Raw genomic sequence first — 57,671 nt, forward strand, 5'->3', positions numbered from 1 at the left:
CCCGGCCAACCCTGCGAACCTCCGCCACCGACGGGACCCACATGCACCAAACCTGCTCCCGCCCAAACGGTGAACGGCCAAACGATGGACCCGAACGTATCCGCGGTCATTAAGGCCGACAGCAGAGGGAGCGAAAAGTTCGACGTTTTGCAGGGGATTCCAACCTCCGAAAGTTTGTACGGGAACGTGAAAGCGAAGGAATACCTATACCAAAATGCCTTCACCCAGATGAAAGGCGTCTGCACCTTCGAGGTGAAGGTGAAAAAGACGTACATCCTGGAATGGGACCCGGGCAAAAAAGTGCCGAACCCCGACGGCAAAGGCACCCATGAAGAGCCCGACCCGCAGCGCGAACCCGTAGAAAGGGAGTACGCCTACACGATCCAGCGTCCGTACTCTTTTTGGAAAATCGACAATCTCGAAGTCTATGACATCGACCGGGCGACGCTGACCAACTATGCCTGGGATACGGTGACGATTCAGCCGACCGGCTATCATCCACCGGTATACGCGGCCACCCAGGACGGCAACTACTTCCCGCCGGATCCGCCCGGGACTCTGACCGCTCCCTCCGAAACGAAGTCAGGGGGCAAAACGAAACCAAGCGTACCGAACGAGCAGGGCGCTTTTCAGGGAATGGCGGAGCAAGCCGTGAAAAAGGTGGAGGTCCGGAACGATTCCTTGGTTTTTAAAGGTCAGGCGATCATGAACGGCACGCGCACCCAAGAAAACGGCCCGACGCCTAGCCGGATTCCGGAGCCAACCATGATCAACGACAACGTTTTGTACAGTCCGGGACATGTGATCAGCAAAACGAAAACGAACAAAAGCAGCCAGCCCAGCACCGGCGAAATCTTTTACAACCTGATGGACGGCAGCATCAACGGGGGCTCGAACCGCTCCTTCCCGATCCCGGGCATCAACCCGGTGACGGTGCATACGCCGGTCGTCATTTACGCCTCCACGACGGACGACAAAGCGCATAACCAAAAAACGAATCCGGCCGGCGGCCGCAACGCGACCATTTTGGACCGGCCTTTCACGATTTACATGCCAACAAACGGGCAGCATCTGAACATTCCGGGTTATGGCAACCGGGACTACGCCAAATACGTCCGGGACAAGCAGGTCAAGTTTCCTTTTGACGTGTACACGTCCGACAAATCCCGGTTTATCCCGAAAAATACGTGGGTTTCGATTCCGGTGATGCAAACGGCGGCGACGTTCTTTTTGCCGGTATGGGTGGACGAAGGTTTTTACGACATCCAGTTCCGCGCCATCGCGGAAAACGCCCCTACCGATTTTACGGCCGAACCGCAGGCCAATCTCAACTTGGCTCACCATGCCGCAACGGATACCGTACCGGTGGACGTGATCGGCAGGCTGTATGATTTCCATGTGACCGATATCGCCGATTATAACTGGGAAAAAGTTTTCCGTACCCAAGCCGGCAGTGCGAATCCAACCGGGGTATCCTACTGGGTCGGCCAAAACGAAATCGACGGCGATCCGCGCGGAAACAAGGCGATCTATACCCTGCCCATCCGCCCGGGAAGCCACCCGCTGCAAGGGTACAAAAACGTATCCGTCAAAACGGGGTACCATTTCAAGTTCGATTTCAAAACAAAAGGCAACATGTTCGGACCGCTCGACGGCATCCGGATTACGCCCGCCTTTTATTTTGTCGGAAAAGACGGCAAAGCCGTAAACGCCAAGGGCGATACACGCATCCCGGTGGACCTGTATTACAACGCCGGCAAAAACAATTTCGTTAAAATCGGCTCCGCGCAGGATCAGGTTAAACGGTACGTCATTTTGAACGACCGTCTCAGGAACGTGCCGACCTTGGAGCTGAGCGACACCGCCGCTTACAAATACGGGCATGACGGACAAGCCGGAAATATGGGCAAAAACGAGTACATCCAAAACTACATGCAATCCTTTACGAAACAAAAAACGCCTGTGGGCAGCTACAGCCTGATGATTTTACCGGAACAGCTCCGGACGTTCTTAAGGCTGAAAGAGAACATCCCGGCTTCCGTCGATCCGGAACGCGCCAACGTTTCCGTGCAAAAATGGTACGGGGAATACTCGCTGCCGGCCGAGCCCTTTGTGGTCGAAGCGGGAACAAACGTGGCCGAATATGGACGCACGCACGGCGGGCTGGACAGCAAGTCCCCCATTTTTCTCAAAAACGGTTATATCATCGTGAACTTCAACATCGAGTCGATTCGGCAAGGGGATCTAAACCACCCTTATTTGCAGTATATTCATGCCCCGCTGATGAACCAGTGGCAGCTTGAAGGCTTTAACCGCAGCATTCAGGATGCTTACGGCCATCGCTTTACGTTAAAAGACGGCGATATTCTTTTTTACCATGCGGACAAATCGAGCCGGGACGATTTCAGTTCCCAGGTTCCGCACTAAGCTCGCCGGGAAACCGCGGGCAGATTCGCAGTCCTTTGAACCGGGCTGCGGGTTTGCCCCGGCTTTTGTGATATCGCCATCATTTTTTGTGACCGTGTCTAACCTCGCCATTGTTTTTGTCGTTTAACCCATAGGGAGGATGTATGGATCCAAAGGAGGCGGACCGTTTGAACCATGAAATCGTTGTTGAAGCCATGCTTGATTTGAAGGATGTCGAGGAGTTGAATCTCTTTTTTACAAGATCGTCAAGGCTGATGCTCGCCGTCGTATTTTTCCTGATCGTCATCGGCATCGTCTTATTGATCGACGGGAGCCGGACCGGCATGGAGTTTATGATCGCGGTTCTGTCGGATCTTTTGCTCAGCGTCATTTTATGGTTCGTGTACGGGTGGAGCATCCGCCGGAAATCCGTGAAAGCATTTTTCAGCGATCAGTTGTTAAGGCAGCGCCATACGTTCGTGTTTTCGGAAATGGGGTTTCAATATGCTTCCGATTCGGAATCCGGCAAAGTCCGTTGGAGCGAAATTTATGAGGTGCGCGAATCCCGGAATTTATATTTGATTCTGCTGTCGACGAGCCGTACGTTGATCGTGCCGAAGGATGATTTTGCGACGGAGCGGGACCGGACCCGATTCAGGGGCATCGTGGAGTCCAACGTTAAAGCCAGCCGCTTTCATTGGCGCAGGGAACGCTAAGCGGTAAAAGTTAAAGCGGTTTAACGAGCGGTCGCATGCATTTCTGACAGCACTCCGTAAAGCTTTTTCACAAGAATGCAGCCCCGGACCAAAGATTCGAGAGCATAATCCGTAAAAAACACCGGAACATACGAACGAATACTTGATCAAAGTCGTACATACAATAGGGTGGTGTGAAAATCGCGTAAATAAAAGAAAATTCAGGATTTTAACCCGTTTTAGAATGGCAACCGACAACAAAACCAACATAAACGATGCAACTTGTACGTACCCTTTTTGCCGGAACGCTGGTATAATATCCATAAAAAATTAAAGGAACCGTTCCGACCTCACCGCATCACATGCCTGGTTAAGAGAAAGGTGGTTGTCCATTGGGAAAAAAACGGAATCATCTGCTGTTCCAGTTTCTGGCCTCCTATGTTCTAGTTCTCTTATTCCCTGTCCTAATCATCCTCGTTTATTATTATCCGCATTCGACCGCCGTCGTGAAGCAGCAGGATATGGATTGGAACACGCATATTACGGAACAATTCACGACGTCGATGGATACCTTCATGAGATATGTTTATCATCTGCCATCCGAGCTGGTGCAGAACCGCGAAATCAAAATGTACGACAACAGCGACTACGGGCGGGTCGTGATCGCAAACGAAATGCGCAAATACAACGCCACGGACGGGTTCATCGATAATACGCTGCTTTACATCGAAAGCACGGGATATTTGTTCGCAAAAACGGGAAGCGCTTACAAGGTAGAGGACTTCAGCAAGCCGGGCATCGGCTACTACTACGAAAATTGGCCGCACCGGGAAATGTTCGAAACATTGAGCCGCTTGAAGGCTCCCATCGTCCGACCGGTCGAAAACGTCGTCATCCCGGGCAGCAACCGCGTCCGCATGTTAACCTTCGCCCTGCCGTTGCCGATCGGAGGATACGATCCGCCGGGCGCGCTGCTGATCATGGTACGCGAAGACACGATAATACGCATGATGAATTCCCTTTCCGAAAAGTATACGGGCCAATTTTTTATCTTCGACGGGCAGGGCCGTCAGCTGCTTGCATCACAGGAAACCGATTACGGCGCATCGGACGAGTTCCGCCGCATCGTATCGGGTTTGAAGGAAGGAACGGAAGGAGCGGGCATCCACCGGTTAAACGGCAAGTCGTATATCGTGTCGCATACGATGTCGGGCACGAACGGCTGGCAATATGTCAGCATGCTGCCGGTGACGGATACGCTGCAGGGCATTCAAACGATTCAGCGCAACACGGTGCTTCTGATCGGGCTGATGCTGCTGCTTGAACTGCTGGTCATTTACGTTTCCATCCGCAAAAACTATCACCCGATCAAACGGCTTGTCGATTTGGCCGTCAACATCTTCGAACCGGCCGAAGCGAAGCCGCTGAACGAAATCGAAACCATCCGGTACGCGCTCGGCGAGCTCGCCAACGTCAACCATACGCTGGATGCCAAGGTAAAGCAGACGATTCCGATTATGAGGGAAAATTTGCTGTTTGAGCTGGTCAGCGGCAAGGCCCTTGCTTGGGAGACATTCCGCCTCGAAGCGGAATCGTACGGCATTGCGTTCCCGTACCCGTCCTTGGCCGTCGCGGTTTTGTCCATAGAAGCAAACGCGGTGGCGGAAGGAACGGAGACCGGCGGGCAGACGTTCTCCCATGCTGTCGACGTGCTCCGAAGTATCGAAGAACGGCCGACGGAAGGGCTTCAATGTTATTTTTTCAAAAGCATTTACAATCAAGAAATGATCTGGATCGGCTCTTTTGCGCCCGGGTTCGCTATCAAGGATTATCTTGAAGGCGTCAAGCGGGAGCTGGAGGCGGAAACCGGGGGACGCGTGTTTATCGGGGCGGGACTATCAGGCGAACCCGAATCGCCGGAAGCCGTTCATTTATCGTATTTGCAGGCGGTTCGCGCATCCGAGCATTTGCGCCTCCGCCGCGAGTGCTGGGTGTTGTTTTTCGGCGACATGGAGGCTCCGAAGGCGGCGATGGCGTCATTTTACGCCGAGCTGCTGCAGTCGCTGGAGCTGTCGATCTTAAAAAACGAAGCCGCTTCCGTCAAATCGGTAGTGGATCGGATCATCGCCAATATGAGTACGGAAGGGACGCCGCCGCATATCGTCCGAAGCGTCTATTTGAACGCGGTCAGCGTCATCCTGAACGGTTTGCACCGGTTCAGCCATGACGACGCCAGCCTGCTCCGGCTGACGGATGCGGCATTCCGGCACCGTTACACGATCGAGCAGATGGCCGGCATCGTCAGGGACAGCTCCAGCAAGCTGTGCGATATCATCCAAAGCACGCTGCCGCCTTCCCGAAACGTCTCCCGGGACGAAATCGTCGGTTTCATTGAACGGAGAGGGATGGAGCCGGATTTTTCGCTGCAGCGGATCGCCGATTATTTTCGGATGTCGCCGTCGAACTTCAGCCATTATTTCAAGAAAACCTTCGGCCAGAACTTCAAGGAATACATCGATTTGCAGCGGATCCAAAAATCCGCGCAGCTGCTTCGCGAGACGAGTCAGACGCTGGACGAAATATCCCGCCAGGCGGGATTCACCAATACGTCCAGTTTTATCCGCTCTTTCAAAAAAATCGTCGGCACGACGCCAGGACAATACCGGGAGACGCATAAAGCGGTGTAACCAAGCGCATCAAGCGCAGCGGCCGACGAATTAAAGGGTCGATTCAGGGCTCAAACCTGCCTCTGAATTCGGCCTTTTTGCTTTTGGTAGGCCTCACCGCCCCAAGTCCTTCTTCATACGGCGGGTAATCCCGCGTCCTTTATTTCCATGGCGTTTTTTGAACATATTCAATAATTGAAATGAGGGAAAATGCCGAGCCGTCGCCCGTTTCCGGCAGCGGAAATCAAGCGCTTTCAAAAAATGCATATAGCTTGAAAACTGGTCGTTTACGGCCCGTCGCCTTTGCCGTTAAAGTTTGGAGCAGCGGACGAAAGCACCGCAGACATCCCGTCCGGATGACGGAAAATACGAGTTGAGGGGGTACAACCATGCGATTTGGAATGCGGAAAAAAGTAATCGTTTTCACCTCGGTTCTCATGATTGCGGCTGCCGTGACGACGGCTTGCGGAAGTTCGGGAGGAGACGGGGGCGGCGAGGGAGGCGCATCAACCGATCCCGCCGGAAGCGGCAAGAAGGTGAAGCTGACGGCCATCATGACGAAACATGCTTTAACGAAACCGCTGGCGGAGATGGAGTGGCTGCAGAAGGTCGAGGAAAAAGCCGGCGTCGATATCGAATGGCAGGAAATAACGGCGGATTGGGGGCAAAAGAAAGGAACGATGCTCGCAAGCGGGGACGTGCCCGATTTGTTTATCGGACCAAACGTCATTACGGACGCCGATTTCGCCCAGTTCCAGGGATTGTTCCAGGACTTGTCCGGCATGCTGGATCAGGCGCCCAACGTGCAAAAAATGTTCGAGGAAAAGCCGGATACGAAACGCATCGCGACGCAGCCGGACGGCAAAATTTACGGTCTGCCGAAGTACCAGCGGTTTTGGCCAAGCTCCGCGTCCCGCCTCTATATTAATCAAAAATGGCTCGACAATCTCGGTCTGAAGGTTCCGACCACTTGGGATGAGCTGTACGACGTGCTTGTCGCGTTCAAGGAGAAGGACGCCAACGGCAACGGCGACCCGAACGACGAAATTCCGATGGATTGGCCGGGAGGCATCGGCGGATATTTCAACGCGGCATATTTGCTCGGCGGCACCGGCATGACGCTGACCGACGGCAGCCCGCAAGGTTACTTCGTCGAAGACGGCAAGGTCAAAAACTTCCTGACCGACGATCGTTACAAAGAGCTTGTCATGTTTCTGAACAAGCTTTATAAAGCCGGCCTCATCAATCCGGAAGTGTTCACGCATGATTACACGAAATATCAATCGGTCGCCCGCGGAGACGGGGATACCGCGAAGGTCGGCTTTACGCTCGGGTGGGTGGCGTCGGACCGGTTCGGCGAAAAGCTTGCGCCGCAGTATACGTCGATAACGCCGCCGAAAGCGGCGCCGGGCAGCGAGATTTCGTGGAGTTATGACTACAATTCGTTGAACTACGGCGTCAATCATATCGTCATGTCGGCCAAATCGAAAAACAAGGAAGCGGCCATGCGGTTCATCAACGAATTGTATGCGCCGGAGGTCGGCATGCAGGTGTTGTTCGGTTCGCTTGGTCCGAACATCAAGGATAACGGGGACGGCTCCTACGCCGTATTGCCGCCGGCCGATCCGAACATGGACCCGGGCACGTGGAAGTGGACGTCCAGCATGGCCGACAACGGCGCCTTCTACATTCCGGATTCGCTGAAGCTGACGCTCGGCAAGGATATGCAGGAGGTCATCGAGCAGTCCAAGCCGATCGAAGCGATCCATATCGACGTGGACAACGACGTGCTGCCAAGTACGTTCATGAAATATTCGACGGCGGACAACAACACGATGGCGTTAAACAACACGAACGTCATGAATCTCGCCAACACCAGCTTTGCGAAATGGGTCACGAAAGGCGGCGTCGAAGCCGAGTGGGACACCTACGTGAAGGAGAGCGAAAAAGCCGGACTGAAGCAAAACCTTGAAATTATGCAAAAGTATTATGACGAATACAAGAAAAACCAATAAACGTCTGAGCGGGGAGAACCTTCGTGCATCCGACTACTTATTCGCGGCGGCACGGAGGTTCCCGGAAGAAGAAAGGGGGATGCTCCGATGCGCAACCGGGGAGGGCTTCAGCTGCTCAAGCGCGACTACCAATTGTGGATCATGATTTTGCCGGCCATTGCCGTGGTTCTGGTCTTTAACTATATTCCGATGTACGGCATTCAGCTGGCGTTCCGCGACTACGATTTTTCAAAAGGGCTTACCGGCGGCGAATGGCGGGGATTGTACTACTTCAAGCAATTTATTGACAGCTACCTGTTCGTCGATTTGATGAAAAACACGTTTTTCATCAGCCTCGCGACGATCGTGATCGGGTTTCCCGCGCCGATTATTCTAGCGCTGATCTTGAACCAAATCCGCCGCAAGCGGCTGAAAAACGTCATGCAAACCGTCGTGTACCTGCCTCATTTTATTTCGATCATCGTTCTGGTCGGCATGATGAACGTGCTGCTGTCGCCGGAAACCGGCGTCGTCGGCCATATGATGAAGGCGATGGGGCTGGGGCATATCAATCTGATCGCTTCGACCAATACGTTTATTCCGATGTACGTGCTGTCGGATATTTGGCAGCATTGCGGCTGGAACAGCATCATCTATTTGGCGGCCTTGTCCACCGTCGATCCGCAGCTGTACGACTCCGCCAAAATGGACGGCGCCAGCCGCTGGCAGATGATCCGTTACGTGGATCTTCCGGCGCTAGTCCCGACGATCGTCATTTTGTTCATTCTCAGCATGGGCAACATTTTGGGCACCGGTTTCGAGAAGACGTTTTTGATGCAAAATTCGCTTAACCTGCCCGTCTCGGAAGTGATCTCCACCTACGTGTACAAGATCGGGATCATGTCCAATCAGTTCAGCTACGCTTCGGCCATCGGGCTGTTTAATACGGTCATTAACTTTGTATTCCTGTTCGGCGTGAACGCCGTCTCGAAAAAAGTGTCCAATACGAGCTTGTATTAATCAAGGATTCGACCGGAAGGAAGGAGGTTCCAGGATGGCGCTTAAAAACATGGACGGCAAGGAGCTTGCTTTCAGGATTGCCCTTTTCGCGGTGTGCGCGCTGATTTTTCTGGCCATCGTTTATCCGCTTTATTTTATCGTCATCGCATCGTTCAGCGATTCCACGCTGGTGGCGAACGGCAAGGTGCTGCTGTTCCCGAAAGGCGTGAGCTTGTTCGGATACAAGGAAATTTTTCAGGACAGCCGCATTTGGATCGGGTACCGCAATACGGTGTTTTACACGCTGTTCGGCACGCTCGTCAACATGCTTTTCACGATGCCGGCCGCCTACGTGTTGTCGCGGAAGGAATTCAAGGCGAGACGGGTGATCATGTTTTTGTTCGTCGTGACGATGTTTTTTAACGGCGGTTTGATTCCGACGTATCTGCTCATGAAGGATTTGCATATCACGAACACGTTTTGGGTTTTTATTTTGCCGTTTTGCGTCAATATTTTTTATCTGATCATTGCCCGGACGTTTTTCGAAAGCTCCTTGCCGCCGGAGCTGTACGAAGCCGCGGTCATGGACGGCTGCACGCATTTCATGTATTTCGTGAAGGTGGCGCTGCCGCTTTCGAAAGCGATGATTTCGGTCATTGCGCTGTATTATCTCGTTGGGCATTGGAACGATTTTTTTACCGCGCTCGTCTACATCCGGGACAATAATCTGCAGCCGCTTCAGATCGTGTTAAGGGACATCCTGCTTTCCAACCAGGCGTTCCAGAACGGCGCCGGAACGGGCGGCGCGGCGGGCGGTTATGCGCAGCGCTACGCGGACCAGATCAAATACGGCGTCATTATCGTCTCGTCGCTGCCGATCCTCGTGTTATACCCGTTCCTGCAAAAATATTTCGAAAAAGGCGTCATGATCGGCTCGGTCAAAGGCTGAGCTTCATACCGCTTCTGATCAGCGGTTTTGCTCATGGACGATGGCGGCAAGGTTTTTTCCGATCTCGCTGACGTCCTGCATGATGTTGCTGAGAACGTGAACGGAGCAGCCGGAATCGATAAAACGCAGCAATATCGAAGCGAATCCCGGAATCCCGCCGCTATGGGCGACAAGCTTGCCGAACGGGGTGTCTTGAATGATCCAGCCGTAACCGTATGCAAAGTCATGTTCTCCCTTGAACGGAGTATACATTTGGTCCATGTACGATTTCTGCAGCAGCTGACCGGTACTCCATATAGGTTCGAAACCATCAATCCGCAGTACCTACAAAAGTCAAAAAAGTTGCCCGATATTCCGTGTTTTTCACGGAGGGGCAACTTTTTTCGTTACATCTGTTTGCCGGAGGCATGCATCGACAGCGGCATCTGCTGCCTGCGTTCTGCAATGTAAACGGCCAATGCGACCAAAAACGCGAAACCGACGATGACGGCGCCGACCCACGGCAAAGAGGTCAACCCCATTTGATCGATGACCCATCCGCCGCAAAAGGCGCCAAACGCGTTCCCCAGATTGCCTGCCGAATGGTTGGAGGTAGAAGCTAACGCCGGGGCTTCCTGCGCCAGATTCATGATTTTGACCTGAAGGCCCGGCATGACGGCAAACGCTCCGGCTCCCCAGAGGAAGATGGTGATGACGGCGCCCGTCGGGCTGTGGACCGTAAACGTAAAGACGGTGAGCAGCACGCATACGCCGGCGAAAATGCCGAAGACCGCAGGCATGAGCTTCCAATCGGCCAATTTGCCGCCGACGATGTTTCCGACGGTTACGCCGATGCCGAACAGGACGAGAATCCAGGTTACGCTCCGCTCATGATATCCGGTCACCTGCTCCAGCAAAGGGGCGATGTACGTGAATACCGCAAACAGGCTTGAATTGCCGATGGCGCAGGCCAGCAGCATGACGAGCAGCTTGGGCTGGGCCAAAGCCTTGAACTGTTTGGCAAGGCTGGAGGTTTGGTCCTGGCGGATGCGCGGGATGAACAGGATGATGCCGATCAGCGCAATGACGCCCATCGCCGCAATGGCTGCAAACGAAGCCCGCCATCCCAAATGCTGCCCGACGAAGGTTCCGAGCGGCACGCCGATAATGTTGGCGATGGTCAGGCCGGCCATCATGATCGAAACCGCGCCGGCCCGTTTGTGCGGTTGGACGAGATTGGCCGCGATGACGGCGCCGACCCCGAAAAACGTGCCGTGGCAAAGCGCGGTGATCATGCGGGCTCCCATAAGCACATCATAGTTCGGCGCGATGACCGCGATGCTGTTGCCGAGAATGAAAATTCCCATCAGCAGGCACAGCAGCAGCTTTTGCGGCAGCCGATGGGTTAAGATGGCCAAAATAGGCGCGCCGACGGCCACGCCGAGAGCGTAGCTGGTGATCAGCTGTCCGGCCGTGGAGATGCTGACGTTCAGGTCTTCGGCGACGTTCGGCAGGATGCCCATGATGACGAATTCGGTCATGCCGATCGCAAAGGCGCCTACGGTCAGCGAGAGGATGGAAACCGGAAACGGCTCCTTCGTCTTGCCGTGAATCGTTTTCGTTGAGTTCATGCTGTATATACAACCTTTCTATGGCGATATCCGTGAAAAAGGACCAACTGTAATTATTCTATTTTTCATGAAAATTTTCAAGAACGTAATGGCATAAAAATGATTGACAGCTCCTGGCAAACATTTTAAAGTTCAATTAATAACATCACTGGAGAAATTAATTAAGAACATGAGGAGAAATCCGCGCATGCAAAAGCACGACCAGGATTTTATTAAAAGGAAAAACAGGACGACCGTGTTCGAACTGATCCGCAAACACTCGCCGGTTTCCCGGGCGGAAATCGCGAGATGGACCGGCATGAGCCCGACGACGGTGAGCCGGATCGTCAACGAGCTTTACCATCTGGATTTTATGCACGAGATCGAGCAGGAGACGACAAGCGTCGGAAGAAAGGCGGTTTTTTTGCAGGTCAATCCGAAATCGGTGCTGTCGGTCGGCGTGGAAATGGATAAAACCGGCGTTCGGACCGGCGTCGTCGATTTGGACGGCAAAGTCGTCGGCATCCGCTACATCGCCCGCCAGCCGGAAGAGCCCTCCGATGCGACGCTCGGAAAGATCGCGGACGGCATCCAGACGCTGATTCGGGAAGGCGGCTTTGACCGGCGCCGAATCGTCGGCATTGGCGTCGGTCTTCCCGGGATCATCGATCATGACGGGGGAAGGGCCGTATTGTCGGCGCAGCTGGGCTGGAAAAGCACGGATATCGCCCCTTTGCTGCAGGAGCGGACAGGGCTTCCGACAGCGGTGGACAACGAGCTGAAGGTCAAGTCGCTTGCAGAGCATACGTACGGCGCGGCCGCAGGCTCGAAACGCTCGGTGCTGATCGGCTTCGGGAGCGGCGTCGGCTCTTCGCTTATCATCGACGGGGACATTTACCGGGGCGAATCCAACAGCGCGGGCGAGATCGGACATACGATCGTCGATCCCGGCGGCTCGTTATGCGAATGCGGAAAAAGAGGCTGCCTGCAAACCTATATCGCCGAAGCTGCGCTATTAGAGAAAGCCCGCAAGATCAAGCCCGTGTCGGGCCTGGACGAGCTGTTTCAGGCGAGGCGAAACGGAGAGGGCTGGGCGGCGGACATTCTTGACCGGGCGATGGCTTTCATCGCCGTCACGATCGGCAACATCGCCTGCATGTACAATCCGGATACCGTCATTCTTACCGGCAAGCTCGTCGAACAGTACCCGGAAGTCAAGGATTTTATCGCGGAAAAATGCATGAGCGAGTTTGTGTGGGAACCGCTGCGCGGCACGTTTCGGATCGTTTATTCCGCGTTTGAGCAGGACGGGGTGATCATCGGGTCGGGCCTGCTCGCGCAAAGCCGCTTCCTCGATATCGCAAGCCAGATCGATCAGATGGAACAGAATCAGATATGAATATGGCAGCGTGCCAAGAACAAATTCGAAAGATGATCCTAAATCCAAAAACGGGGGAACCAACATGTACTTCAAACCATTCGTGGAAGAATACCGCGGCGGGGTGCTTGAAAACGTCCATTTGGGCGTGTTGTGCGGGGTGAATGACAAAGGCGATGTAATTTACGAAATCGGCAGCGCGGAGCATGTGACGTATTTGCGATCGGCGGCGAAGCCGTTCCAGGCCATTCCGGTCATGAAACGGCGGATCGCGGAAACATACGGCCTGACCGCTGCCGAAGCGGCGATGTTCGCCGCGTCCCACCGGGGCGAAACCTACCATATCGAAGCTTTGGAATCAATCATGCGTAAAATCGGATTAAGCGAGGACCAACTCCTCACCTGCCCTACATATCCGCTCAACGACGAGCCGAAATTCGCCTGCATGCGCGAAGGAAAGGCGCCAAGACGAATATACCATAACTGCTCGGGCAAACATTTCGGCATCATTGCCGCTGCACGGGAGTCGGGATACGACACCGAAACGTATTGGCAGCCGTCCCATCCGATTCAGCAGGAAATTGTGCATGTGCTGGCGGAGATGTCCGAATGCCCGGCGGATCAAATAAATATCGGCGTCGACGGCTGCGGCTTCCCGGTTTTTGCGCTGCCGCTTCGGCATATCGCCAAAGCTTATTTGAAGCTGGCCTGCCCGGACCTGATCCCGGATGAAGCCACCCGCGACGCGGTCAAACGAATGACCGCATATATGCATGAAGCGCCGGACAGCATCGCAAGCCATAACTTCATTTGCTCCGAGCTGCTCCGCGACCCGAATATCGTCGCCAAAGGCGGAGCCAAGGGCGTATATTGCTTCTCGCTGATCCGGGAACGCATGGCCTTTGCGCTGAAAGTCATCGACGGTTCGGAAACGCCGTGGCCGATCATCGTCGCTTCCATTTTGGAGCAGATCGGCTACGGCAACCGGGAGACGATCGACAGATTGTACGCGGTGGTGCCGAAAGAGATCAAAAACGACAATCATGTCCTCGTCGGCGAACGGAAAGCTTCTTTTACTTTATAACGACGATCGACCACGTTCGGTCCGTAAGGGGTTGAAAATCAATGGATTGGTATCAGGAAGCGTTCAGCCGGAATACGGCGATTCAAGATCATTTAAAGGGACTGCTGGCAATTCCGAGCGTTTACGATCCCGGGACGGCGGCTCCGGGCCGGCCGATGGGCCAAGGAATTGCACGGGCGCTCGCCTATATGCTGGACCTGTGCGAAGCCGAAGGCTTCCGCGTTCGGAATTTGGACGGATACGTCGGCTATGCCGAATACGGCCCGGAGGACGCCGAGCATTACGTCGCGGTGCTGAGCCATCTCGATGTCGTTCCCGTGTCCGGCGAGTGGGTGACGCCTCCTTTCGAGCCCGACGTCCGCGACGGCAAAATCTTTGCGCGCGGGGCGGTCGACGACAAGGGGCCGGCGATGGCTTCCTTTTACGCGTTGAAAATCGTTAAGGATCTCGGCTTGCCTTTGCGTCATCGGATCCGGCTTATTTTCGGCACGGACGAAGAAAAGACGCACCGCTGCATGGAGAAATACAAAGAGCTGGAGCCGATGCCTGTCTTCGGCTTTACGCCCGACGCCGATTTCCCGATCGTCAGTTCGGAAAAAGGACAGATCAACGCCCGGATCCTGTTTTCTTCGGAGGAGGAAGGACAGGGCGGCGAAGGGGACTACGAACTGCTTTCCTTCCGCTCCGGCGTCGTCGCCAATATGGTTCCGGAAGCGGCCCAAGCGGCGGTCGCGGGAGAACCGGAAGCCCTTCAAACCTTGGAACAGGCGTACCAAGCCTACTGCAGCGCCAACCGGTTCAAGGGCGGAACGGAATCCGACGGGGGGACACTCATGCTGCATATGGCCGGAAAAGCCGCTCACGGCATGGAGCCCCATCTTGGGACAAACGCCGGGCTTAGGCTGGTTCATTTCCTGAAGGATTTTTCGTGGAACCGGGGGGCCGGGCATTATTTGCGCACGGTCGATACTCTTTTGCATGACGATGTGCATGGGCGCGCTTTGGGCGTCGCGATGGAGGACGACATCAGCGGAAAGCTGACGGTCAACAGCGGCTTGCTGCAATATGACCCGCAGGGGGATACGTTTTTTCATATCAATTTGCGCTTTCCGATTTGCGGCGACGCGGACGACATTTTAAGGAAATTGGAAGAAAAGCTGCATGCATACGGCCTGACCATCGAACCTCCGAGCTTGAAAAAACCGCATCATGTACCCGGAGATCATCCGATGATCCAGGCCATGCAGGCGGTCTACGAGGCGGAAACCGGCGAGCGGGCGGAGCTGCTGTCGACGGGCGGGGGCACCTACGCGGCCCATTTCCCGATGGGCGTCGCCTTTGGTCCGCTGTTTCCGGGGATGGAATCCACGGCCCATCAGCCGAACGAACATATGGATATCGAGCTGCTGCTGCGCTGCACGGCGATGTACGCACGGACCTTGGCCGAACTGGGTAATTTGGAGATGTAGGCGGGAGAAAGGCACAAAACTTTTTGCAAAGGGATGGCATGGATGATGGAGATCAATACGGGAGCAAACGATAAAGCGGAAGTACGGATTGAGCTTGTGTTTAACGACGGGGAATACGCACCATCGCTACCGCTTTCGGCCAAGATGAAGGAGCGGGGGGCCCAAACCTGGTTTTACGGACGCAGCGCCGGCGAGCAGGACATATTAATCATCGGTCTCGGCGCCAGGGAGCGCTTCGGCATGGAAGTGTTGCGCGAGGCGGCAGGCAACGCGGGCCGGGCGATCCAGGACCTCGGCAGGGAGACGGCCGAGGTGAATCCGGCTTGTTTGCAGGATCTGTTCGGTGCCGAAGCCTGGCCGGAGGAAGCGGTATCGGCCTGGACGGAAGGCTGGGAACTTGGAACGTACACCTTTCATAAATATAAAACCTCGGCCCAAAAGCAGCCGGTCAAGCGGGTCCGGTTAAGTCCGGAGAGCCGCGAGGAAGAACTTCCTGCCGCGGAGATTGGACGCATGCGCGCCGCAGCCACCTCGCTTGCCCGCGATTTATGCAACGAAGCGGCAAGCGATTTGAACCCGAGCGCTTTTGTGGAGCGCATCCGGCAGGTTTTTGCCGGGCGCAACGTGAAGCTCGCCGTCTATCAAGGGGAGGAGCTGAAGCAGCGGCAGATGAACGGGCTTTTGGCCGTGGGCGCCGGCAGCAAACATCCGCCCGCGATGGTGGAAATCAGCTACGAAGGGGATCCGGATGCCGAACATCTGGCCTTGGTCGGGAAAGGCATCACGTTTGACATGGGCGGCATGAACCTGAAGGATGCCCGCGACTTAAGCGATGCCCGGTTTGACATGGGCGGCGCGGCGGCGGTGATCGGCGCGATGGATCTGCTGACGCGCCTCGAGGCAAAGGCGCGGATCACGGCGATCATTCCGATCGCCGACAACGTGCCGGACGGAGGGGCGTTCCTGCCGTCCGACGTCGTCCGTTACCCGAACGGACTGACCGTGCAGGTGGTGAATACCGATGCCGAAGGCAGGCTGATCCTGGCCGACGGGATTCTTCATGCGCTCCGCTGCGGCGCCCGGCATATCATCGACGTGGCGACGCTGACGGGAGCGGTCGGTCACGCGCTGGGACTGAAAGTCGCAGGCGTGTGGGGAGATGATGAATACACCGCTCAGCTGATGCGAATCGGCGAACGCAACGGGGACCGGATATGGCGTTTGCCGCTGGTCGACGAAGACGAGGAGCTGCTCAGCAGCCCTTACGCCGATTTGGCCAACCTTGCGTCGAATCCGTATGGCGGCGCCAATATGGCTGCGTTGTTCCTGCGCCGGTTCGTGGGCGGGAAAGCGCGCTGGTGCCATATCGACATGGCCAATACCGTTCAGGTTCCGTCTTCGCGCGGATACAAAGTGACGGGAGCAACGGGATACGGAGTAAGGCTGCTTGCCGATTTTGTCATCGAACGGATCGCTGCGGCGGAGGACGAAGGGGGGAGTAGGCATGAAGCTTGAGGTAATCGCAACCAATTTGACGGATGCCATTTTGGCCGAACAAGGCGGGGCCGACCGGATCGAGCTTGTGACGGGCATGCTGGAAGGCGGGCTGACGCCCGGGCCGGGCGTGATCCGGGAAGCGGTGAGCCGGCTGAACATCCCGGTTCACGTCATGGTTCGCCCCCACAGCCAGTCTTTTGTGTACGACAAACACGATTTGTGCACGATGAAGGAAGACATCGCCTATATCCAAGCATGCGGCGCGGCAGGCATCGTGGTCGGCGCCCTAACCGGGGATGGACAGGTGGACACGGCAGCGCTGGAATTTCTCCTTCAAGGCACGGAAGGATTAAACGTGACGTTCCATCGGGCGTTTGACGAAATCGAGGATCAATTGTCCGCGCTTGAGGTCCTTTCCGGATATCCGCAAGTGAACCGCATCCTGACCTCCGGCGGGCCGCTGCCCGCTCCAAAGTCTGCGCCGCAGATCAAGCGGCTGGTGGAGGCGTCCCGCGGAACGGGAATCACGATCCTGGCCGGCTACGGCTTGTCCGTGCCGGTGCTGCAGGAGTTCATCGGGGAAACGGGCGTACAGGAGGTCCATTTCGGTTCGGCGCTGCGCAAGGACGGCGACAACCTGAAGCCTGTTGAACCGTCGCGGGTTCAAGCGGCAAAAGAAATCATCCGCGCTTTCGCATAGAAAACGGATCGGATAGGCGAAGCAGCTTCAAAGACATGTTTATCACTGCGGGAGATCCCGACAAAACCGAATCAGGATGCGGCAAGGTTTCGCTACGGCGGCTTGCGGCATCCTTTTTTTTGTGTCCGAAAGGGGATTACCGGCACCGATGGTCACTTTTTATCCTTTGGCAGGTATGCGATTGTATCATGTAAGCGCTATTTTGGAGATCAACCGACACCCATTTGAAGCCGGATCCTGACTCCGTCAGCCCATTTGCCTTGTATCATAAGAATCATCCTACCAGGAAAGAGAGGAACGCTTATGAAAAAGGGGAAGTCGGCGCTGGTGCTGGCAGCCGTCGCGATGCTTTTGCTTTCGGCTTGCTCGAACGGCAGGACGGAGACCGCAAAAGAGAACGGATCGTCCGGCAAACCGGCGGAAGCGAAGACGGAAACGGAGGCGGGAACGGCAATCGACCCGTTCCGCCTGCCGGAACTTGTTGAGGTCAGCACGATCAAAGCGGTTTCGCCGAACGAAAGAATGCCGCAGGGCGACACGATCGAAGACAACCTGTACACGCGTTATTTCACCGAAAAAACGAACGTGAAATTCAAGTATATGTGGTACGCCTCGGGGGACGATTACACGCAAAAATTGAAGCTGGCGGTAGCCAGCAACGATTTGCCGGATACGATGGTCGTGGATGAACGGACGTTTTTGGAGTTGGCGGCCGGCGACCAGCTTGAGGATTTGACCGACGTATTCCAAAAATATGCGTCCGATCAGGTCAAGCAGATTTATGAACTCAACGACGGCTTGTCATTAGAAAAAGCGACGATCGACGGCAAGCTGCTGGCCATTCCGAACATCGTGCCGAAGGGGGACTCCTTCCAGGAGGTATGGGTGCGGAAGGACTGGCTCGACAAGCTGGGCCTGCAGCCGCCGAAGACGGTGGGCGACGTGGAAAAGATCGCCGAGGCGTTCATTGCCCGCGACCCGGACGGCAACGGCAAAAACGACACGATCGGGCTGCCCGGCAACAACGGGGTCGTCACGACCGATTACGGCTGGAACTATGATTTTAAGGCGCTGTTTAACGCCTTTGGCGCCTATCCAAGCATTTGGCTTAAGGACGGCTCGGGCAATGTCGTATACGGCTCCACGACGCCGGAGGCCAAGCAGGCGCTTGGCAAGCTGGCAGAGTGGTACAAGAAAGGGCTGATCGACAAGGATTTCGCGCTCCGCAAAAACCCCGACGAGCTGGTGGTCGGCGGCAAAAGCGGCATCTTTTTCGGGCCTTGGTATATGCCGTTCGGCACCTTGACGAACGCGATGATGGCCGATCCGAAAGCCGATTGGAGGGCATACGCCATCGCGGACGATCAAGGAAGGTACAACGCGACCGTCGTGCCTCCAAGCAGCAGCTTCCTCGTCGTAAAAAAAGGTTTCAAACATCCGGAAGCGGTCGTCACGTATTTCAACTTCAATACCCGTTTCCTCCAGACGCCGACGCCGGACGATAAAAAGCTTGATCAAACCTATGTCAGCCTGCGCCCGATCGACCTGAACATCGGCGATCCCGACGCGGTGCTGAAAAAACATGAAATGATCAAAGGCGCCATCGAAGGCAAGCTGACGCCGGACCAGCTGTCTCCGGAAATGCAGGGGCATTTGGAGCGCTGGAACAAATATAAAGCCGACCCGAAAGCGAATATCGGCGAATGGGGCCCTCCTTATGCGTATTTGGTCGGCGGGCAGCCGATGGCGGACGTGAAGTTCAACGAGGTGTATTCGCTGTATACGGCCACGACGAAAACGATGGAGAAACGCTGGAGCAATCTGCAGAAGCTTGAAAACGAAACCTATTTCAAAATCGTCCTCGGCGAGCTGCCGCTCGATGCGTTTGATTCATTCGTGGCCGATTGGAAGGCGCAGGGCGGAGAGCAGATCATAAAAGAAGTTCAAGAGGCCGTTCAGAAATGATGGGAAAAGCAGAGCAAACCCGCCTGCCGGTCCGGCCGCAAACGGAGCTTTCAGCATTTAGGCCGGGCAAGAAGCGCAGAAAACCGTTCCAAGCGCATTATCACTTGATGCTGCTGCCCGGCGTCATCCTGCTCGTCGTCTTCTCCGTCATCCCGATGTTCGGCCTGCTGATGGCTTTTCAGGATTACAAAATCAGCAAGGGGATCTTCGGATCCCCTTGGGTCGGCCTCGAAAATTTCACCTATTTTTTCGAATTAAGCGACAGCAGGGTCATTATCCGCAACACGCTGTTTCTCGCCATCGCCAAAATCGTGGCCAACCTGATCGTCCCGCTGGTGTTCGCGATTTTGCTGAACGAAGTCCGGCAGCGGGCGTTCAAACGGACGGTGCAGACGATCGTCTACCTGCCGCATTTTTTGTCCTGGGTGATTTTGGCGGGGATTTTTTCGGAGCTGTTCCTGACCGACGGGATCGTCAACCGGATGCTCGAGGCTTTCGGAATCGGCCCGATTCAATTCATGGGGGATAACCGCGTGTTCCCGTACATCCTGATCGGCAGCGACGTTTGGAAGGAGTTCGGATTCAACACGATCATTTATTTGGCCGCGCTGGCGGGCATCGATCCGCATCTGTACGAAGCGGCCTCCATCGACGGCGCCAACTGGCGGAAACAGACCCGGCTGATTACGCTGCCGCTGCTTCGGGCGACGATCATTTTGCTGGCGACGCTGGCCATCGGCAATATTTTGAACGCGGGTTTTGACCAGATCTTCAACATGTATTCCCCGATCGTGTATGAATCCTCCGACGTGATCGATACTTACGTGTACCGGGCGGGCATTCTGGACGGCCAATACGGGTTTGCGACGGCCATCGGGCTGATGAAGTCGGTCATCGCGTTTGTTTTGATCATTTTTTCCTACTCGCTGGCGTACAAGTATGCGAATTACCGGATTTTCTAACCAGGAAGGAGGTGAAGCTCGTGGTACGCAGCCAAACGATATCGGCCAAAATTTGGTACGCCCTGTTAATCGTCGTCATGTTGCTGATCGCCTTGACGTCCATTGCGCCCATCGTCCATACGGTAGCCGTGTCCTTCAGCCATAAGGCTTACGCCGCAGCAGGAGCCGTATCGTTTTGGCCGAAAGGCTTCAACCTTTATGCGTATAAGCAGATCGTGGCCGATTCGAAATTTCTGCATTCCTTTATGGTGTCGGTGGAACGGGTGCTGCTGGGCGGAGCGATCAACTTTTTGATGACCGTGCTCATGGCCTATCCGCTGTCCCGCACCGGTGAGCAGTTTGCCGGACGCAACGTGTACATGTGGTTCCTTATTTTTACGATGCTGTTCAGCGGCGGGGTGATTCCGCTTTATATTTTGGTCAAAAGCCTCGGGCTGTTCGATTCGATCTGGGCTCTGGTGCTGCCGTCCGCGGTGCCGGTATTTAACGTCATTTTGCTCATGAACTTTTTCCGCGGCATTCCGAAGGAGCTGAACGAAGCCGGCAGCATGGACGGGGCAGGACCCTGGTATATGCTGTTCCGGGTGTATATCCCCTTGTCGCTGCCTTCGATTGCGACCGTTACCTTGTTCAGCATCGTCGGGCATTGGAATTCGTTTTTCGACGGCATGATCTTTATGCGAAGCGTGGAGCATTATCCGCTCCAAACCTATATCCAGCAGCTGGTCGTTCAGATGAGCATCAGCACGATGGCTTCGGACCCGAACAAATACGAGCTGATGAGGCAGCTGTCGAACCAGACGCTGAACGCGGCGAAAATCGTCGTGGCCGTCATTCCGGTGCTTGTCGTGTACCCGTTTTTGCAAAAATATTTCATTCAGGGCATTTTGCTCGGGTCGGTGAAGGAATAAAGGTCCAGGCTTTCTTGACCGATTTTGCCGGATGCTTTGCAGGCGTCATGTCTTACAGGCGAGAAATGATCTGCCATAAAATCATGGAGGCGATGATGTTCCATGCGAAAAAAACTGCCGTCATTGATGCTCATCCTGCTTTTGCTGCTGTCCGCGGCACCCGTTTCGGAGGCAGCCCCATCGGGACTTGACGTGTGGGTCGTCAATGCCCTCAAAACCGTATACCGTACGAGTACGCTGCCGCAAAACCCGGAAACCGCCATTCGCCTCGTATCGGCGAGAAACGAATACGAAAACGCCCAAATCGCCGTCCGGGGGACGTCCGATTTTAAAATCACGAAAGTTGAATTTTCAAACCTCGTATCCGGCGGACGCAAGTCCATCGCCAGCAGCAACCTGAAGTACCATTTTGCCGAATACGGGCTGCCGGACACGGTTCAGCCGAACCTCTTTTTTCCCGAACGGGTAGGCGATCCGATTTATCCTCTGTCGGACATTCCGGACCCGTTGTCGAACGAGAAGTCGATGAAGGCAGCCGCCAACTCGACGCAGCCGATTTGGATCACGAGTTATGTGCCGTCATCAACCGAGCCCGGCGTATACGAAGGCAGCGTGACGGTCAAAACGAATCGCGGAGATTACCGCATCCCGCTGCAGGTGGAGGTTGCCGACGCGGAAATTCCGAAAACCTCGGATACCCGTTTCATCAATTACATTTGGGCGATGACCAACGGCTTTACATGGGACGGCATCCAGTTCGGCGACGCTTCGTCGGACGCGTACGACGTCGGAAAGCATTATTACGGCGTGGAAACGTACAGCGACAAATGGTTTAAGCTGATGGACAATTTCGCGCAGGTCATGACCGATTACCGGCAGAACATGATCTGGGTCCGCACGGACCTGTTTTTGAAAGAAACGGGAACGAACCTTTCCGAATTTCTAAGCGGCATCCCGGACGATATCGATTGGTCGCTGTTTGACAGGTACATGCAAATTTTCATCGACAAAGGGATGCGAAATTTCGCAAACGCCCATTTGATCCATATTCTGAACTATATGCCGGCCGGCGAAAAAACCGATGCTTCCTGGAACGAAAAGCTGCCGGACGCGCTGCCGCAAACCGACGCTTTTCTGCACAACTACCTGACGGCCTTGCACGACCATTTGCGTGAAAAAGGGTGGACGAGCGAAAACGGCTTTACCTGGTACCAGCACATCCGGGATGAGCCGATCGACGACAATGCAACAAATTACTGGACGTACGTTGCCAAAAAAGTGAAAGCGACTGTCCCGGATTTTAAAACGATGGATGCCGATCCGCACGGGATTCTATTGAACGATAAAACGAAACCTTACGTCGACGTATGGGTTCCTTTAACGCCCGCGTTCCAGGAAAAAGAGGAACAATACAAAGCCGAGCAAGCGGCCGGCAGCGATTTATGGGTTTACACCTGCGAGGTGAACCAACCCCCATGGCTCAACCGATTTTGGACGCAGCCGACCTTGACGGGAAGACTCTTGTACTGGAACCTGTTCCAGCATGGCGTGCAGGGCCACCTGCACTGGGCCTGGAATGCGTGGTACGTCGGCAGCTGGTATGGAGATTCGACCATCGTCTATCCGGACAAGAAAAACATGACGGTCAAAAGCTCCATCCGTTATGAGGCGCAAAGGGACGGTCTTGAGGAATACGAGCTGCTGCGCAAAATCCAAGAAACCCGTCCGGAGCTGGCGCAGCAAATCGTCGACAGCGCGGTGAACCCGGCGGATGCAAGGAAGTACACGCTTTCGCCGGAATACGTCAAAGCGCTCCATGACTACATGGTCCGGGCAGCGGCGGGCGAACAGGTTGGAGACGTCCCGGCTCCAAGCAGCCCGTACGACGGGCAGCAGCTGCCGCTGACGTACATGGCCGACAACGCAAGCGGGGAATTGAAATATTCCGGCACCTGGTATGATAAAAGCCGGCAGTATGCTTACCAAGGCGGCGTCCGGGTGACGGAAACGGCAAACGATGCGGTGGAATACGAGTTTGAAGGCAAGGGGATCGACGTTGTCGTCGAGAAAAACGAAACTTCCGGCAAAATGGCGATTTCGATCGACGGTGCGGAGCCGGTCATAGCCGATGCGTACGAAAAGGTGCAGCATGATTATTTTACGATCTATGCCAAACGCGATCTGGAGCCGGGCAGGCACAAGATCAAGGTGGTCAACATGGAAAACAAAGGTCTGTATTTGGACGCCTTCCGCGTCCATATGGCGGAGGGACAGCAAGCGTATGACGCCTCTCTCAGCAATATCGCGATCGACCAGGTGCCATCGCTGCGGTTCGACAGCAGCGTCCGCGAATACCGCCTGTCGCTGCCGGACGGAGCGGATACCGTGACGGTCAGACCGACCCCAACCGACGAAAACGGCACGATGTCGGTGAACGGCCGACCCGTTGCCCGCGGCGAAGCGGCGACCGCCGACGTTCCGGACGGCATTAGCCGCATAACGATCGTGTCCACGGCTTCGGACGGCCGAACCAGACAGGAATATACGCTTCATCTGGTCAAAGGTGCCATAAACGAACCCGGCATCAACAAGGCGAGAAGCAGCGCGCAGGTGACGGCGACCGCAACGCGAACCGGCGATCAAGGCGTGACCTACGGCCCGCAAAAAATGGCCGACGGCGATTACGGCACGATGTTTGCAAGCCCCCAGGGGTATAACGACACCCATCCGTTCCCGCATGACCTCGTCTTGTCCTGGGATCAGCCGCAATCGTTTAACACGATCGTCATGGCAACCACCTCGGGCCTGCTGCAGGGGATCAACGATATCGACGTGCAGGTGTCCACAGACGGCACCCATTTCAAGACCGTCGCCCGGCATGTTCCGATCCAATGGAGAAGCGATAAAGACGACAACGTGATGGAAAAGACGTTCGCCGCGATTCCGGACGCCTTGGAGGTCAAAAAGCTGCGGATCCAAATCAACGACGCCGACTACCGAACCTGGAACATGTACGCGCTTTACGAGCTGGAGCTGTATCAGCTGCCGGATCACGGCGAGCTGGATGTCCGGGTGACGGGACCGTAAAGGGGGCATAGGCATCCGTCAGCGCCAATTTGGCTGAATCATCCGAACTCAGCTTCTTGAATGTGATAGAAGGGTATCTCTGGGCTATGTCCGGCCTTGGAGATACCCTTTTTTCGGAATAAATAGTCCACTTTCGTCCACTGAGGTCCACATTCGTCTCCGGTTTGCCGCAGTCTCGATACAAAATGCGACCGGCAAAAAGAAGAATTGTGACTTTGAAGGATTTTCGCCGCGATATAATGAAGAAAACGATGCGAGTGAAGCGGTGAGCGCACATATTTTTTTCCTTGCCGCGGGCGGAGACGGTACTTATAATCGGATTGATTGTAAGCGTATACATAAACCGGCATGGGGAGGATGATATGAAAAACAAACGAAAACGGCCCATATTTCGCCTATTCAAGCCGCCTTATTCGCTGAAAAACCGGCTGCTTATTATTTTGTCGCTGACGGCCCTGCTCCCGCTTGCCATCCTTGGCAGCATTACCTATTATTCGATGCTCTCTTTGCTGGAAAACAAAACCGAAGCCAGCGTGATCAGCCACCTGCATGAGGTGCGAATGTCGCTCGACAACACCTTTTCCCAAATGAACCACGTCTCCCAGCAGCTCGCTTTCGACGGCAAGGTGGGCCAGGACGTCGAGAGATATTTGCAGGCGAACGCTTACGGCAAGAAGGCGCTGCAGGATGAAATCAAAAGGGAGCTTGGCGTCATCAGTTTTACGAATCCGAACCTTGGCATGATCTTTTATTTTTCGAACGAAACGAACGAACGGTTTTTTGAAAACTACATGGCGGACCCGTCGTTTTCGCTGACCAAGCTGCCGCTTTTGCTTCAGGCCAACCGGATCGCGTATTACGGACCCCACAAGTCTTTTAATCCGCTGGATGGACATCTCGTGTTTTCGGCCGTCCGCAAGGTGGATTTGAAGGAAAGGGACGACATCTACGTCTATATCGAGACGAATTACAAATGGGTGGAGGCGCTGATCCGGAATCGGGAAGGGGCCGAAGGTTACGAGCATCTCATCGTGGACGGCGGGGGACGGATTGCCTTTACGGAGGCGGAGGGCGCGTTCCCGAAGGGAGGCCATTTTCCGGATATCCAGGAAGAAAAAAAGCTGATCAAAGGGTATTATGCTTTTTCGGAACCAAGCAATCAAGGCTGGCGCGTCGTGACGGTCATCTCCAAATCGTCGTATGAGCATGAGGTGAACAAGTGGATCGGGAAATTTACGGGCACGGTCGTGGCCGCCATCGTCATCAGCTTTTTGTTTGCCTTGCTCACTTGGCGCATGTTTTACGATCCGCTGCGGGGACTGATCCGGGAGATCCGGGACGTAAAGCACCGTAAACTGGCGAACGCGCCGCGCCGCCCCGGCAATTTGGAGTTCGACCTGATCCATGAGCAGCTTGACCATATGCGCGCCCGCATCGCCGGTTTGATCGAAGACATCGAACGGAGCGAACGCGAAAAGTCGGCGCTTGAGCTGGAGAAGCTGATGAACCGGATCAATCCGCATTTCATCCATAACACGCTCGACACGATCCGCTGGATCGCCAGAGGCGAAGGACATGCGGAGATCGACCGGCTGGTGTCCACGCTGAACAAGCTGCTTTACTACAATTTGGGCAAAAACGGGGAGCCGACCGTCCGGGCCGAACTGGAAGCCATCCGGAGTTACATTTCCCTGCAGGAAGTCCGCTATAACGTGCGCATCGACGTTCACATCGACGTGGAAGCGGAGGCGCTGGATTTGCTGATTCCGCGCTTTATTTTGCAGCCGCTCGTAGAAAACGCCCTGTATCACGGCCTCGACGGGGACGGCATGATCGAGGTGGAAATCCGTGAAGCGAAAGGCGGGCGCCTGCTTGAAATAGCCGTCAAAGACAACGGGAGGGGCATGGATGAAGAGACGATCCGGCGTTTGATCGAGGGGCGCCAGGAGGAAGGCAAGGTAGGCATGGGCATCGGACTGCAGTACGTGGTTCGCATGCTGAAAAGCCATTACGGCGGCAGGGCCGCTTTTACCATTGAAAGCATTCCCGGCGTGTCGACGACGGTCATGCTCACCATACCCATTGAAGACAAAGGAGATGCTGCCGATGACAAACGTGCTGGTTGTGGATGACGATCATCTGGTGAGAAAAGGTTTTATCGGGATTATGCCCTGGCAAAAATACGGATTTACGGTCACGGGGGAGGCGGGCAACGGCGAAAAGGCGCTGGAGCTGCTGAAAACCACGGAAGTGGATCTGTTGATCACGGATTTGGCGATGCCCGTCATGTCCGGACTGGAGCTGATGAGAGAGGTCAAGGAAAAACACCCGCGGATCTGTATGGTGGTGCTCACGTTTCATCATGATTTTGCTTTGATTCAGGAAGCGCTCCGGCTCGGGGCGGTGGATTACATTACAAAAATCGAATTGGAGCAGGAGCAGCTCGACGGCATCTTAAGCCGGATCGCCGGGCGCATCCGCGAAGTCAAAGGCGGAAACTTCGTTGAATCGGAGGCGTCCTTTGCGGAAAACCGGGAAGCGGCAGCCGGCTCCTCCTATTCGGAGGAAGTGCGGGAATGCATCGTTCATGCCGTAGGTTATATCCGCGAGCATTATCAAACCGAACTGCTGCTTCCGGACGTCGCCCAGCGGGTGAACATGAGCCGCAGCTATTTCAGCCGCTGCTTCAAAGACATCGTCGGCCAAACGTTTCATGAATACGTGCGGGAGCTGCGGATCGAGCATGCCAAAACGCTGCTGCGGCAGACGAACAAGCCGGTGCAGTGGATTTCCGTCCAGTCCGGCTATCCGAACGAGAAATATTTTTTCAAGGTGTTCCGCGAAACGACGGGCTTTTTGCCCGGAGAGTTCCGGAAAAAAGCAAGGGATGAATCGGGAAAAGGGACCTTTGCTAAAAAGCTCTGAGGCCGGATCGTCTCCCTGTTTCGTGGTGAGTTTGCTCTTATAACGTGAAAAAACCAATCAAAATCATGATTGAATATTTCATATTATTGAAATATAATGTCATCATAAAGACTCATCATTACATTTTTAAAGACTGGGGTGTTCGTATTGTCAGAACAGTTTGGCGTATTGACGTATCCGGAAATCGGAGGGCAAAGCGAAGCGCTTGCCGCCGCTTGGAAGCAGCTTGATCAGCAGCAGGATTGGGTGGACAATTATTTTAAAAGCGACAAATTCGACGAGGTCATTTTTATCGGGTCGGGAACGTCTTATTATCTCGCGCTGACCGCCGCCAGCACTTACCGCAAATGGACCGGCAAAAGCGCAAGCGCTCATCCATCCTCGGAGATTTACCTGTTCAGGGAGCAGGCGGTCGCCGCGAAAAAGGAAGTGCTGCTCGTCGGCATCTCCCGTTCCGGCGAATCTTCCGAAGTGATTTTGGCGCTGGATTCGGTCAAAGATTTGGCCGGCTGGACGACCTGCGGCATTACCTGCCACGGGGAAAGCACGATGGCGAAAAACGTGCCGTGCCTGTTGTCCCCGCTTGGCAACGAAAAAAGCACCGTCATGACCAAATCGTTCAGCAGCATGACCTTTATGCTGCAGGCGGCGATGGCCAAGGCCGCAGGCAGCGAAGCGCATCTCTCCGAATTGAAGGAAGTGATGGAGCTTAGCAAGTCCGTCGTCGAAAAAGGCGATGCGGAAGCCAAAGCGCTGATCCATGGCCATCCGGAGCTGAACAAGTTCATCTATCTCGGGATGGGCGCATATAACGGCCTGGCTCACGAAGCCTGCCTGAAATTGAAGGAAATGTCCTGCGTATGGACGGAAAGCTTTGGTACAATGGAATTCCGGCATGGTCCGAAATCGGTGGTGGAGCCGGGTACGATGGTGTGCCTGTTCTTGTCCGAAACGGCCAGAGCCTATGAAATCAAAGTTGCACAGGAAATGAAAGCATATGGCGCTTACGTCGTGCTCGTGACGGCCGAAGCCGGCGAAGATACCGCTTTTGCGGATTTGGTCTTCGCGACGGGCGGCCGGCAGCTCAGCGACGAGGCGAGAGCGGCACTCAACATGCCGCTGGTTCAATATATCGGTTACTATACCGCGCTGCGGGAAGGAAGAAACCCGGACAGTCCGCGGAATTTGACCCAAGTGGTCAAAATCTGACACTTAAAGGAGCGTAATGGTTTTGCGAGAACGAAATGGATCGAAAGAAGAACGTCAGGAGCAAATTTTTGAATACATCCTGGAGAACGGTTCGATTTCCCTTCAGGAAGTCGTCCGGCAATTCGACTGCTCGGAGGCGACGGCCAGACGGGACCTGGAGGCTTTGGAAAAGGCGGGTAAGGTCATCCGGACGATGGGCGGAGGAGCAAAGGCTGCCGGACTCATGGCCGGAAGGGAGATTCCATTTCACGAGAAGCAAAACAAGCTCTATCGGGAAAAAGAACGCATTGCCCAGCTCGCGGCGTCCCTGGTCGAGGAAGGCGACGTCATCGGCTTGACGGGTGGCACGACGACCTATCTCATCGCCCGGGCTTTGAAAAACCGCCGGAACATCACGATCGTCACCAATGCCGTCAACATTGCGATGGATCTGGCCGCAAACGAAGACATCCAGGTGGTGCTTACCGGCGGCATCCTGCGCAGCAAAAACTTTGAGCTGTGCGGGCCATTGGCCGAGCGGACGCTCGAAGCGCTGAATATCCATATCATGTTTATGGGCATCGACGGCTTCTCCGTGGAGCAGGGCGTCAGCACCTACTCGGAGCTGGAGGCGAACACCGCCAAAATCATGATGAAGCGAACGGAACGGACGATCGCGGTGTTCGACCATACCAAATCGGGCCGGAACTCTTTGTTTCAGGTAGCGCCGATGTCGGCCCTCCACGGGATTATGACGGACGAAGAACCCGGCGAGGAGACGCGAAAGCGCCTGGAAGCCGAACAAGTCCGGGTTTATGTGGCAAAAGCGGAATAATTTTTAAAATATAACGAACCATGCAGGGCGGGTGTGAAGATGGAAATATATGCAGGCGTGGACGTAGGCGGCACCAATATCGTGTGCGGTTTGGTAACGCCTTCCGGCGAGGTCGTGCATCAAATCAAACGGGCGACGGAGGTTTCCAAAGGTCCGGACGCCATCCTGGAAAAAATCGCATCCATGATCGAAGAAGCGGCCGCCGGATTCGCCGGCCGATCGGGGGCCGCCGTTTCGGTCACGGCGGCGGGGATCGGCTTGCCCGGCTTCGTCGATCCGGAAGAAGGGATCGCCCGGTTCGCCGGCAACCTCGGCTGGCGGAACCTTCCCGCTGCCCAGCGGCTGCAGGCCAGATTGAACCTGCCGGTGTACATCGACAATGACGTCCGTACTTATGTGTTCGGCGAAGCGATGTACGGAGCCGGCAAAGGCTTCAAGGATGTCCTCGGGCTGACGGTTGGCACCGGCATCGCTTCGGCGATGGTGAACGACGGCCGGCTTTATTACGGCTATCGGAACATGGCCGGCGAGCTTGGGCATATCGTGATGGAAGGCCTTTCCGACCCATGCCCTTGCGGTTTGCAGGGCTGTCTTGAAACCTATGCCTCGGCATCGGGGATGGTGCGCCAGGCGAAAAAGCGGATCCAAAGCGGAGAGGCGTCCATTCTGCAGGAATGGTATCCGGGAGAGCGGCTTGAGGATTTGGCGGCCGCGGATCTGTCCCGGGCATATGACCAGGGCGACCCGCTCGCCCGGAGCGTGATGGAAAAGGCGGGAACCTTGCTTGGCCGCGCTTTGTCCTATGCCGTCCCGCTGTACAGCCCGGAGCTGATCATCGTCGGCGGAGGGGGCGCGCTTGCGGGAGACCGTTTGCTTGAGCCGCTGCGAAAAGAGCTGTACAGCCGGATTTTGCCGGATTACAGGGAAGGCCTTCGGGTGGCCACGGCATTAAACAACGACGATGCGGGCGTGACCGGAAGCGCCATGTACGCAAAACAAAGACATGCGGCATCCGTATGACAGACCAAAAAAGCTAACCATTCACCAAAAGCCATTCATGTATCGAAATCCATACAACTAAAGGGGAATATGAACATGGCACTTGTTTCTTCAACTTCATTATTGCAGACCGCCAGAAAAAACAAATATGCAATCGGCGCTTTTAACGTGCATACGCTTGAAATGCTGCAGGCCGTCGTCGAAGCGGCCGAAGAAGCCCAGTCTCCGTTAATCCTTCAATCCACGGTCGGCACCGTCAAGCATCTGGGCGCGGATTACATCGCCGCCGCGGCTACCGTCGCCGCGAACCGGGCCAGCGTGCCGATCGCGCTCCATTTGGACCATTGCTCCGATTTTGCCGTCATCATGAGCTGCATCCGCGCGGGCTACACATCGGTTATGATCGATGCCTCCCATTCGCCTTTTGAAGAAAACGTGGCGATTACGCAAAAAGTGGTGGAAGCCGCCAATGCGGTGGGCATCAACGTCGAAGCCGAGCTCGGCAAGGTGGGCGGCGTCGAAGACGATATCGTCGTGGACGAACGCGACGCCATGCTGGCCGATCCGGCGGAATGCGCCGAGTTCGTGGAGCGTACGGGCGTTCATACGCTGGCTCCGGCGATCGGAACGGCGCACGGCATTTACAAAGGCGATCCGAACATCGACTTTGACCGCATCAAGCGGATCGCCGACGTCGTCAGCGTACCGCTCGTTTTGCACGGCGGCTCCGGCATTCCGGAAGAGCAGGTCAAACGTGCCGTATCCCTCGGCATGGCGAAATTGAACGTGGCGACCGAGCTTCGCATCGTGTTCTCGGACGCCATCAAAGAGGTATTTGCCGCCAATCCGGAAGAAAACGATCCGCGTAAATACATGATTCCGGCAAAGCAAGCGCTGAAAAAAGCGGCCATCGAAAAGATGCAGCTTTGCGGCTGCGCCGGACGCGCAAGCGACTTCCGTTAACAGGTATAAAAACCGTCCATCCTTTTTTTCAAAGAGGGTGGGCGGCTTTTTTTACGTTGGTCTATTTTGTTTTTACGGCTAAACAAATGTTCACAAAATTGAAAACCCTTTCAATTGAGCTGCAAGCAGAATGGTGATATAATCGATATCATAGTGATAGCCATCATATCATTTGATTAATTTCAAAGTAGCTTGGAACGAATTTTTGGGACGAACAGTTGACGCTAGTTCAGTCCGATATGTGGAAGGAGAAATGCGATATGGGTAGAGTATCCGGCAAAGTAGCCATCGTAACCGGCGCTGCAGGCGGCATGGGCAGGGAGGACGCCTTGCTTTTGGCCAAAGAAGGGGCAAAAGTCGTCGTGACCGATATTCAGGAAGAGAAGGTTAACGAAGTCGTGGATCAAATCAACCAAAGCGGCGGCGAAGCGATCGGCTTCCGTCATGACGTCACGTCCGAAGAAGAATGGATCCGTATCATTGACGAAACGGTGGAAAAATGGGGCAAAATCGACGTTCTGGTAAACAACGCCGGCATCTCTTTGGCCAAATCGCTCGTGGATACGACGGCACAAGACTGGGACAAAGTCATGTCGATCAATTTGACCGGCGGATTTTTCGGCATTAAACATGTCATTCCGGTCATGCAGAAAAACGGCGGCGGATCGATCATCAACATTTCCTCGATCGCCGGCCTGACCGGCAGCAACGGCGCAGGTCCTTACACGGCAAGCAAAGGCGCGGTCCGTTTGTTGACGAAGGCGATTGCGATCGATTACGGCAAAGACAACATCCGCTGCAACTCGATTCACCCGGGTTATATTGAAACGCCGATGACCAAAGACCTGCTCGCCGACGACCAGATGACGAAATGGTTTTTGTCCAATACGCCGCTCGCCCGTTTGGGGAAAGCGGAAAATATCGCGGCCGGCGTCTTGTTCCTCGCTTCCGACGAATCTTCTTTTATTACGGGCGCGGAACTGGCCATCGACGGCGGCGTATCCGCCAGATAAAATCCTTCGGCTGTATTGCAAAAGCTCTTCGGGAAACTCCCGGGAGCTTTTTTGTGCCGCCTGCAACCTTCCAGATGATGGAACCGTTAGTAGATGAAATGGGATTTATCCATCTTTCAGGGGGGATTTAGACATGAAAAAGCGGGGGTTATGGCTGGCGGCGCTGCTGCTTCTCGCGGTATTGGCGAGCGGCTGTTCGTCGGGGGCGCAAGACAAAAGCGCGGGAGATGCAGCGTCGGTCGAAACGCAAGCTTCTTCGGCGGACAGGGCGGCGGCGTCAAACGAGGGGAAGGCGACGGAAGCCAAAAGCGAAATGGGGGTCCAGAGCGAGAACAGCGCAGAGGCACCGGCTTCCGCGGATGCTAAGCTTCCGGACGCATCGTCGCAAATCCAGGCTTCAGCCGCGGGCATCCAGTCGCAGGATCTGGCGGACGGACTGAACAAAAAGCTGATGTACAAAGCGAATATCGTCATGGAGATCAAAGACTACGGAGCGGCGCAGACGGAAGTCCGGAATATGGTGACGCTGTCCGGCGGGTATATCGTCAATTTCAGCGAAACCGAGTCCGTGAGCGAAAAAGGAGGCACGTTTATCGTCAAGGTTCCGGCGAGCGGCTTTGCCTCCTTTTTATCCCGGCTGGAGCACATCCGGCATGAAAATCTTCAGCGCAGCATCGAAGGACAGGACGTAACCGAGGAATACGTCGATCTGGAGTCCAGGCTCAAGGCCAAACAGCTCATGGAGGAACAGTACGTCAACTTCATGAAAAAAGCGACCAAAACAACCGATCTCGTCGCTTTTGCCAATGAGCTGGAGCGCATCCAGTCGGAGATCGAGCAGATGAAAGGCCGGATGCGGTACATCGATCAGAACGTGGCCTATTCGACCGTGGAAATCCGTCTGTATGAGACGCCTAAAAAAACGGATGACCCCAAACCGTCGGCCGTTCAGACACCGCTCGGGCACCGCGTTTCCCAAGCTTTCCAAGGCAGCGTCGACGTCATTTCGTTGATTGTGCAGTGGATCATCGTGATTCTATCCGGCTCGCTTCCCGTGCTCATCATTGCGGCGCTCGTATTTCTGGTCTGGCTGATTGCCAGGAAAGCGGGGCGGCGGAAACGGGAAGAGGCGGCCCAAAAGCGCCGGCTGCTGAATCACGGACCCGCATCGGACCAAGGGCATTCCGAAGGGCAGCATGACGAAGAAACAAACGGGAAGGATGAATAAGGGAGAAAACGTGCCAAAAATCGCCTGAAGCGCACATAACTTGGCCTTCATTGTGGCATATTACCACTAGTTTGTGAATGTAGACCATTTTTGATGGAGAGGTGATATCCACATGAAGCGCTTAGCGATCGTATTGGCTGCGGCGCTGCTGCTGTGCTGCGGCTTTCAGCAAACCGCGTCGGCGGACGGTCCTTACCATTTCGGATTCAAAAAAAGCAAAAACGGCCAGCTTCCATCCATAAACGAAGAAGGCTTTAAAGAAGTATTGCAGAAAAACGAAGCGATTTTTTTGGGGGACACCTCCCGCAAGGAGCTGTACTTGACGTTCGACAACGGCTACGAAAACGGGTTTACGCCCAAAATTTTGGATGTGCTGAAGGAGAAAAAGGTTCCGGCCATTTTCTTTCTTACGGGCCATTACGTCGAGGATAAACCCGAGCTGGTCAAGCGCATGGCGGCGGAAGGGCATCTGATCGGCAACCATTCCTGGTCCCATCCCGACATGACGCAAATTTCGGATAGCCAGTTGAAACAAGAGCTTGCAAAAGTAAAACAGGCGGTGGCGGCCGAAACCGGGCAGCAGGTGATGAAATTCGTGCGCCCGCCGCGGGGGATTTTTAATGACCGTTCGTTGGCCGTAAGCCGCAAGGAAGGTTACGTCAGCGTATTTTGGTCGGTTGCATACAAGGATTGGGACGTCAACGACCAGCGGGGCGCGGATCATGCCTACAGGCATGTGATGGCCCAATTGCACCCGGGGGCGGTCATTCTGCTCCATTCGATCTCGAGGGACAACACCGAGGCGTTGGGCAGAATCATCGACGGGGCTCGGCAGCAGGGCTACGAGTTCAAAAGCCTGGACGCGATGAAAGTAAAAAACTACTGAATCATCCGGAAGCCATCAGAGGCATTCCCCGGCGGGGGATGCCTTTTTTCATTTTGAGCTGCGGGGCCTGGATCAATGGGGAAGAGAAAATGCCGCTTAAGTCGGGATAGTTTTGTTGAAGCAATGTAAAATAAAATCGCTGGATTTGTAAAAAACGGCAGGAATCGATTATACTGGACAACGTGCAAAAACTTTTGGGCAGAAAAGTCAGCAATGCAGGGCGCCGACTGAAGGAAGGAGAAGATTTTTTGCTGTTATCATGGGATTATTCGCTGTTTAGCTGGATTAACGATGCGGCCGGCAGTCACCCGGCCATTGACGCGATCATGCGTTTTTTATCCAAGGATGCAGAGTACTTGTTCTATTTGGCTGTGATCGTATACTGTTTTACACGGAAAGGAAAGGACCGGGGAATGGTCGTGCAGGCTCTGGTTTCGGCCTGTCTTGCGTTTGGCATCGGGTTTGTTTTGAGCCATCTATTTTACCGGGACCGTCCTTTCGTTACCCATCATGTTCATCAAATGATCGAGCACGCGGCGAACGCGTCGTTCCCGAGTGATCATTCCATAGGGTCTTTCGTCATCGCGTTTTCGATATTTTTATGCCGCAAAAAGGACGGGGTCTTTTGGCTCATTCTTGCTGTGTTGATCGGGTTTTCCCGGATTTGGAACGGGGTTCATTACCCGACGGATGTCATCAGCGGCGCGATTATCGGAATCGTGTCGGCACTTGTCGTCTACAAACTTTTTGATAAGCTGGTCTGGCGCAAACGCAGCCGCAGCCGTTCCTCAAGACCGTTCCCCGGCGATTATTCGCGGTAAGAGGGGATAGCCGTTGGTAACGAGCGCGGGACAAGCGTCCTTGAATTGCATATCCGACTCAAAGAAAGCCGTTAATAGCGCAGTTCGCGCCGTTAGCGGCTTTTTCCGTTGCTTATTGTTACTAAAGAAAATGATTAGTCTCAAAGAAGCGTTGTTGGAGGTTAAGCAGCGTTGAAGGCATAAGATGAATGAAAATAATGATAATGATTATCAATATCGTAAATAGGAAATGAATGATATCAATGATATCCGCTTTAACAAAGGGAAAAGATTATTTTTATTCAGGTTCAATATTGATATTGATAATCATTATCAATGATGCTAAACTGGAATCGTTAGCTAGTAAACAATATTTTGATGAAATTGGAAAACGGTCCGAAAACGGTACGGGTTGAATTTAGCCAAGGGAAGGAGCCGTAGAGAAAGTGGAGCATGCCGATGATCAAAAAAAGGCCATTTTCAGACTGCATTGGAAGTTCATTCATCTGACGGAACAATACGAAACCCAGGAACATGCCAATTTGGCTGAACAAGCCAGGGCGTGCGGGATCACGGATTGCCCGGAAAGCGTCACGAGCATCCACGTCGTCGACTGCATTGGCAAGCATGAGCCCATTAACAATACCGCGATTGCGGAACATATGGAATTGTCCAAGGCAAGCATTACCAAGATCAGCGCCAAGCTTGTCGACCACGGGTTCATTGCGCGGGCGCGCATGCGCGACAACAAGAAAGAAATTTATTTTCACCTGACGCCGAAAGGCAGAAAGCTTTACGAACTGCATGATAAGATGCACCGCGCCGGGGAAGAGTGGATTGACCGTTTTCTTGGCCGTTATTCCGGAGCCGAGCTCGATTTCATCAAAACTTTTTTTGAAGACGCCGTAAGCGAAGTGGAAAACGCCATTCAGGAGGAGATGTAAAAATGAACACGACATTGCGAATTGACCGACTGCGGGCATCCGTTGAGGGAAAGGAAATTTTGAAGGGGCTGAGCCTCGAAGTGCGGGGCGGCGAAATCCATGCGGTCATGGGACCGAACGGTACGGGGAAAAGCACGCTTGCTTCGACGCTGATGGGACATCCCAAATACGAGGTGCTGGGCGGCTCGGTGACGATAAACGGGGAGGATCTGCTCGAGATGGACGTCGATGAGCGCGGACGGGCCGGCTTGTTTCTCGCGATGCAGTATCCAAGCGAAATTACGGGCGTGACCAACTCCGATTTTATGCGCAGCGCCATTAACGCACAGCGCGGGGAGGGAAATGAAATCTCCCTGATGAAGTTCATCCGCCTGATGGAATCGAACATGAACACGCTGGAAATGAATCCGGAGTTTATGCACCGTTATTTGAACGAAGGTTTCTCCGGCGGGGAGAAAAAGCGTAACGAGATTTTGCAGATGATGATGCTCCAGCCGAAAATCGCGATTCTCGACGAAATCGATTCGGGTCTGGACATCGATGCGCTTCGCATCGTCGCCCAAGGCGTCAATTCGCTGCGCGGCGCGGACCGCGGTTTCCTGATCATCACGCACTATCAGCGGCTTCTGGACTATATTACGCCCGATTTTGTCCATATCATGATGCAGGGCAGAATCGTCAAATCCGGCGGGCCCGAGCTGGCGCAGCGGCTGGAAGCGGAAGGCTACGAATGGGTCAAGGAGGAACTCGGCATCGAAGACGAGACGGTCGGGCAAGACGAAGACGAGTTTTCAATGCCGATGAACACGACGGGTCCAAAAATCCGATAGATGCAGGGGGAATCTGAACATGAATACGGAGATCACGATGTCTTTGGACAAGGATCGGGTGCTTGAAGCCTTCCGCACGGAAAAGGAGCCGGAATGGGTGACGGCGCTTCGGGAGCAAGGCTTTCGGCTTGCGGAAGAGCTGCCGCTGCCTAAGCTGGAAAAAACAAAAATCGAAAGATGGAATTTGGGAACGTTCGGGGAAATCACGCGTCCGAAGCAACGTGCTTCCCTGAAGGATCTGGAAGGCGCGGTCTCGGAATGGGTCGAATCCGATAACGTGCTTGTTCAGCGCAACTCCGGGATCGAGTTCCAGCGGCTCGGCGAGGCGCTTCGGGAACAAGGCGTTATCTTCACCGGCCTCGAACAGGCGGTGCGGAAATATCCGGAGCTTGTCAAGCCGTATTTGATGCAGGCGGTCCGGGCGGACGAAAACCGGGTCACGGCCATCCATGCCGCGCTTTGGAGCGGAGGGGCGTTCCTTTACGTTCCGAAAAACGTCCGCGTCGCAGAGCCGCTGCAAGCGCTGTTCCGTTTGGATGACGAAAAAGCCTGCTTCATGCCGCATGTGCTGATCGTGGCGGACGAAAACAGCTCGGTCACCTTCGTCGAAAACGCCATATCCGAAGTGAGCGCAAAACATGACCAATTCGGCATCATGGAAGTATTCGTCAAACGCGGGGCCGAGGTGCATGTCGCATCCGTGCGCGGCCTTGGCGAACAAGTGACGGACATGACCTACCGCCGCGCGCATGTCGAAGCGGACGGCCGCATCCGCTGGGTCGTCGGCGAGATGAACGCCGGCAACGCCATGGCGGACACCGCGTCGATTCTTCAAGGGGACGGCGCGGATTCGGACGCCAAAGTGATCTGCGTCGGGGCGGGCGAACAGCACATGAATTTGACCACCCGCGCGGTGCATATCGGGCAATTTTCCACAAGCGACATGGTGACCCGCGCCGTGATGCGCGAAGACGCGACGGCGATCATTAACGGCATCACGAAAATCGAAAAAGGGGCGAGCGGCGCCAACGGCCAGCAGACCGAAAAAGTGCTGATGCTGAGTCCGAAGGCCCGCGGCGACGCCAATCCGATTTTGCTGATCGACGAAGACGACGTGCAGGCAGGGCATGCCGCCAGCGTCGGGCAGGTGAACCCGGAACAGATCTTTTATTTGATGTCCCGCGGCATTGCCCGGGCGGAAGCCGAGCGGCTGATCGTCTACGGATTCCTCGCTCCCGTCATATCGGAAATTCCGAACGACCGTTTGCGGGAACGGCTGCAGGCGCTGGCGGAACGCAAGCTTGGACAGGCTTGAACAAAGGAGGGAATGGATCATGGCTAAACAAATGCCTGAATTGGATGATTATAAATACGGTTTCAAGGACGCGCACCAATCCGTCTTTCAAACGGCCAAAGGGCTGAGCCGCGACGTCGTCGCCGCCATCTCGGAGATGAAGGGGGAACCGGCGTGGATGCGCGATTTCCGCTTGAAAGCGCTGGAGCAATTTTTGGCGATGCCCGTGCCGCAGTGGGGAGGGAACCTGAACGACCTGGACTTCGACGATATCCACTATTACGTGAAGCCGGCCGAGCGCCAAGGGAAAACATGGGAAGAGGTTCCTACCGAGATCAAGGAAACCTTCGACAAGCTGGGGATTCCCGAAGCGGAGCAAAAATACCTTGCGGGCGTATCCGCGCAATACGAATCCGAAGTGGTGTATCACAGCATGAAAAAGGAGCTGGAAGAGCAGGGCGTCATTTTTACGGATACCGATACCGCGCTGCGTGAGCACCCCGAGCTGTTCAAGAAATATTTTGCGACGGTCGTTCCTCCGAGCGACAACAAGTTCGCCGCGCTGAACAGCGCCGTCTGGTCCGGCGGCAGCTTCGTTTACGTGCCGAAAGGCGTGAAATGCGAGGTGCCGCTGCAGGCTTACTTCCGGATCAACTCGGAAAACATGGGACAATTCGAACGCACGCTGATCATCGCGGACGAAGACAGCTTCGTTCATTACGTGGAGGGCTGCACCGCGCCGATCTACAGCACGAATTCCCTGCACAGCGCCGTGGTGGAAATCATCTGCCGGAAAAATTCGCGGGCGCGGTATACGACGATCCAAAACTGGGCGCCGAACATTTACAACCTGGTGACGAAACGCGCGGTGGCGGAAGAAAACGCGAATATGGAATGGGTGGACGGCAACATCGGCTCCAAGCTGACGATGAAATACCCGTCGGTGCTTCTGAAAGGCCGCGGCGCGAAAGGTTCCGTGCTGTCGATCGCCGTCGCGGGCAAAAACCAGCATCAGGATGCCGGAGCGAAAATGTACCATCTTGCGCCGGACACCACGTCGACCATCATTTCCAAATCGATCAGCAAACACGGCGGTAAAGTGACCTACCGGGGGCTGGCTTCGTTCGGCCGCAACAGCGAGGGCTCCAAATCGAACGTCAAATGCGATACGCTGATTCTGGACAAAGAATCGACTTCCGATACGATCCCGTACAACGAAATCAAAAACGACAACATTACGCTTGAGCATGAGGCCACCGTATCCAAGGTTTCCGAGGACCAGCTGTTTTATTTGATGAGCCGCGGCCTGAGCGAGGCGGAAGCGACCCAGATGATCGTCATGGGCTTCATCGAGCCGTTTACGAAGGAGCTGCCGATGGAATACGCCGTGGAAATGAACCGTTTGATCAAATTCGAAATGGAAGGGTCCATCGGATAAAAGAGGGTCTTTAGCATGGTTGTGTCGGATATTATCGTTCGGGATGTCGTGAAAGTGAAGGAAAGCGACCGAATCAGGGACGTTTTGGAACGGTTCCTCCTCTATCGAATTTGCGAGCTTCCGGTCGTCAACGACCGCAATGAAATCGTCGGCTGGATCAGCGACCGGGAGATTATGAAGCGGATCGGCAGAATTAACCCGGTCATCGTGCCGGCGATGATGTGCGGCGTGTTGTTCCCTTATGCGGTTTGGTTCGACGATGAGGAAATAGACCGGAAGCTGTACCGTTTGCTGGACTGCAGCGTCATGGAGGTCGCCACGCGCAAAGCTCCGGTGGTCCGATTCGACTCGGAGCTCGACGATGCTGCGGCCCTGCTCGGAAGAATGGGCGCCTGTTCGCTGCTTGTCGAAAAAAACGGGGTACTGGCGGGAAAGATCAGTCCGGGCGACATCCTTCGCTGCGTCGCCGCCGGCCGCTAGGCCGCAAACAATCGATAAAGGAATGAAGATGGATGGCAAGAATGAACATTTCCGAGATCATCAAAGACGCAAGACAGGTGATTCGTTTTTCGGAGGATTCGGTACCGCGCGAGGCGATCGTGGAGCTGCTGAACGATGCGGTCTACGCCGCCAAGCCGAATCGCGGCCTAAGCGAGCCTTGGCGTTTCATCCTTCTGGACAGCATGGAAGCCAAAAGCAGGCTGGTCGGCATCATGCTTGAGGTCGGCGCGGAGCTGGGCAGGTACGACAGAAATAAAGCCAGGATCAAGGAACAATTCGCCGACATGGCGATGAGCGTGCCGTCTTATCTGATTGTCGTCATGCAGGAACATCCGGATCAAACGGGATGGGAAGATGACTTTGCCACAACCTGCTGCATGATCCAAAATTTCAGCCTGCTCGGTTGGGAGAAAGGGATCGGCATGACTTGGCTCAAGGACGACGATGTATGCGATTCCCCGCAGTTTCGCGAATGGTTGGACATTCACTCCGGCGAAAGAGCGGTGAGCATACTGAGCCTCGGCTATTACGAAGACGTTCCCAGATTAAAGGAGCGGGTGCCGGCCGCAGAGAAGCTGACCGTTTTATAGCATTGATTGACAAAAAAAGTATCTTTTTAAAGCCGATCCTGAAAAAGGATTGGCTTTTTTCTTGCGTTTCATGTAACTTTTTATTGAAAACATGCGTCTTATTTTCAAAGCTTGAAGAAATATGGAGGATCGTAGACGATGAGCCAGACTTCGCTTCCGAAAAGATCTACCGTAAGACAGCAATCGATGAAAAATAAAAAACGAAGAAAAAGAAAAAAAGGTCTCGGATGGTTTTTTTCCCGCTTCATCATGGCCGTATTCATTATAGGGATTCTTGGTGCCGGCTGGTTGTTCCTGACGCCAAGCGGCAACGACGTTCGTTTTCTGATGGCGGATACGCTCATTACGACGCAGCACCGTTATTTGGCCAAATATATTATCGGGCAGGCCGAGCTTGACCGCAGGGTCGCGGAATACAACAAGCGCTTCGAAGCGATGGGCGAGGAAAAGGACATGCATCAGATTCATCTCCCGATTCCGGAGCAGACATCGGCGGAGGCTTCCCATCAGAAAAAACCGCTCGTCGAAATCGAGGAGATTTCCGGCAAAGGATATCACGGCTATGTCATGACGGTAAACGATCCGACGAAAATACGCCTTGGCGTGCCGAAAAACCGCGGGAAGGGCGAAAAAGTCTCGAGCATGGTGAAACGGACCGGGGCCATTGCAGGCGTCAACGCCGGCGGGTTTGCGGATCCGAACTGGAAAGGCAACGGGTTTAAGCCGATCGGAATCGTCATTTCCCAGGGCAAGCTGTATTACAACGGCCTTGGAAACAGCAAGTCCACCCAGGTCGTGGGCATCGACAAAAACGGCAAAATGGTTGCAGGCCATTATTCCTTGAAGGAACTCAGCGATATGGGCATCAAGGAAGCCGTCACCTTTCAGCCGCGGATTATCGTCAACGGCAAAGGTTTGATCCGGAATTCCCGCGAAGGCTGGGGCATTGCCCCGCGGACGGCGATGGGCCAACGGGCCGACGGCGCCATTTTGTTCGTTGTGATCGACGGCCGCCAACCGACATACAGCATCGGCGCCAATTTGTACGACGTTCAGCAAATCATGCTGGAGCACGGAGCCGTCATCGCGGCCAACTTGGACGGCGGTTCATCGACGGTACTCGTGAAGGATAACCAAATCGTCAATAAGCCTTCTTCGGAATACGGCGAACGGTACTTGCCCACGGCATTTCTCGTGTTCGAGCATCCGGAAGACGTGAAAATTCCTAACATTTGGGCCGGCCTCAATCCGCAGGATATCGACCCGGGGAAAAAATAAGGCATCATATTTATCATAGCGCACCAATTTTGGGATGTAATGACCGGACCGGATATTCGATGCAATCCATTTCCGCAGGACGCGGCCTGTTTTTCTGATGAGGCTTTTTGCGGAAATAAAAAGGACAGCCTTGACCATTTCGTTCAGAAACAAGGCTGTCCTTTTGGTGTTTCATTATAATCGAGATGATGGCATTATATTTTTTTGCTGTACATGATGCCGATCGTTTTCGGGCCGCAATGGCTTGAGATCACGCAGCCCGCCGTGGAAAGAGCCACCTCGCGGGCGTTTGTTTTTTCCTGAAGCGCCTTCTGCAGACGGATCGCTTCTTCTTCGGCAAATGAATGGACGACAACAATGAGGTCGTTGTCCATCAGGCCGCTTTTCTCCAAAGCGTTTTGCAGCATCTGATTCGTCGCTTTTTCCTTTTTGCCCCTCACTTTGTAGGCCGGGGTCATTTTTCCGTCAATGACCTTGATCACGGGACGGATGTTCAGCAGGCTGCCGAGCAAATTTTGCACGCCGGAGCAGCGCCCGCCCTTATACAAATATTCGAGCGTATCGATCACGAATTCGGATTCGACCTCCGGCCGGACGGCTTCGAGCAGGTTCGCGATCTCGTCCAGGCTTTTGCCTTCCCTGGCGGCATGCACGGCTTTCATGACAAGCAGTCCGATGGCGCTGGAAAGGTTCAAGGAATCCACGACGCGGATCGAAGCTTCCGGAAATTCGCCGGCCGCGATCAAAGCGTTTTGATAGGTGGCGGATAAACCGGAGGATAAGCTGAGGTAAAGGATCGAATCCCCCTGTTTGACATGCGGCTCGAAGGCGGCCACAAAATCCGCAGGGGACGGGGCGGCGGTCTTCGGCAAGCTTCCGCTTCGGGACACTCTCTCATAGAGCTCGGCCGGGGTAATGTCCACCCCGTCGCGGAGCTGCTCGTTGCCGAAAACGACGTACAGCGGGACGATCCCGATGTCGTATCGGCGGACCCACGCCTCCGGCAGATCGCTTGTGCTGTCAGCGAAAATTTTGATTTTTGACATGAACATCTCCCTTATGGTTTTTTCACGTATAAAATGCCGATCGTTTTGGCCCCGCAATGCGAGGAAATAACGCATCCGGCATCGGAGACGGCGACTTCGCTGGCGCCGGTTTTCTCCTTAAGGATCCGTTTCAGCTCCTGTGCGTCTTCATCGGCCATGGAATGGGTAACGAAAATCAGGTCGGGGTCCATTTGATCCCGGTTGACCAAGGCGTTGTTCAGCATTTGCTCCAATGCTTTTTCCCTTTTGCCCCGCACTTTGTAGGCCGGAGTCATTTTTCCGTCGATGACCTTGATGACCGGCCGGATTTTGAGCAGGCTGCCGACGAGATTTTGCATGCCGGAGCAGCGTCCGCCCTTATATAAATAATCCAATGAATCGATCACGAACTCGGTTTCGACGAGAGGTCTGACGCTTGTGACCAGCTCGGCGATTTCCCGCGCGCTTTTTCCTGCTTCGGCCGCTTTGACCGCCTTCATCACCTGGAGCCCGATGCCCGTGGACAGGTTTAAGGAATCGACGACCGTCACCTTTCCTTCCGGAAATTCTTCCGCGGCGATGAGCGCGTTTTGATAGGTGGAGGATAATTCCGAAGATAAGCTGATATATACGATGTCTCTGCCTGCCTCGATGTCGGGGGAAAAGGCCTGCACGAAGTCCGCCGGCGAAGGTGCCGCCGTTTTCGGCAAGCTGCCGGTTTTGTCCACTTTCGCGTAAAGCTCGGACACGGAAATATCCACGCCGTCCCTATAAGTCGTATCCCCAAACGTGACGTACAGCGGAATTATGCCGATTCCGTAATCCCGAATCCATTCCTGCGGCAAATCGCAAGTGCTGTCGGCAAAAATTTTAACTTTTGGCATTTTCGTCACCTTCCTGCCCTTAGCATAAGTACGACAAACATCAGACCAAAACTGAAAATGATGACGGCGTTCAGAGAGAGCCCCAGCACGGCAAAGATTTTTTTGCGGTTCCGGAGGATCGTTCCGACGATGCCCAAAATGATGCCGATGATGTTGGCGGCAAACAGGCCGATCAGAATGATCGTCATGACGGTGACGCCCGTCGTGGTGCTTTGGGTCCAGGAGCTGTCGCTTTCCAGGCCTTTTGCGAATATCGCCCCCATCGCGCCTACGCTCACGATATAAGCCAGCATGGACACGAGGCTGATGATAAACGAAGCAATCCCGGGACCGGAGTGCCGTTTATGCTGCGGCGGATGCCGGTGTGGTTCCATACTCTTTCTCTCCTTAAAAAATAGATATGTATGCTTCTTACTCTTCCATATTACGAAGCAAAAATCAAGCCGGCAAAAGGCTTCAAGAGGGTTGCTGCGGTGGAAAAGCCGTACCGGATCGGGTAAGATGGGGAAGGATTGTTCCATTACCAAAAGCAAAAAAGGAGTGGGGTCGGACATGCAGCGCAAGTTTATGGTCATCGGCGCGGTGATGGCAATGCTCTCCGTGGTGATCGGCGCTTTCGGAGCCCATATGCTGAAACCGATCGTCGGCGATGACGCGATGAAAGTGTATGAAACCGGGGTTCAGTATCATATGGCGCATGCGCTCGGCATTCTATTGATCGCTGTCGTCACCGGATTTTGGGGTTGCACGCGCAAGCTGGCCTGGGCGGCATGGCTTTTGTTCGCAGGCATCATTTTGTTCTCGGGCAGCTTGTATGTGCTGGCGATTACCGGCATCAAGCCGCTTGGGGCGATTACGCCGATCGGCGGCGTCGCGTTCATTGCCGGATGGGTATGCCTGATTGCCGAAGCGGCGACGCGCAGAAAAGACTAACGCTAAAAAAAGCCCTTGCACCTTCCGTATGCCGGATGGTCAAGGGCTTTGCACGTTTCAGACAACTTCGATGATCTCGCTAAGCTTAAACGAATAGACCTGCTTTTCGTCGACATGGTAAACGTTCAACAGCTGATTGGTTTCATCAAAATTCAGGATGCGGCAAGGCATGCTCGTCGGTTGTCCGCCGCGGCTCGTCGTCAACCGGGTCAGCCGGTTATTTTGGATGCATTCCGTAATCCATTCATACAGCTGGGAGCTGTAATCCGCGGAACTCATTTTTTTCTCAGCGGGGGAGCTGGGGCTTTTCGCCGGTTGTCCAGTCTTTGCTTTTTGAGTGTGGCCGTCAGGTAAAGGCGACGCCGCCGGTGCTTCTGACTTATGAATGAGCGATTTCCGTTTTTCCCGAAGCATAGACTCGATCAGCTGCCCTAGCTCCATACCGGATTTGATCCGGAAATCGGCGATGCTTTCGCATCCGTTCAACATTTCGATCATGGCCTGCAGCGCAAGCGCGTTTGATCTGCTTTTCACCAGGATATCGACGTTAAACAAATACCCTGAATCTTCTTGATTTGATTTATTCTCCATAATTCCCCCAGCCTATACCATGTGCAAAATAACTCTCAAACTGTATAAATAATATCACGAACATGTAAGCGTGAATAGTCCTAATGTCGGATACGGACGTAACTTTATTCCTAAGTACGTGAAGGACGCCTACACGCGAAGCTCCATGTACGAATACACATATTCTGAGCATTTATCCTATAAGGGAGGTGTGAGCCTATGGTGACGATGGAGCCTATTTCGGTCGGAGGGCAAACCCTTGTCGGAGTTGAGGTAAAGCTGCCCAAGACCACCCTGCTCACGATCAGCACCTCGCGCGGGTACATCATGTGCGGGGCGCTTGACGTCGGGCTTTTGAACGATCGCCTGGGAGACCGCAAAATCATCGCCGGAAGGGCGGTAGGTGTTCGGACGCTCAAGGAATTGCTGGAGTCGCCGCTCGAATCCGTAACAACGGAAGCTGCCGCCCTTGGTATCGTTCCGGGCATGCCCGGACATGAAGCGCTTCTTAAAATGCTGTAGCGTGGTTCGATAGTCATAGATTTTCGCGAAGCAAGTGACGGAACAGCCGCAAATCGAAAACCAGCCCCCGCTCGGGACTGGTTTTTTGTTTAGGCTTTAGCCAGTTGAGCTCGCGAAGCGTGCGAAACAAAAAACCACCCGCTATGCGGGTGGAGGGATCGAGGGTTTGACCAACAAGACCATCCCGATAAAATTGAGATGTTCAGGCTCAATTGAAAGGAATGGTCTTAGATGGCAAACAAGAACTATAGTTTAGCTCACACAAAGTGGATGTGCAAATACCACATTGTATTCACCCCGAAGTATAGACGGAAAGAGATCTATAATCAAGTGAGGAAAGATTTAATCGAAATTTTCAAACGTTTATGTAAATACAAGGGAGTAGAGATCATAGAAGGTCACATGATGCCAGATCACGTACACATGCTGGTAGCGATACCACCCAAAATTTCAGTATCAGCCTTCATGGGATATCTGAAGGGGAAAAGTGCGCTAATGATCTTTGAGAAGCATGCGCAATTAAAGTATAAATATGGGAATCGGAAATTTTGGGCGGAAGGATACTACGTCAGTACAGTAGGCTTAAACGAGGCAACCGTCGCTAAATATATTCGTGAACAAGAAGCACATGACCAGGCAGTGGACAAACTGAGTGTGAAGGAGTATGAAGATCCTTTTAGCATAAATAGTAGCAAGAAAAAGTAAACCAGTTTAACTGGTAAGTGAAAGAGACAAATTACACTGAGCCTGAACAATTTATTGTTAGGCTAGCGTCTTTAGGCGCAGTTTGGCAACAGGGGGTTATACCCCAAGAGCAAACCACCCGTTGGACGGGTGGTTATGATTGAGGCGTTTTCTGATAGCAACGATGGCTTATCGGTATTTTAGCGGAAAAGGGCGGCCAGGTTATCCTTATAAGGAGCGCGGACGATGCCTTTTTCCGTAATGATGGCGGTGACCCATTCGTTTGGCGTCACGTCAAATGCCGGATTGTACACTTTGATGCCCTGAGGCGCCGTTCTTTTGCCGAAACCTTCCGTAATTTCATGCTCCGGCCTTTCCTCGATCGGAATCAGCTCGCCCGACGCGGTGTTCAGATCGATCGTGGACAGCGGACAAGCGACGTAGAACGGAATGTTGTGCGCTTTGGCCAGAACGGCAAGGCTGTAGGTGCCGATTTTGTTCGCGACGTCGCCGTTGGCCGCAACGCGGTCCGTGCCGACGATCACCGCCTGCACCCATCCTTTGGACATGACCATGCCGGCCATATTATCGCAAAGCAGCGTTACGTCAATGCCGGCCTGCTGCAGCTCGAATGCGGTCAGGCGCGCGCCTTGAAGCAAGGGACGCGTCTCGTCCGCGTAAACCTTCAGCTTCATGCCCTTTTCATGGGCGAGATACATCGGCGCGGTTGCCGTGCCGTATTTGGCCGTAGCCAGCCCGCCCGCATTGCAGTGCGTCAGGACGCCCATGCCGTCGGACAAGAGCGGCAGCGCATGCTCCCCGATCAGGCGGCAGACTTCTTCGTCTTCGGCCTGAATCGATGCGGCTTCGGCGAGGAGGGCGCCGTAGAATCCCGATATGCCGTCCTCTGATGCGGCAAGGCGGGAGGCCTTGTTCTTCATCCGGTCCAGCGCCCAGAACAGGTTGACGGCCGTCGGGCGGGAGGTGGCCAGATAGGCGCATACTTGTTCGATCTGCTGAAGCCATTCAAGCTTGTCCCCGCCCGTGTATTGTTTGGCGCCGAGAACGACGCCGTACGCGGCCGCGATGCCGATCGCCGGCGCGCCGCGAACCACCATGGAATGGATCGCTTTCCATACCTCTTCCGGTGTGGTCAGGTTTTTCATGTCGATGGTCTCGGGAAGAAGACGCTGATCCAGCAGCTGCAGCGAGTCCCCTTCCCATCGAACCGAGGTCAGCGGTTGATCATATTTTTGCGTCGATTCCTGAATGTTCATCGTACCGCTCCTTCGAATGGTTGTACCGCTTGTTTCACAAGCCGTAGAATATCGTCGCCGGTGTTCACGCCGCGATGGTTTTTCACGAGCTGCTTGCCGATGGCCAGCGCTTTGCGCTGCGCTTCCTCGCGGATCCGCCCGTCCTCGATGGTGTCGATGTCCGCGACGTGGGAGAGGCCGACGATGCGGCGGATCATTTTGCAGCCCGCGAACCCTGTCGTATCCCGGAGGACTTTGGTTACGTAAAGATCCTGGTAACCCGGGGCACCCGCCATCGGATCTTTGGCTTCTTCGTTCCACAGCTTGCGGAAGCGCGTTTCGAATTCGGTCCAGACGTCGGACACCATACGAAGCAGCCTCTCCTCCGTCTCCCGGCGTTCATCCGCGTCCTTCGTCCACCCCGGCCGGGAGGCGTAGTTCAGCAGAAGGTTGGCGATGATGGCCCCGACGTCAAAGCCCATCGGCCCGTAATAAGCGAACTCCGGATCGATGACCTTGGTCGATTCCGCTGTTGCGAAGATGCTGCCGGTATGCAGATCGCCGTGCAAGAGCGCTTCCGTGTGGGTCAGGAAGGCTTCGCGCAGCAGCGCCACCTCGAGATGAAGAGCCCCGTCTTCCCGCAAGGCTTGGGCTTCGTCCTCCAGATATTCCGGATAGTTGTTATTGTCCGACAGCTTGTAAGGATCCTCGAAAATGAGATCCTCGGTAATTTTGCACAGATCGGGATTGATGAATTTTTTGACCTGCTCCTTTTTATGCTGCGGGTTCATGGCCAAATCGGACGTGAAAAACAGCGTTCTGGCCAGAAATTCGCCGATATGGCCTGCAAAAAGCGGATAGGCTGCGCCTTCAATGAGACCTTTGCGCATAATCGTATGATCGCTCAAATCCTCCATCACGGTAACGGCAAGCTCATCATCGAAAGCATACACTTCCGGAGCAAGCCCAGGGCAGAGGCCGTATTGCAGCTGAAGGGCTTCCCGCTCGATTCTGGCGCGGTCCAGGGACAGCGGCCAAGATTCGCCGACAACCTTCGCATAAGGCAGCGCTTGTTTGATGATGATGCTTTTGCCGCCGTTTTGGTCCGTAATATGGAAAACCAGATTCAAATTCCCGTCGCCGATTTCTTGGCAATCCAGCTTGGCGTCTGCAGGAAAATGACCCGGAATGCTGCGGGCGAAAGAGATCGCTTCTTCAAACGTGAGTGGATGATAATTGGACACAAAAGTCACCTCCGCTAAGTAAAAACGAATAAACCCAACTTAATCGCTTGGTATTATCCAGTATATCGGATGTCAGCGGTTTTTTGTACATATTTTTGCATGCACAGATTTCCATCCGAAAGATGGCGCGTTTTTGTTTCATGCGGGGGGCGGCAGGGTAATATATGAACAAAGGCAAAAGGCGGCGGCATGCCGGCCAAAAAGCCTGTACATGTGGATTGCAAGCGGCTTTGCGGGCGTTTCGCGCGCGAGCCGATTATTTTAAAGAAAAGGCGGGGATTTTCATGGCAAAAACATCTGCAAAAACGAAACCGACAACGCTTGAGCAAATATTGAACCAGGAAGTGGCGAACCTGAACGTCCTGTACGTGAAAATTCACAACTACCACTGGTACGTCAAAGGGGAGCATTTTTTTACGCTGCATGCCAAATTCGAAGAACTGTACGACGACGTTACGCTCAAGATGGACGAGGTCGCCGAGCGTCTTCTTACGATTAAAGGAAGCCCGGCCGCAACCATGAAAGAATATTTGGAGCTGGCCACCATCCAGGAAGCTTCCGGCAAAGAGGATGCCCGCCAAATGGTGCAGACCTTGATCGAGGATTTTGCCACGGTTTCCGAAGAGCTGCATGAGGGGATTCGGGTTGCCGACGAAGCAGGGGACGAGCCGACGGGAGATCTGTTCATCAAAATCAAAAACGATCTTGAGAAGCATATGTGGATGCTGCGCTCCTACCTCGGATAACTCATCAGAACTATGCTATTTCGGAGCAGGCGGAACGTGTTTTGCGAAAGCTTCTACCGTTCCTAGATGAGCCGGGGTTCTAAGGACACGTCGGAGTAACTTTATTTTTTGCTGTTAAAGCATGCAGGGCGCTTCTCATTTCTTCAATCGTCGTATGATTGATCCCACTGACGGACTTGGCGTAAATCGATGGGTTAAGAAAGCCTAATTTAATAAAGGAGCAGCTGCCTTTGGGCAAACTGCTCCTTTTTAAATTGAATACTTGTCTACGCGGATTGAGGTAAAGAAGGCGATTTGCAGACATTTTTTGCTTATTGATTATCAAAAAGGATATCCGCCGTGAGTTGGATGTGCGCTCTAAAGAGCTCTACGGCACGATCGCTGTCGCGGCTAACAACGGCATCAACCGTTTTTTTGGCCATGAAGCCAATACCATCCTTTATGTCCATTGGGATTACACACGTTTAAATAATTTACACCGAAATCCATAAAAAACAAGGGACACATTCGATAATTAATATATTAAACGATTATTGTTTACAGAATCGATTCTTATGTATATAATCGAATCAAATGAGTAAGCAACAACCATTTGCCAAAATGCCGAAAGTCGAAGTCTTTCAGGTGACGAGTAACGATATTGCAGAGGGTCTTCCTCTGCCGCCTCAGCAATACGCGTTTGAGTGGAGGGTGGCAAAGATCTTTCGCCTCATTTGAAATAGTCGGATGCGCCCGAAGGGATGAAGAGTTTCGCTGTAACCGCGTATGACCCGGATGCCCCGACCGGATCGGGCTTCTGGCACTGGGCTGTCATCAACATCCCTGCCAGCGTCACCGAACTGCCGATCGGCGCAGGCGGCGATCATGGAGGCGGCTTGCCGCAAGGCGCCTTGCAACTGCCGAACGATGCGCGCCTCAAACGGTTTATCGGTGCGGCGCCTCCAGCGGGACACGGCCCTCATTGGTATTATTTTGTCGTTCATGCGCTGGATGTCGAGAAGATCGGCATCGATCCTAACGCCACGCCGGTTCTCTTAGGATTCACCATGCTGGGCCATACGCTGGGGAGAGCCGTTCTCGTGGCTACAGGGGAAATCAAGTAAGCCAAACCTTTTGGGGCCATAAAAGACGATGGTATGTAAAAATAACCTCAAAGATGCCCGCCGGTGACGCTTGCATTGTTACGTTGCCGGATGATACACGAAGAAACGCAAATATTGAAATTGGCTCGGAAAGCATGGCGATTTTAACCAAATAGCAGGACAGGCTTTGCTGTTTATTAAGCAGCGATGCCTTTTCTCCATAATTAAATCCCAAGATGGAGGTTAGAGCGGTTGATATGAATCTGTATTTATTATAGAATTATTGATAATCAGTGAGAATCAGTTTAGATTCATTTTAAATTGATAATTATGATTGCTTGAAATCAGGGAAGGTCCCCTGTTTAAATAGACTGTCTGATTTCGGTAAAACAAATTAACGGAGGGAATAACGTACATGGCTACTCACTTTTCGATTCAAGGCCTTAAAGCGGAAATTGAAGGTAAGGAAATTCTGAAAGGAATCAACCTCGAAATAAAGGGCGGAGAGATTCACGCCATCATGGGTCCGAACGGTACCGGTAAAAGTACCTTGGCTTCCGCGCTGATGGGGCATCCTAAATACGAAGTCACCGACGGCAATGCAACGCTGAACGGGGAAGACTTGCTCGAAATGGCAGTCGACGAGCGCGCACGCGCAGGCCTGTTCCTGGCGATGCAGTATCCGAGCGAAATTACGGGCGTGACAAACTCCGACTTTTTGCGCAGCGCCATTAACGCCCGCCGTGAAGAAGGTCAAGAAATTTCTTTGATCCGTTTTATCCGTCAATTGGAAGCGAAAATGAAAGAACTCGACATGAATCCGGAATTCGCGCACCGCTACCTGAATGAAGGTTTCTCCGGCGGCGAAAAGAAACGGAATGAAATTCTGCAAATGATGATGATCGAGCCAAGCATCGTCATCTTGGACGAAATCGACTCGGGCCTTGACATCGACGCGCTCAAAATCGTGGCTAACGGCGTCAACGCCATGCGCAGCGACGACCGCGGATTCCTGATCATTACCCACTATCAGCGCCTGCTGAACTACATCAAACCGGACTTCGTCCACGTCATGATGCAAGGGCGTATCGTGAAATCCGGCGGTCCTGAGCTTGCAGAGCGCCTGGAAGCCGAAGGTTACGATTGGGTGAAGGAAGAGCTTGGCATCGAAGACGAGACTGTAGGTCAAGAAGCGTAAAAAACGGAAGGAGGAAACCGAAATGACGACACAAACCATTCTTCCGGTGAACGCGGACAGCCTCAGCCAATTGTCCAAACAAAGACAAGAACCGGCTTGGCTTACGGAAAATCGCCTGAAGGCCTTGGAGCTTGCCGCCAATCTGGAGCTGCCCAAGCTCGAGAAAATGAGAATCGAACGCTTGGACATTCAAAATTACGGAAGCTATAAAGAAAATGCCGGCATGACATCGCTGGCGGAGGTTCCGGCATCCATTCGGGAGCTGGTTCAGGATCAGGAGTCCGGAAGCCTGTTGATCCAGCGCAACTCCGGAGTCGTTTACACGAAACTTGCGCCGGAGCTTGCCGAAAAAGGCGTTGTTTTCACCGATTTGCAAACGGCGGCAAAAGAGCATGGGGAGCTTGTCAAAGCCCATCTGCATACTGCGGTAAAAGCGGACGAAAGCTCCGTGGCCGCGCTTCATGCCGCGATTTGGAACGGAGGCGTGTTCCTTTACGTTCCGAAAAACGTCGAAGTAACGGTACCGCTTCAGGCCGTATTGCTTACGGATGACGGCGAAGCGACGTTTGCGCCGCATGTGCTGATCATCGCCGACGTGAACAGTTCGGTCACCTACGTGGACAATTACGTTTCCGAAGGCAACCAAGCGGTTACGCACAACGGGGCCGTCGAAGTATTCGCCAAGCAAGGGGCGAAGGTCCGCTATGCAACCATTCACCAAATGGGAACGAACGTTACGGATCTGAGCTACCGCCGCGCAGTCATTGAAAACGATGCGTCGATGGAATGGATCGTCGGCGAAATGAACAGCGGCGACACGGTTAGCGATACGTATTCGGTGCTGAAAGGAAACGGTTCGACATCCGACTCGAAGGTCATCGCGGTCGGTTCCGGATCCCAGAAGCTGAACTATACGACACGCGCCAACCACTTCGGCAAATCCTCGGAGAGCCAGATGATTACCCGCGCCGTTATGCGCGAGGAAGCGTCGGCCATCATCAACGGGATTACGAAAATCGAAAAAGGCGCGACGAAATCGGACGGCCAGCAAACGGAAAAAGTGCTCATGCTGAGTCCGAAAGCCCGCGGCGACGCGAATCCGATCCTGTTGATCGACGAGGACGACGTTAAAGCGGGTCACGCGGCGTCGGTAGGCCAGGTCAATCAGGAACAAATCTACTACCTGATGTCCCGCGGCATCTCCCGCGAAATCGCCGAATCCCTTATCATTTACGGATTCCTGGCGCCTGTCGTATCCCAAGTTCCGATGGAAAGCCTGCAGAAGCAACTGCAAGCCGTCATCGAAAGGAAGTTGGGACAATGAATAACGCCATTCGCGAGCAGTTCCCGATTCTGAAGCAGGAGATTAACGGCCATCCATTGGTTTACCTGGACAGCGCGGCGACTTCCCAGAAGCCGCTGGCCGTCATTGAAGCGCTGCGGCATTATTACGAATACGATAATGCGAACGTGCACCGGGGTGTGCATACGCTCGGCAGCCGTGCTACCGATGCTTATGAAGGCGCACGCGAGAAAGTGGCTAAATTCATTCATGCCAAAAGCACGAAAGAAATCATTTTTACGCGCGGGACGACGACTTCCTTGAACATGGTTGCTTCGTCTTACGCCCGCTCCATCTTGGCCGAAGGCGATGAAATCGTCTTGACCCCGATGGAACACCACAGCAATCTCATTCCATGGCAGCAGGTGGCAAAAGCCACCGGCGCCGTGCTTAAATATGTTAAACTGCAGGAAGACGGTTCGGTGACTTTGCCGGAAGTTGAAAAAGTCGTATCGGACAAAACGAAAATCGTAACGATGGCTTACGTCTCCAACGTCATGGGCGTCATTAATCCGGTGAAGGAGATCGCCGCTCTGGCGCACCGTCACGGGGCTGTCATGGTCGTTGACGGAGCCCAGAGCACTCCGCATATGAAGGTGGACGTTCAGGACCTGGATTGCGATTTTTATGCATTTTCCGGCCATAAGATGTGCGGTCCGACCGGGATCGGCGTTTTGTACGGGAAACAAGCGCTGCTCGAAGCGATGGAGCCGGTGGAATTCGGCGGCGAAATGATCGACGATGTCGGTTTGTACGATTCATCCTGGAAGGAGCTCCCTTGGAAGTTCGAAGGAGGAACGCCGATTATTGCCGGAGCCGTCGGGCTTGGGGCAGCCATCGATTTTCTCGAAAGCATCGGGCTTGACGCCATTGCGGCGCATGAACATGATCTGGCCGCGTACGCGGTCGACCGCCTGTCCGAGATTGACGGCCTGAAGCTGTACGGTCCGCGTGAGCGGAAGGTCGGGTTGGTCACGTTTAATCTCGGCGAGGTGCATCCGCATGATGTGGCCACGGTTCTGGATGCCAGCGGCATCGCGATTCGTGCCGGACATCACTGCTGCCAGCCGCTGATGCGCTGGCTGGAAGCAAGTTCGACTGCACGCGCAAGTTTTTATCTGTATAATACGAAAGAAGATGTGGACCGTCTGATCAGCGCATTAATCCAGACAAAGGAGTATTTTGGCTAATGCAACTTGATGACTTGTACCGGCGCGTGATTATGGACCACTACAAAAATCCGCGGAACCGGGGAAAATTCGAAGACGGAACCGTAACGGTTGATTTGAATAACCCGACATGCGGCGACAAAATTTCGCTGCAGCTCAAGGTGGATGACGGAATCGTACAGGATGCGAGATATACGGGGGAAGGATGCTCGATCAGCATGTCTTCCGCCTCCATGATGACCGAAGCCGTCAAAGGCAAATCGGTGGAGGAAGCCAAGGAGATGGCATCCCGGTTCTCCGCGCTAATGCAAGGGGAAGACGTCCATTTCGACGACTACGAGGATATTGAAGCCCTGTCCGGAGTAAACAAGTTCCCGGCCCGCATCAAATGCGCCACCTTGGCGTGGAACGCGCTGCGGAAAGGGATCGACGAGAAACAGCATGATCATTAATTGATAGGGAGGTTCAAACCCATGGCTAAAAAAGCCCCTGAAATAGAAGAGTACAAATACGGGTTCCGCGACGAACACAAAGCGGTTTTCCAAACCGGCAAAGGGTTGACCCGCGAAATCGTCACCGAGATCTCCAAAATTAAAAACGAACCGGAATGGATGCTGGAATTCCGTCTGAAGTCGCTTGAACAGTTCGAAAAAATGCCGATGCCGAAATGGGGCGGCAACCTTGACGAGTTGGACTTCAACGATATCCAGTACTATGTAAGACCTTCCGAAAAACAAGGAAAGACGTGGGAAGAGGTTCCTGCGGAAATCAAGGAAACCTTCGACAAGCTGGGCATTCCGGAAGCGGAGCAAAAATTCCTCGCCGGCGTATCCGCCCAATACGAGTCCGAAGTCGTATACCACAACATGCAAAAGGATCTGGAAGATCAGGGCGTTATCTTCATGGATACCGACACGGCGCTGAAAGAGCATCCTGAAATTTTCAGGGAGCATTTTGCGAGCGTTGTTCCTCCATCCGACAACAAATTCGCCGCTTTGAACAGCGCGGTATGGTCCGGAGGAAGCTTCATCTACGTTCCGAAAGGCGTGAAATGCGAAATTCCGCTGCAGGCCTATTTCCGGATCAATTCCGAAAACATGGGACAATTCGAACGTACGCTGATCATCGCGGACGAAGGCAGCTTCGTGCATTACGTCGAAGGCTGTACCGCTCCGATCTACAGCACCAACTCGCTGCACAGCGCGGTCGTGGAAATCATCTGCAAAAAGGATGCGCGCGTGCGTTACACCACGATCCAAAACTGGGCGCCTAACATTTACAACCTCGTTACGAAACGTGCCGTTGCCGAAGAAAATGCAACCATGGAATGGGTTGACGGCAACATCGGCTCCAAGCTGACGATGAAATATCCTGCGGTTCTCCTGAAAGGACGCGGCGCGAAAGGCATGGTGCTGTCGATCGCGGTTGCGGGCAAAGGCCAGCATCAGGATGCCGGCGCGAAAATGATTCACCTCGCTCCGGATACGACCTCCACGATCGTGTCGAAATCGATCAGCAAGCACGGCGGTAAAGTTACCTATCGCGGTCTGGCTTCCTTCGGACGCAACGCCGACGGAGCGAAAGCTAACATCAAATGCGACACGCTGATTCTGGACAATGAGTCCACATCGGATACGATTCCGTACAACGAAATCAAAAACGACAACATCGTGCTTGAACACGAAGCGACGGTTTCGAAAGTATCCGAAGATCAGCTGTTCTACCTGATGAGCCGCGGCCTGACCGAAGCCGAAGCGACGCAAATGATCGTCATGGGCTTCATCGAGCCGTTCACGAAAGAGCTGCCGATGGAATATGCGGTTGAAATGAACCGTCTGATCAAATTCGAAATGGAAGGTTCGATCGGTTAATCCGTTCACCTTTACCCAAATACGTATCCGTTGTGCCGGACCTTCGCGGTTTGGCGCTTCGGGTACGTATTTTTTTATGAAAGTTCAGCTATTAGGGATGGGCCGTTCTTTTACTTAAGGCGTAAAAAAAGTGTCCGGACAAAGTTTGACCGGGACACGTTGAATAAAATAGCGATATATATATATTACAGGAAAATTTGGTCGATTCCGATGTCACGCCGGGAAGATAAATCCACGAAGCTGGTTTCGGTTTTCACCAGTGGGCGGAAGAAGTCGGCGGGGTTGGTCATGACGATCGTGCCTCTTTCTCCGGTAGAGAGAATGACGTTTTTGCCGATGAAATTTGGGAGCATGTGGCGGATGAAAGCCTGGGTGGCGTTGGCGCTCAGTTTTCCGAAACTCATGGTGTGCAGCTCGTGCATAACGGTCAGCAGCTCCTGTTTGGATTGGTATACCCGGTTCATGCTCATGGCGCTGAACACGTCGGCCACCGCCGTAATTCTCGAGAACGGATGAATCTCGTTTTTCTCGATGGCGTGGGGGTACCCGCTGCCGTCGTCGCGTTCATGATGCTGAAGCGCAACAAGCGCCGGAATGGTGTCCGGGGACGAATCGCGGATGATATCATGCCCGTAAACCGTATGCTTTTTCATGATTTCGAATTCTTCCGGAGTCAGTTTGCCGGGCTTGTTCAGCAGGCTTCCGGGAATTTGGCACTTGCCGATGTCGTGAAGATACCCTGCCCGACCGGCCTCGTAAGCTTCTTCCTTGGAAAATCCCAGCCAGGATGCAATATAATAAGATAAAATGCCGACCTGCATCGAATGGTGATATGTATAATCGTCGTTTTGATCAATGCAGAGCATGAGGGAGACGATGTCTTTATGCTCCTTCAATTGATCGACGAGGGGCTCCATGATATCATCAACCATGGTTTCATTAAACCTGCCGGTAGTTAACGCTTCCAAGTACATCGATTCGAATCCGTCCACGGCTTGCACGAGATAGGGCTTTGTTTTTTGCAAGAGCTCCATCTGCTGGGAGTGAATCAACGTGACCGCGGGCTGCTGGACGGCAGGCTC

General features: G+C 54.0%; 51 protein-coding genes and 1 pseudogene (2 of these 52 cut by a window edge). 43 read left to right on the forward strand and 9 right to left on the reverse strand.

What is annotated here, in order from left to right; translation table 11 throughout:
- The 6 genes from GQY55_RS17625 to GQY55_RS17650 all read left to right on the forward strand — a co-directional run.
- On the forward strand, positions 1-2,427 hold the 3' portion of the coding sequence (locus GQY55_RS17625) for a DUF5704 domain-containing protein (RefSeq protein ID WP_201452184.1). Its footprint begins 807 nt before the window's first position; the window shows 2,427 of its 3,234 coding nt (coding positions 808-3,234); its start codon lies beyond the left edge, outside the window; the stop codon is at positions 2,425-2,427.
- 143 nt (positions 2,428-2,570) lie between these two features.
- Positions 2,571-3,122 (forward strand): YcxB family protein, encoded by a 552-nt coding sequence (locus GQY55_RS17630; protein WP_160043185.1) that lies wholly within the window; start codon positions 2,571-2,573, stop codon positions 3,120-3,122.
- Positions 3,123-3,493: 371 nt separating this feature from the next.
- Entirely contained in the window at positions 3,494-5,788 is a 2,295-nt protein-coding gene (locus GQY55_RS17635) for an AraC family transcriptional regulator (RefSeq protein WP_160043186.1), read from the forward strand.
- Between the two features lie 380 nt (positions 5,789-6,168).
- Positions 6,169-7,782, forward strand: a complete 1,614-nt coding sequence (locus GQY55_RS17640) for an ABC transporter substrate-binding protein (protein WP_160043319.1) — start codon at positions 6,169-6,171, stop codon at positions 7,780-7,782.
- Between the two features lie 87 nt (positions 7,783-7,869).
- On the forward strand, positions 7,870-8,781 hold the full coding sequence (locus GQY55_RS17645) for an ABC transporter permease (protein WP_160043187.1): 912 nt from the start codon (positions 7,870-7,872) through the stop codon (positions 8,779-8,781).
- A gap of 34 nt (positions 8,782-8,815) precedes the next feature.
- The gene (locus GQY55_RS17650; protein ID WP_160043188.1) at positions 8,816-9,709 is read left to right on the forward strand and encodes a carbohydrate ABC transporter permease; all 894 of its coding nucleotides are present in this window, start codon (positions 8,816-8,818) and stop codon (positions 9,707-9,709) included.
- Positions 9,710-9,727: 18 nt separating this feature from the next.
- Here the strand turns inward: GQY55_RS17650 and GQY55_RS17655 are convergent, their stop codons facing one another.
- Complete coding sequence (locus GQY55_RS17655) at positions 9,728-9,970, reverse strand: serine hydrolase (protein ID WP_160043189.1); 243 nt, start codon at positions 9,968-9,970, stop codon at positions 9,728-9,730.
- A gap of 125 nt (positions 9,971-10,095) precedes the next feature.
- The gene (locus GQY55_RS17660) at positions 10,096-11,319 is read right to left on the reverse strand and encodes an MFS transporter (protein ID WP_160043190.1); all 1,224 of its coding nucleotides are present in this window, start codon (positions 11,317-11,319) and stop codon (positions 10,096-10,098) included.
- Between the two features lie 187 nt (positions 11,320-11,506).
- Here GQY55_RS17660 and GQY55_RS17665 point away from each other — a divergent pair, with 187 nt between their 5' ends.
- The 26 genes from GQY55_RS17665 to GQY55_RS17790 all read left to right on the forward strand — a co-directional run bounded on the left by GQY55_RS17665 (position 11,507) and on the right by GQY55_RS17790 (position 42,063).
- The gene (locus GQY55_RS17665) at positions 11,507-12,697 is read left to right on the forward strand and encodes an ROK family transcriptional regulator (protein ID WP_160043191.1); all 1,191 of its coding nucleotides are present in this window, start codon (positions 11,507-11,509) and stop codon (positions 12,695-12,697) included.
- A 64-nt stretch (positions 12,698-12,761) separates the two neighbouring features.
- Positions 12,762-13,760 carry an asparaginase gene (locus GQY55_RS17670; RefSeq protein ID WP_160043192.1) on the forward strand — a complete coding sequence of 333 codons (999 nt, stop codon included), beginning with the start codon at positions 12,762-12,764 and terminating at the stop codon, positions 13,758-13,760.
- 41 nt (positions 13,761-13,801) lie between these two features.
- Positions 13,802-15,229, forward strand: coding sequence for a dipeptidase PepV (gene pepV / locus GQY55_RS17675; protein ID WP_160043193.1), 1,428 nt, complete (start codon positions 13,802-13,804; stop codon positions 15,227-15,229).
- Positions 15,230-15,262: 33 nt separating this feature from the next.
- Positions 15,263-16,744, forward strand: coding sequence for a M17 family metallopeptidase (locus GQY55_RS17680; protein WP_236575687.1), 1,482 nt, complete (start codon positions 15,263-15,265; stop codon positions 16,742-16,744).
- Positions 16,734-17,426, forward strand: coding sequence for a copper homeostasis protein CutC (locus GQY55_RS17685; protein ID WP_160043194.1), 693 nt, complete (start codon positions 16,734-16,736; stop codon positions 17,424-17,426). The genes GQY55_RS17680 and GQY55_RS17685 overlap by 11 nt, the downstream gene beginning before the upstream one ends.
- 303 nt (positions 17,427-17,729) lie before the next feature.
- Positions 17,730-19,391, forward strand: a complete 1,662-nt coding sequence (locus tag GQY55_RS17690) for an extracellular solute-binding protein (protein WP_160043195.1) — start codon at positions 17,730-17,732, stop codon at positions 19,389-19,391.
- Positions 19,388-20,353 carry an ABC transporter permease gene (locus GQY55_RS17695; protein ID WP_373309215.1) on the forward strand — a complete coding sequence of 322 codons (966 nt, stop codon included), beginning with the start codon at positions 19,388-19,390 and terminating at the stop codon, positions 20,351-20,353. The genes GQY55_RS17690 and GQY55_RS17695 overlap by 4 nt, the downstream gene beginning before the upstream one ends.
- A gap of 20 nt (positions 20,354-20,373) precedes the next feature.
- On the forward strand, positions 20,374-21,264 hold the full coding sequence (locus GQY55_RS17700) for a carbohydrate ABC transporter permease (protein ID WP_160043196.1): 891 nt from the start codon (positions 20,374-20,376) through the stop codon (positions 21,262-21,264).
- A gap of 102 nt (positions 21,265-21,366) precedes the next feature.
- Positions 21,367-24,351, forward strand: coding sequence for a glycoside hydrolase domain-containing protein (locus GQY55_RS17705; RefSeq protein ID WP_160043197.1), 2,985 nt, complete (start codon positions 21,367-21,369; stop codon positions 24,349-24,351).
- Between the two features lie 362 nt (positions 24,352-24,713).
- Complete coding sequence (locus tag GQY55_RS17710) at positions 24,714-26,483, forward strand: cache domain-containing sensor histidine kinase (protein WP_160043198.1); 1,770 nt, start codon at positions 24,714-24,716, stop codon at positions 26,481-26,483.
- Positions 26,458-27,276, forward strand: coding sequence for a response regulator transcription factor (locus tag GQY55_RS17715; protein ID WP_160043199.1), 819 nt, complete (start codon positions 26,458-26,460; stop codon positions 27,274-27,276). Before GQY55_RS17710 ends, GQY55_RS17715 begins: the two co-directional genes overlap by 26 nt.
- Positions 27,277-27,423: 147 nt before the next feature.
- Positions 27,424-28,485 (forward strand): SIS domain-containing protein, encoded by a 1,062-nt coding sequence (locus tag GQY55_RS17720; RefSeq protein WP_160043200.1) that lies wholly within the window; start codon positions 27,424-27,426, stop codon positions 28,483-28,485.
- Between the two features lie 16 nt (positions 28,486-28,501).
- Complete coding sequence (locus GQY55_RS17725; protein ID WP_160043201.1) at positions 28,502-29,299, forward strand: DeoR/GlpR family DNA-binding transcription regulator; 798 nt, start codon at positions 28,502-28,504, stop codon at positions 29,297-29,299.
- A 39-nt stretch (positions 29,300-29,338) separates the two neighbouring features.
- Positions 29,339-30,319 carry an ROK family protein gene (locus tag GQY55_RS17730; protein ID WP_160043202.1) on the forward strand — a complete coding sequence of 327 codons (981 nt, stop codon included), beginning with the start codon at positions 29,339-29,341 and terminating at the stop codon, positions 30,317-30,319.
- Positions 30,320-30,394: 75 nt separating this feature from the next.
- Entirely contained in the window at positions 30,395-31,261 is an 867-nt protein-coding gene (gene fba, locus GQY55_RS17735; protein ID WP_160043203.1) for a class II fructose-1,6-bisphosphate aldolase, read from the forward strand.
- A gap of 260 nt (positions 31,262-31,521) precedes the next feature.
- On the forward strand, positions 31,522-32,274 hold the full coding sequence (locus GQY55_RS17740) for an SDR family NAD(P)-dependent oxidoreductase (RefSeq protein ID WP_160043204.1): 753 nt from the start codon (positions 31,522-31,524) through the stop codon (positions 32,272-32,274).
- A 133-nt stretch (positions 32,275-32,407) separates the two neighbouring features.
- On the forward strand, positions 32,408-33,502 hold the full coding sequence (locus GQY55_RS17745; RefSeq protein WP_160043205.1) for a DUF4349 domain-containing protein: 1,095 nt from the start codon (positions 32,408-32,410) through the stop codon (positions 33,500-33,502).
- Between the two features lie 112 nt (positions 33,503-33,614).
- Positions 33,615-34,388 (forward strand): delta-lactam-biosynthetic de-N-acetylase, encoded by a 774-nt coding sequence (gene pdaA / locus GQY55_RS17750; protein ID WP_160043206.1) that lies wholly within the window; start codon positions 33,615-33,617, stop codon positions 34,386-34,388.
- A gap of 182 nt (positions 34,389-34,570) precedes the next feature.
- Entirely contained in the window at positions 34,571-35,209 is a 639-nt protein-coding gene (locus GQY55_RS17755) for an undecaprenyl-diphosphatase (protein WP_236575689.1), read from the forward strand.
- 425 nt (positions 35,210-35,634) lie between these two features.
- Entirely contained in the window at positions 35,635-36,132 is a 498-nt protein-coding gene (locus tag GQY55_RS17760; protein WP_160043208.1) for a MarR family transcriptional regulator, read from the forward strand.
- A gap of 2 nt (positions 36,133-36,134) precedes the next feature.
- Entirely contained in the window at positions 36,135-36,962 is an 828-nt protein-coding gene (gene sufC, locus GQY55_RS17765) for a Fe-S cluster assembly ATPase SufC (RefSeq protein WP_160043209.1), read from the forward strand.
- Positions 36,963-36,981: 19 nt separating this feature from the next.
- The gene (gene sufD, locus GQY55_RS17770) at positions 36,982-38,277 is read left to right on the forward strand and encodes a Fe-S cluster assembly protein SufD (protein ID WP_160043210.1); all 1,296 of its coding nucleotides are present in this window, start codon (positions 36,982-36,984) and stop codon (positions 38,275-38,277) included.
- 19 nt (positions 38,278-38,296) lie between these two features.
- Complete coding sequence (gene sufB, locus GQY55_RS17775; protein ID WP_160043211.1) at positions 38,297-39,694, forward strand: Fe-S cluster assembly protein SufB; 1,398 nt, start codon at positions 38,297-38,299, stop codon at positions 39,692-39,694.
- A gap of 15 nt (positions 39,695-39,709) precedes the next feature.
- On the forward strand, positions 39,710-40,174 hold the full coding sequence (locus tag GQY55_RS17780) for a CBS domain-containing protein (protein WP_160043212.1): 465 nt from the start codon (positions 39,710-39,712) through the stop codon (positions 40,172-40,174).
- Positions 40,175-40,206: 32 nt separating this feature from the next.
- A complete protein-coding gene (locus GQY55_RS17785; RefSeq protein WP_160043213.1) occupies positions 40,207-40,785 on the forward strand; it encodes a nitroreductase family protein in 579 nt (192 codons plus the stop codon).
- A 138-nt stretch (positions 40,786-40,923) separates the two neighbouring features.
- Positions 40,924-42,063, forward strand: coding sequence for a phosphodiester glycosidase family protein (locus GQY55_RS17790; RefSeq protein ID WP_160043214.1), 1,140 nt, complete (start codon positions 40,924-40,926; stop codon positions 42,061-42,063).
- A gap of 194 nt (positions 42,064-42,257) precedes the next feature.
- Here the strand turns inward: GQY55_RS17790 and GQY55_RS17795 are convergent, their stop codons facing one another.
- Genes GQY55_RS17795 through GQY55_RS17805 form a run of 3 tightly spaced genes read right to left on the reverse strand, consistent with a single transcriptional unit; the run spans position 42,258 to position 44,346 of the window.
- Positions 42,258-43,109 (reverse strand): DegV family protein, encoded by an 852-nt coding sequence (locus GQY55_RS17795; RefSeq protein WP_160043215.1) that lies wholly within the window; start codon positions 43,107-43,109, stop codon positions 42,258-42,260.
- A gap of 11 nt (positions 43,110-43,120) precedes the next feature.
- A complete protein-coding gene (locus tag GQY55_RS17800) occupies positions 43,121-43,972 on the reverse strand; it encodes a DegV family protein (protein WP_160043216.1) in 852 nt (283 codons plus the stop codon).
- Between the two features lie 5 nt (positions 43,973-43,977).
- The gene (locus tag GQY55_RS17805) at positions 43,978-44,346 is read right to left on the reverse strand and encodes a hypothetical protein (RefSeq protein WP_160043217.1); all 369 of its coding nucleotides are present in this window, start codon (positions 44,344-44,346) and stop codon (positions 43,978-43,980) included.
- A 178-nt stretch (positions 44,347-44,524) separates the two neighbouring features.
- Here GQY55_RS17805 and GQY55_RS17810 point away from each other — a divergent pair, with 178 nt between their 5' ends.
- Positions 44,525-44,905 (forward strand): DUF423 domain-containing protein, encoded by a 381-nt coding sequence (locus GQY55_RS17810; protein WP_160043218.1) that lies wholly within the window; start codon positions 44,525-44,527, stop codon positions 44,903-44,905.
- A 57-nt stretch (positions 44,906-44,962) separates the two neighbouring features.
- On the opposite strand, the gene GQY55_RS17815 is transcribed toward GQY55_RS17810, so the two are convergent.
- The gene (locus GQY55_RS17815) at positions 44,963-45,496 is read right to left on the reverse strand and encodes a hypothetical protein (protein ID WP_160043219.1); all 534 of its coding nucleotides are present in this window, start codon (positions 45,494-45,496) and stop codon (positions 44,963-44,965) included.
- A 198-nt stretch (positions 45,497-45,694) separates the two neighbouring features.
- On the opposite strand from GQY55_RS17815, the gene GQY55_RS17820 reads away from it, so the two are divergent.
- Complete coding sequence (locus GQY55_RS17820) at positions 45,695-45,997, forward strand: YunC family protein (RefSeq protein ID WP_160043220.1); 303 nt, start codon at positions 45,695-45,697, stop codon at positions 45,995-45,997.
- A 231-nt stretch (positions 45,998-46,228) separates the two neighbouring features.
- Complete coding sequence (tnpA, locus tag GQY55_RS17825; protein ID WP_160043221.1) at positions 46,229-46,702, forward strand: IS200/IS605 family transposase; 474 nt, start codon at positions 46,229-46,231, stop codon at positions 46,700-46,702.
- Between the two features lie 179 nt (positions 46,703-46,881).
- Here tnpA and mtnA read toward each other — a convergent pair whose 3' ends face one another.
- A complete protein-coding gene (gene mtnA, locus GQY55_RS17830) occupies positions 46,882-47,958 on the reverse strand; it encodes an S-methyl-5-thioribose-1-phosphate isomerase (protein ID WP_160043222.1) in 1,077 nt (358 codons plus the stop codon).
- Positions 47,955-49,181 carry an S-methyl-5-thioribose kinase gene (gene mtnK, locus GQY55_RS17835; protein ID WP_160043223.1) on the reverse strand — a complete coding sequence of 409 codons (1,227 nt, stop codon included), beginning with the start codon at positions 49,179-49,181 and terminating at the stop codon, positions 47,955-47,957. Before mtnK ends, mtnA begins: the two co-directional genes overlap by 4 nt.
- 284 nt (positions 49,182-49,465) lie before the next feature.
- Between mtnK and GQY55_RS17840 the strand changes: the two genes are divergently transcribed.
- The 8 genes and pseudogenes from GQY55_RS17840 to sufB (GQY55_RS17870) all read left to right on the forward strand — a co-directional run bounded on the left by GQY55_RS17840 (position 49,466) and on the right by sufB (GQY55_RS17870) (position 56,589).
- Positions 49,466-49,927 (forward strand): Dps family protein, encoded by a 462-nt coding sequence (locus tag GQY55_RS17840; RefSeq protein ID WP_160043224.1) that lies wholly within the window; start codon positions 49,466-49,468, stop codon positions 49,925-49,927.
- A 314-nt stretch (positions 49,928-50,241) separates the two neighbouring features.
- Positions 50,242-50,418, forward strand: a complete 177-nt coding sequence (locus GQY55_RS31485) for a hypothetical protein (RefSeq protein WP_236575690.1) — start codon at positions 50,242-50,244, stop codon at positions 50,416-50,418.
- A gap of 246 nt (positions 50,419-50,664) precedes the next feature.
- A pseudogene (locus tag GQY55_RS17845) lies at positions 50,665-51,030 on the forward strand (YbhB/YbcL family Raf kinase inhibitor-like protein); the annotation flags it as partial.
- Positions 51,031-51,424: 394 nt separating this feature from the next.
- The gene (sufC, locus tag GQY55_RS17850; protein ID WP_160043225.1) at positions 51,425-52,207 is read left to right on the forward strand and encodes a Fe-S cluster assembly ATPase SufC; all 783 of its coding nucleotides are present in this window, start codon (positions 51,425-51,427) and stop codon (positions 52,205-52,207) included.
- 22 nt (positions 52,208-52,229) lie between these two features.
- Positions 52,230-53,531 (forward strand): Fe-S cluster assembly protein SufD, encoded by a 1,302-nt coding sequence (gene sufD, locus GQY55_RS17855; RefSeq protein WP_160043226.1) that lies wholly within the window; start codon positions 52,230-52,232, stop codon positions 53,529-53,531.
- Positions 53,528-54,739 carry a cysteine desulfurase gene (locus GQY55_RS17860; protein WP_160043227.1) on the forward strand — a complete coding sequence of 404 codons (1,212 nt, stop codon included), beginning with the start codon at positions 53,528-53,530 and terminating at the stop codon, positions 54,737-54,739. The genes sufD (GQY55_RS17855) and GQY55_RS17860 overlap by 4 nt, the downstream gene beginning before the upstream one ends.
- Positions 54,739-55,170: a Fe-S cluster assembly sulfur transfer protein SufU gene (gene sufU, locus GQY55_RS17865; protein WP_160043228.1), complete on the forward strand. Its 432-nt coding sequence runs from the start codon at positions 54,739-54,741 to the stop codon at positions 55,168-55,170. Before GQY55_RS17860 ends, sufU begins: the two co-directional genes overlap by 1 nt.
- Before the next feature lie 21 nt (positions 55,171-55,191).
- On the forward strand, positions 55,192-56,589 hold the full coding sequence (gene sufB / locus GQY55_RS17870) for a Fe-S cluster assembly protein SufB (protein WP_160043229.1): 1,398 nt from the start codon (positions 55,192-55,194) through the stop codon (positions 56,587-56,589).
- Positions 56,590-56,774: 185 nt separating this feature from the next.
- Here sufB (GQY55_RS17870) and GQY55_RS17875 read toward each other — a convergent pair whose 3' ends face one another.
- Positions 56,775-57,671: the 3' portion of an HD-GYP domain-containing protein gene (locus GQY55_RS17875; RefSeq protein ID WP_160043230.1), read on the reverse strand. It continues 153 nt past the right edge of the window; 897 of the gene's 1,050 nt are visible here — the last part of the coding sequence; the start codon falls outside the window, past its right edge; the stop codon is at positions 56,775-56,777.

The sequence above is a fragment of the Paenibacillus sp. USDA918EY genome (assembly GCF_009870825.1).
GTDB classification, from domain to species: domain Bacteria; phylum Bacillota; class Bacilli; order Paenibacillales; family Paenibacillaceae; genus Paenibacillus_AQ; species Paenibacillus_AQ albilobatus.

Excerpts from the sequence above, each read along its gene's own strand:
- GQY55_RS17630 (WP_160043185.1), top strand. The coding sequence starts at position 2,571 with ATGGATCCAAAGGAGGCGGACCGTTTGAACCATGAAATCGTTGTTGAA.
- GQY55_RS17685 (WP_160043194.1), top strand. The coding sequence starts at position 16,734 with ATGAAGCTTGAGGTAATCGCAACCAATTTGACGGATGCCATTTTGGCC.
- sufD (WP_160043226.1), top strand. The coding sequence starts at position 52,230 with ATGACGACACAAACCATTCTTCCGGTGAACGCGGACAGCCTCAGCCAA.
- GQY55_RS17690 (WP_160043195.1), top strand. The coding sequence starts at position 17,730 with ATGAAAAAGGGGAAGTCGGCGCTGGTGCTGGCAGCCGTCGCGATGCTT.
- GQY55_RS17860 (WP_160043227.1), top strand. The coding sequence starts at position 53,528 with ATGAATAACGCCATTCGCGAGCAGTTCCCGATTCTGAAGCAGGAGATT.
- GQY55_RS17800 (WP_160043216.1), bottom strand. The coding sequence starts at position 43,972 with ATGCCAAAAGTTAAAATTTTTGCCGACAGCACTTGCGATTTGCCGCAG.
- GQY55_RS17670 (WP_160043192.1), top strand. The coding sequence starts at position 12,762 with ATGTACTTCAAACCATTCGTGGAAGAATACCGCGGCGGGGTGCTTGAA.
- GQY55_RS17805 (WP_160043217.1), bottom strand. The coding sequence starts at position 44,346 with ATGGAACCACACCGGCATCCGCCGCAGCATAAACGGCACTCCGGTCCC.
- GQY55_RS17740 (WP_160043204.1), top strand. The coding sequence starts at position 31,522 with ATGGGTAGAGTATCCGGCAAAGTAGCCATCGTAACCGGCGCTGCAGGC.
- GQY55_RS17725 (WP_160043201.1), top strand. The coding sequence starts at position 28,502 with ATGGTTTTGCGAGAACGAAATGGATCGAAAGAAGAACGTCAGGAGCAA.
- tnpA (WP_160043221.1), top strand. The coding sequence starts at position 46,229 with ATGGCAAACAAGAACTATAGTTTAGCTCACACAAAGTGGATGTGCAAA.
- GQY55_RS17820 (WP_160043220.1), top strand. The coding sequence starts at position 45,695 with ATGGTGACGATGGAGCCTATTTCGGTCGGAGGGCAAACCCTTGTCGGA.
- sufB (WP_160043229.1), top strand. The coding sequence starts at position 55,192 with ATGGCTAAAAAAGCCCCTGAAATAGAAGAGTACAAATACGGGTTCCGC.
- GQY55_RS17645 (WP_160043187.1), top strand. The coding sequence starts at position 7,870 with ATGCGCAACCGGGGAGGGCTTCAGCTGCTCAAGCGCGACTACCAATTG.
- GQY55_RS17705 (WP_160043197.1), top strand. The coding sequence starts at position 21,367 with ATGCGAAAAAAACTGCCGTCATTGATGCTCATCCTGCTTTTGCTGCTG.
- GQY55_RS17745 (WP_160043205.1), top strand. The coding sequence starts at position 32,408 with ATGAAAAAGCGGGGGTTATGGCTGGCGGCGCTGCTGCTTCTCGCGGTA.
- sufC (WP_160043209.1), top strand. The coding sequence starts at position 36,135 with ATGAACACGACATTGCGAATTGACCGACTGCGGGCATCCGTTGAGGGA.
- GQY55_RS17660 (WP_160043190.1), bottom strand. The coding sequence starts at position 11,319 with ATGAACTCAACGAAAACGATTCACGGCAAGACGAAGGAGCCGTTTCCG.
- GQY55_RS17655 (WP_160043189.1), bottom strand. The coding sequence starts at position 9,970 with ATGGACCAAATGTATACTCCGTTCAAGGGAGAACATGACTTTGCATAC.
- GQY55_RS17780 (WP_160043212.1), top strand. The coding sequence starts at position 39,710 with ATGGTTGTGTCGGATATTATCGTTCGGGATGTCGTGAAAGTGAAGGAA.
- mtnA (WP_160043222.1), bottom strand. The coding sequence starts at position 47,958 with ATGAACATTCAGGAATCGACGCAAAAATATGATCAACCGCTGACCTCG.
- sufC (WP_160043225.1), top strand. The coding sequence starts at position 51,425 with ATGGCTACTCACTTTTCGATTCAAGGCCTTAAAGCGGAAATTGAAGGT.
- GQY55_RS17695 (WP_373309215.1), top strand. The coding sequence starts at position 19,388 with ATGATGGGAAAAGCAGAGCAAACCCGCCTGCCGGTCCGGCCGCAAACG.
- GQY55_RS17790 (WP_160043214.1), top strand. The coding sequence starts at position 40,924 with ATGAGCCAGACTTCGCTTCCGAAAAGATCTACCGTAAGACAGCAATCG.
- GQY55_RS17810 (WP_160043218.1), top strand. The coding sequence starts at position 44,525 with ATGCAGCGCAAGTTTATGGTCATCGGCGCGGTGATGGCAATGCTCTCC.
- fba (WP_160043203.1), top strand. The coding sequence starts at position 30,395 with ATGGCACTTGTTTCTTCAACTTCATTATTGCAGACCGCCAGAAAAAAC.
- GQY55_RS17840 (WP_160043224.1), top strand. The coding sequence starts at position 49,466 with ATGGCAAAAACATCTGCAAAAACGAAACCGACAACGCTTGAGCAAATA.
- GQY55_RS17730 (WP_160043202.1), top strand. The coding sequence starts at position 29,339 with ATGGAAATATATGCAGGCGTGGACGTAGGCGGCACCAATATCGTGTGC.
- GQY55_RS17640 (WP_160043319.1), top strand. The coding sequence starts at position 6,169 with ATGCGGAAAAAAGTAATCGTTTTCACCTCGGTTCTCATGATTGCGGCT.
- GQY55_RS17795 (WP_160043215.1), bottom strand. The coding sequence starts at position 43,109 with ATGTCAAAAATCAAAATTTTCGCTGACAGCACAAGCGATCTGCCGGAG.
- GQY55_RS17815 (WP_160043219.1), bottom strand. The coding sequence starts at position 45,496 with ATGGAGAATAAATCAAATCAAGAAGATTCAGGGTATTTGTTTAACGTC.
- GQY55_RS17785 (WP_160043213.1), top strand. The coding sequence starts at position 40,207 with ATGGCAAGAATGAACATTTCCGAGATCATCAAAGACGCAAGACAGGTG.
- GQY55_RS17680 (WP_236575687.1), top strand. The coding sequence starts at position 15,263 with ATGGCATGGATGATGGAGATCAATACGGGAGCAAACGATAAAGCGGAA.
- sufU (WP_160043228.1), top strand. The coding sequence starts at position 54,739 with ATGCAACTTGATGACTTGTACCGGCGCGTGATTATGGACCACTACAAA.
- GQY55_RS17710 (WP_160043198.1), top strand. The coding sequence starts at position 24,714 with ATGAAAAACAAACGAAAACGGCCCATATTTCGCCTATTCAAGCCGCCT.
- GQY55_RS17715 (WP_160043199.1), top strand. The coding sequence starts at position 26,458 with ATGACAAACGTGCTGGTTGTGGATGACGATCATCTGGTGAGAAAAGGT.
- pdaA (WP_160043206.1), top strand. The coding sequence starts at position 33,615 with ATGAAGCGCTTAGCGATCGTATTGGCTGCGGCGCTGCTGCTGTGCTGC.
- GQY55_RS17650 (WP_160043188.1), top strand. The coding sequence starts at position 8,816 with ATGGCGCTTAAAAACATGGACGGCAAGGAGCTTGCTTTCAGGATTGCC.
- sufB (WP_160043211.1), top strand. The coding sequence starts at position 38,297 with ATGGCTAAACAAATGCCTGAATTGGATGATTATAAATACGGTTTCAAG.
- sufD (WP_160043210.1), top strand. The coding sequence starts at position 36,982 with ATGAATACGGAGATCACGATGTCTTTGGACAAGGATCGGGTGCTTGAA.
- GQY55_RS17665 (WP_160043191.1), top strand. The coding sequence starts at position 11,507 with ATGCAAAAGCACGACCAGGATTTTATTAAAAGGAAAAACAGGACGACC.
- pepV (WP_160043193.1), top strand. The coding sequence starts at position 13,802 with ATGGATTGGTATCAGGAAGCGTTCAGCCGGAATACGGCGATTCAAGAT.